The following is a 55274-nucleotide window of genomic DNA, read 5'->3' as shown; positions in this document are numbered from 1 at the left end:
TCGGCCCGTGATGACGTTCGTGCTCTCGCAGTCGGGACACTGGGTCAGCCGGCCGATGCCTGCGAGGTCTAGGCGCACCCACTGTTCGTCGCCTCCGGGGGCCTCGAACCCGCAGTTCAGACACCGTGACTCGGACGCCGTGGATTCACTCGCCATACGCGGACCTACGTGATCGACCCTCATAGATTTTGCTCGCCGTGGGTATATGTCGCCGGCCCACCACCGTCCGGTCATGGGTCCTCGAACGCGACGAGTACGAACGGGCGGACGGACGGCGGGTGAGCGCCCGTGAGCCGGGTCGCCGTCGTCGGCGGCGGCGTCGCCGGTGCGGGCGTCGCGACTGCGCTCGATGGAGAACGGGAGGTCGTCGTCTTCGAACGCGAGGGCGAACCCGGCGGCCGGACCGCGACCCGCAGGCGTGCCGGCCACGTCTACGACGTCGGCGCGAACTACCACAAGGGCGGCTCCGAACTCCTCGACTCGCTCGACGAGGGCGACCTGATCGACGTCGAGGAGCCCGTCTGGACGTTCGAGGGTGACGGCGAGATCAAACCAGGAGACGACCGCGACGACCACAAGTGGACCTTCGAGGACGGGATCACGATCCTCCCGCGACGGCTCCTCGAACGGGCGAGCGCAACCGTCAGAACCGGAACTGAGGTGACGGGCCTCGAGCGCACGGGCGAGGGAGAATGGGACGTCCTCGCCGGCGGCGGTCGGACGGGTCCCTACGATGCCGTCGTCCTCACGCCGCCGGGGCCGGCGTCGGCGTCGATCCTCGAGCACACGAGCGTCGATTCCGGTACGGACTTCGATCCTGCGGCTCTCGCCGCGGATCTCGAATCGTTTGCGTACCGATCGATCGATTCGTTCGCACTCGCCTACTCCTTCCCGCTCGATCGGCCGTACTACGCCGCCGTCAACACCGACCGCGCCCACGCCGTTGGCTGGCTCGCCCGCGAGGGCGAAAAACGGGGTCACGTCCCCGACGGTCGGAGCCTGCTGATCGTCCAGATGGCCCCCGACTGGTCGGTCGAACACCGGGAGACGCCCGACGGGCGGGCGGCGGAACTCGCGGCCGGCCACGCCGCGGCCCTGCTCGACGACGACCGTCTCGCAGACCCCAAGTGGGCCGAACGGGTCTCGTGGCGCCACGCGCTGCCCGACGACGAGGGGATCGACGCGAACGCGGGCGAGGCGGCGGGTCTGTACGTCGCGAGCGACGCGACCCACGGCGAGGGACGGATTCACGCCTCCCTCGAGGGCGGCTTGGAGATCGGCGATCGGCTCTAACCGGACGGGCGCAGGAACTGCGAGGACGCACAGATTGACGGCGACCCGGCTCGAAGGGGCGGCCATGACAGTCGCGCGGACGGTCGAACTCGAGGGCCACATCATCGACTCGGGGATGATGGCCCGGTGTTTCGGGGCGGTGATGGACATGGGCGGGGAGTTCGAGGTCGAGGAGTTCGAGGTCGGCCGGCACAAACACGAAGAGACCTACTGCCGGATGCGGGTGCTGGCCGAGACCGAGGCCGACCTCAGAGCGATCGTCCACGAGTTGAACCAGAACGGGGCGACCGTCGCGGATCCACGGGACGCCACGCTGGAGGCCGCGCCGGACGACCAGGTCGTCCCGATCGACTTCTACTCGACGACGAACCACCCGACGTACGTCCGGGTCGACGGCGAGTGGCACGGGATCGACGACCCGGAGATGGACTGTGCGATCGTCGTCGAGCGCGGTGGCGGGGGTTCTACGGAGGGAGACGTGCGTGCCCGGACGAAGGTGCTGAACGCCATCGAGGAGGGCGACCTCGTCGTCACCGGCGAGACGGGTATCCGGGTCGAACCGCCCGAACGCCCGCGCAACGGCGGCGGCTCCTTCGGGTTCATGCAGGGCGGGGTCAGCAGCGAACGGCCCTCGGAGTCGCTGATAAGCGAGATCGCAGGCGAGATGCGCGAGGTTCGCGAGGAGGACGGCACCGTCCTCGTCGTCTGTGGCCCGGCGATCGTCCACGCGGGCGGCCGCGACGCACTGGCTTCGCTCGTCCGGGAGGGCTACATCGACTCGCTGTCGGCGGGCAACGGGTTTGCGGTCCACGATCTCGAACGGGACCTCTATGGTACCTCGCTGGGGGTGGACACCGAGAGCCTCGAGCATCCCCGCGAGGGCCACAAGCACCACATCTACACGATCAGCGAGATCGGCCGAGCGGGCGGGATCGAGGCCGCCGTCGAGGCCGGCACGATCGGGAGCGGCGTGATGTACGAGTGTATCGAGAACGGCGTCCCCTACGTGCTCGCGGGCTCGATCCGCGACGACGGTCCCCTCCCCGACACGATCACGGATGCGATCGAGGCCCAGAACGCCATCCGCGAGCAGGCCCACGAGGCCGACCTCGTGCTGATGCTCTCGACGCTGCTTCACTCCGTCGCGGTCGGCAACTGTCTGCCCTCGACGACCAAGACCGTCTGCGTCGACATCAATCCGGCCACAGTGACACAGCTCCTCGACCGGGGCAGCGCCCAGGCGATCGGGATGGTCACCGACATCGGCACCTTCCTCCCCTTGCTGGCCGAGGAACTGATCGACGACCGATAGCTATCCGGTCGTCCCGTTCGGGTCGTCGGCGTCCTCGCCGTCGTCTTCCGTTTCGACGTCGTCCGAGTCGTCGCTGTCGTTCGCCTCGGTCGTCGCTCGCTCGTCGGCCGTCCCGTTGCCCGCGCCGGCCCCACGGTCGACTGCCATACCACCCTCGCCCGACTCGTTTTCCATCGGCTCGGGCAGGGCCGCTATGGCCTCCTCGTACCAGTCGGGCCGCTCGACGTCCGTCTCACCGACGGCCGTGACTTCGGTGGTCCGGGCGATTCTGATTCGCTCGCCGTCTTCCATGATCATCTCCTGTTCGGCGACCGTCTGGCGGATCAGCCCGTCCTCGCGGACGAGCGCCCGGACGTCGACCTCCCGGCTCTCCTGTCCGTACTCCGCCTCGTCTCCCGAGACGGTTTCCGAGCCGTTGACGACGTAGTAGGTTCCGTCCTCGGCGTCGACCGCGCCAGCCGTCGTCGGCACCACGGAGCCCTCGAGCGGCGAGAGGAGCGAGCGGTCCGCGGTGTCGATCCGTTCGCTTCCCGTCGTGGCGGCGCCCTGTGGCGGCGCGTACTCGACGCTCCCGTTCTCGTACTCGATCCTGGTGACCCCTCGGTCGCCGAGCCACTGATCGCCGGTCTTGTTCGGCTCGTCGGCCGTCGGTACGTCCGAGACGTTCCCCTCGGACCGGTAGCGCCCCCTCAAGCGGACGGTCTCCGCGTCGGGATCGATGGAGATGGTCGAGTTCGACGTCTGCCGGAAGGTCTCGTCGCCCTCGGCGATGACGTACTCGTACTCGGTCTCGATCGTGTACGACCGATTGCCGATCGCCTCCCGGTGGGCCTCCCCGAGCTCGCTCGCGTTCGTTACCCCCTCGGTCGTGAGGCCGGTGAGAAGCACCTCGGACTCGTCCTCGCCGGAGGGGTTTATCCCCTCGTCGACGCCGTACGGTTCGCGGTCGGGCGGCTCGTCCCCGCCCGCGAATCCGCCACAGCCCGCGAGGACGACGGCGAGGACGACGAGAGCGACCGCGAGGCGTGACACGCCGGGCCGTAGGGACCGACCCGACAAATATCTGCCCACCGTCCGTCCGGGACGGTCCCCGTCCCTCGATGGAGGGCTGTCCGGCGAGGGCCTATCCGCCCCCGCCGTTCGGTGCGTCGTCGGCTCCATCGTCGTCCGTCGGTTGCTCGCCGTTTCTGCTCTCGTTGCCCCCCACTCCATCCCTCTTCCTCGCTCGGACCCTACGTATCGGGTTCCTCGGGCTGGGCCTCGAGGGCGTCGTCGTACCAGGCGGGCCGTTCGACGCTCGTCTCGCCGACCCCGGTGACTTCGACGCTGGAGTCGACGACCGTTCGCCCGTCGGTCCGTTCGACGGCCCGCTCGGACACCACCTGGCGGATGAGTCCGTCGTCGCGGACGAGCGCCCGGACGTCGACGATCCGTACCCTACTCGTCCCGTCGAACTCCTCGGATCGGTTCCCGCGGCCCTCGACCACGTAATACCGCCCGTCCTCGGCCTCGACGGCGCCGACCGTCGTCGTGTTCCCGACCGTCTCGAGGGCGCCGAGAAGGGTGCCCGCGACCCACTCCATGGGTTCGTACGACCACCCCATGTAGGGATACCCTACACGTCCGTTCTCGCTCTCGGTTCGGGCGAGCGTCTCGGTGCCGAACCACCGTTCGACGGTCCGGTTTCGCTGGTCCGGAAAGGCCCCCTCCGACCCGTTGCCCTCCGTGTACTGTCGGTTGCTCTCGAGGGCGACTCCGGCTTCCGGATCGACGTACGTCTCGCCTTCGATCACCTGTCGGACGGTTCCGTTCTCCGTTTCGGTCACGTACACGGTCTCGGTCTCGATGGTGTAGGGCGTGTCGGCTATCGCCTCGTGGTGGCCCTCGAAGAGGGCATCCGGGTTCGTTACCCCCTCGGTCGTGAGGCCGGGGAGGAGCCCCTCCGAACCGTCCTCGATGGAGGGGTTCACCGGCTCGTCGACGCCGTACGGTTCGCGGTCGGGCGGGCCTCCCTCTTCCGAGAGCCCGCTACAGCCTGCGAGGGAAACGAGGAGGACGACGAGAGCGACCGCGAGGCGTGACACGCCGGGCCGTAGGGACCGGTCCGACAAGTAGTTTCTCACGGACCGGATCGGATCCCGGAACGGGCGGATTCGCTCGTCTCACCCGGTAAGCCATCCTTGTGAGGGCGAGGCTTTTTACCGTTATCCGTCGAACCAGAAACACTGAATCGTATCGTTCCCGGACGAGTCCCCACCATGCAACAGGAACACATCGCAGCCGGCAAGGAGATACAGAAACGTACCGGGAAGACGTTCTACCTCGCGACGCGCTTTCTCCCCGAGCGCGTCCGGAACCCGACTCACGTCCTCTATGGCTTCTTCCGGATTGCCGACGAGGTCGTCGACGACGCCGGTGACACTCCGCCCGCAGAACAGGCCGCCCGTCTGGAGGAGCTCCGCGCCCAGGCGGCGGGCCGTTCCGAGCCCGGAGATCCGGTGCTCGCCGCGTTCAACGAGCTCAGGGCGGAGTACGGTATTCCCGAGGCGGAGGTCGATTCGTTCATCGACGCGATGAAGACCGACATCCACACGGCCCGCTACGAGAGCTACGACGAACTCGCGGCGTACATGCGCGGGTCGGCGGCGGCCGTCGGCGTGATGATGACGGCGATCATGGAGCCCGACGACCCCGACACCGCACTGCCCCACGCGGTCGCGCTCGGCGAGGCGTTCCAGCTGACGAACTTCCTGCGGGACGTCCGCGAGGACGTCGTCGACCGCGACCGGATCTACCTGCCCCGGGAGACGCTCGCCGCCCACGGCGTGAGCGAGGAAACGATCGAACGCTTAGAGCCCTCCGAGGGGTTCCGTGGCGCGATGGCCGAGGAGCTCCGGCGGGCCGAAGAGCGCTACCGCGAGGGGGTCGCCGGCATCCGCTATCTCCCCGAGGACTGCCAGTTGCCCGTCCTGCTTGCGGCCGTCCTCTACGCCGAACACCACCGGCTCATCCGGAACCGGGAGTACGACGTCCTGAGCGATCCCCCCGAGCTCTCGACGACCCGCAAACTGGGCTGTCTCCTCCGTACTCGCTGGCACTGGCACTGGAACCGGGACCCCGAGGCCGTGTTCCGGCGGGTGTCGGCGGTTCCGACCGCCGACCGGAGCCGGCCGGGGTCAGGCCACGGCGAGGGCCTCCCGACCCGTTAGGCCGGCAGCGCCGTCCGGAGCATCGCGCGGTCGTAGCGATCGGTCCGGAGCAGGCCGACGACGAACGCGCCCGCGACGCCGGCGGCGACCCAGTTCGCATAGAGGAGGTTGATCGCCCCCCACAGCAGGACGAAGCTCACCAGATCGTCGAGGACGAACTCACAGTCTCTGACCCGTGCGAGCAGCGCCTCCCTATCGAAGGCGAGATCGACGAGGATCACGGCGACGGTCCCCGAGAGCACCCAGCCGAAATAGTTCGAGAGCGGGACGCCGTAGTAGGGTCCGGGGGGAACGTAGGTCCAGAAGCCGACGGCGACCGCGGCGGGGTCGAGCACGGCGTCGACGGCGACGACGGCGACGACCGCGTTCCCGACCCGGACGAGCGGGTTGGTCCCCCGATCCCCCAGCACCAACAGCGTGAGCAGGTAGGCGTTGACCACCAGCGGGATGAAAAACAGCGGGAGCGCCAGGGGCACCTCGCCGAACAGCATCGGCCCGAGTTCGATCCCGTACTCGAAGGCGCCGTAGGGCCAGTCGGTCCGCACACCGATGATTTCGATCGCGTACGTGTAGCCCGTCAGGACTCCGAGTGCGGCGAGCGCCCTCCGATCGATCCGGGGCAGAAGCCCCACCACGAGCGGCGAGCGCATCACGAGGGTGCCAAAGAGGATCAGGAGGGGATTGTACGCGAGGGGCTCGGGAAGGAGCCCCTCGGTGCTGGCGAGGAGCGTCAGAGCGCCGATGGCGGGAAAGACGACGGCGATCGTAAAGCGGTTTTTTCGGATGACGCCCTCGAGCCGGGTCTGGATCGCCTCCCGCCGCCCACTCGAGTCAGCCATAGAGGACTCCCCAGAGCCCGCCCATCGTAAGGGCGGCGCCGACGACGGTGTTGATCGCGGGGAACCACCAGTAGGCCCGGTCGACGGCGACCGCAGAAAGCGCGACCCCGGCGACGAGCAGCGGGTAGACGGCCATCACGGCGCCCAGACGGAGGTCGATCGCGCCGAAGGCGAGAGCGGCGGCGAGCCAGCAGACTCCACAGTAGGCGTAGGTTCGGTCCTCGCCAAGCACCGTGGCGGTCGTCTCGATCCCCGCCCGTCGGTCGGGTTCGATGTCGGGGACCGCCGAGAACGTGTGCATCCCCATCGCCCACAGCCAGCCGCCGACAATCGCCAGTACCGGGGGAAGCGAGCCCGCGACGGCGGCGTAGGCGGCGACTCCCGGAGTGATGTAGAGGCCGTTCGAGACCGAGTCCAGGAAGGGCGTCGTCTTCAGCCGGAGCGGCGGCGCGCTGTAGGCCGCCCCGAGGACCAGAAACAGCCCGATCCAGGGCCAAGCGATTCGGGGAACCAGAGCGAGGAGCGCGATCCCCAGGAGACCACAGGCGACGACGGCGACCGGAACTGCCCGCTGTCCCCGGTAACGGGCTTCTCGCCCCGATTTCTTGGGATTCTCCGCGTCGATCTCGCGGTCGAAGACGTCGTTGACGCCGTAGAGGTAGACGTTCGCCGGGACGAGGAAGTACGCGAAGAGGGCGACCGTCACCGGCGCGAGCAGGTCCGCCGGCGAGTCGGCCGCGTAGACGCCGCCCACGAGGACGGGACCCGCGAGGTAGAGCCAGAAGCGGGGCCGCGAGAGGGTGAGGAGGTAGGCGAGTCGGTCGCGGGGGCCCGCACGGAACGCGCTCACGGCCGATCGTCCCCCTGTGACAGCCTCATTCGCCGTGCTCGTTCCCGTAGTCCTCCACCACCTTCTCGCCCGTGAGTCGGCCGCTGATCAGGCACATCGGGACCCCGATTCCGGGGGTGGTGTCGGCACCGGTGAAGTAGAGCCCGTCGACCTCAGCAGAGCGGTGGGGCGGACGAAAGAGCGACGTCTGGCGGAGTGTGTGGGCCAGCCCGAGTGCACTCCCACGGAAGCTGTTGTAGCGGTCGGCGAAGTCCGAGACGCTGAAGCGCTCCTCCATGACGATCCGGTCCTCGAGGTCGGTGCCGGTGTTTTCCGCGAGGTCTGTGAGCACCCGGTCGCGGTACTGCCGGCGGATCTCGGGGGTGTCCTCCAGGCCGGGTGCGATCGGAACGAGGACGAACAGCGCGCCGTGGCCCTCGGGGGCGACGCTCTCGTCGGTCATCGAGGGGACACAGCAGTAGTAAGCGGGATCTTCCGGCCACTGTGGATCGTCGAAGATCTGTTCGAAGTGGTCGTCCCAGTCGGTCGGGAGCACGAGCGTGTGGTGGGCCAGGTTCTCGATCTCTCCCTCGACGCCGAGATAGAGGAGGAAGGCGGAGGGCGCGTACGTTCGCGAGTTCCAATACTCCTCGTCGTGGCCCCGTTTCTCGGGGGGAAGGAGTTCCTGCTCGGTGTGGGCGTAATCGGCATTGCTGACGACCAGATCAGGGAGCAGCGGTCCCCGCGGGGTTTCTAGTTTGAACCCCCCACTTCGGCCCTTGATCGCCGTGGCCGGCCGGTCGGTGTGGTACTCGACGCCGAGTTCGGCCCCTAAATCGCGGATCGCATCGATAACGCTCCCGATCCCGCCCTCGGGGTACCAGACGCCGAGGCCGAAATCGACGTGGCTCATCAGGTTGTAGAGCGCGGGCGTGTTTTCGGGAGAGCCCCCGAGAAAGACCAGCGAGTACTGGACGATCTGCTGGAGCTTCGGGTGCTCGAAGTAGTCCTCGACATGGTCTTGCATCGATCCCAGAAGCGAGAGTCCGCGGGCCTGGCGGGCGACGTCCGCGTCGATGTAATCCCGCAAACGCTCGCGGTCCTCGTAGACGAAGTGTTCCATCCCGACCTCGTAGTTGACCTTCGAGCACTCGAGGTACTCCTCTAGGACCTCGCCAGCACCGGGCTCGTAGCTCTCGAAGATCCGTTTGGTGCGCTCGAGGTCGGGCGTGACGTCGATCCGGTCGTCGTCTTTGAAGAAGATCCGATAATGGGGGTCGAGACGTTCGAGTTCGTAATAGTCCTCGGGCCGGCGGTCGAAGTCCGCGAAGAAGCGCTCGAAGACGTCGGGCATCAGATACCACGAGGGACCCATGTCGAACCGGAAGCCGTCGCGCTCAAGCCGGGAGGCCTTCCCGCCGACCTGCTCGTTTTTCTCGACGACCGCGACGTCGGCGCCCCGGTCGGCGAGATAACAGGCCGTCGAGAGCCCGCCGACGCCGCCGCCGATCACGGCGACCGACTCCCCCGCAAGCGGTTTCATGGCTCCCCCTCCGTCCCCGCGGGGGATAAACGTGTAGCCTACGGGGACGATCACCCCGTGAACAGGAGGCGCTCCTCGAGGTCCCGGGGGGAGATCACCTCGAGTTCGCCCGCCGACTCGAGTTCGGCGAGGCGGTCGACCGTCGCCTCGAACTCCGCGAGCAGGTCGTCCTCGAGGCGGTGATAGAAGAGACAGGTGAGCCCCCGCATCCCGGCGGTCCGTTCGAGGGCCTCGATCGCCCGGTCGCTCCCGGGGTCGCCGATCCGGCTACAGAGCGCGGGGTTGACGGCGTGACCCTGGACCGGACGTCCCCCCGCGAAACCGAGCCCGTGGACCTCCGCGACGATCTCGACGGTGTGCGCGTCGAACCCGCCGAACGGGTACGCGAAGTACCGCGCTCCCTCGAAGCCGCGCTCTTCGAGCCACCTCCGGGAGCCCTCGATCTCCGCTCTCTGGTCCTCCCGATCCAGCTCCGCCAGGTTCGGGTGAGATAGCGTGTGGCTCCCGACCGTCCAGCCCGCCGCCGAGAGCTCCGCCAACTGGTCTACGGAGAGCCATCCATCTCCGCCGATCCGGTCGGGATTGACGAACGTCGTCGCCGGATAGCCGTGTTCCTTCAGGATTCGAAACCCCTCGGTGTAGTCGGTCGCGTGGCTGTCGTCGAACTGGATCATCACCGTCCCGACGTCGGGTCGGGGCGTGAAGTGGAGGTCGTCACACCGGAACGACCGCTCGTCGGACCGCTCGGTCCAGAGAGTGATCCGGAGCTCGGTCACCCGCCGGAGATCCGGGTCGCCGAAGACGTCGCTCACCCCGAAGTTGTACCGGGCGAACGGGATCCCGCCCTTGATCGCCCGCCGGTAATGGATTCGGCCCCCGCCGGCGGCGATCAGCTGGATCGTCGGGACGACCATCTCCTCGCTTGCCACCGCGATCCCGGGGACCACCTCCCGGAGGTCCCGGGGCTCGTCGAACCCGTAGGCGATGGTTACCCGCTCCTCCGTCGACCCCGCCTCGAGGCGGGCCGCCTGCTCGCCCACATACGCCCGGTTGCTAGCTCCGAGAGATCCCTCGAGGACCTCCCAGCGAGAGAGGTCGGCGAACTCGTCGAACGTGCCCGGTTTCACGGGTTCGCCGGGGCCGGTGAGCTCCTCCGGTTCGTCGGTTCCGTCGTCCCCCCTGTCGGTGGATTCGTTCGGCTCTCGATCCGCTCTCCCGTCGGACTCGTTCGCCTCTCGACGATCCCCATCCCCGGATTCGTTCGTCGCGTTTTCCCCGCCGGCCTCTCCCTCGGAACGGGTCGTCCCCTCCCGCTCGTCGCCGGCTCCTTCCCGGGGGTCGGAGCTATCCCCGTCCTCGATGAGGTCCGACTCCTTCACGCCGTTCGATTCCTCCGCGTCCTCCGATCTCGCCGAGTCGTCGGTAGTTCTTCTGCCATCGCCACCGGTGTCGTTCCCGTCGCTCGTCCCCGACCCGTTCGCGTCGGCCGGGGTCGAGTCGCCGTCGTCCGAACCCGTCCCGGTTTCCTCCGGATCGTCGCTGCCGGTACAGCCCGAGAGAGTCAGTGCGGTCGCCGCCGCGAGATAGGTGCGCCGTCGCATTCGACGCGATGAGAGTTCGGATTTCGATATTGTTATGACGTTGTTGGGGGGCAGTAAGGGAGGGATACGGCCGTTGGCCCCCGCCGTCCGGGCGCCGACGCGAGAGTCGTCACGGGAGGACCGGGGAGATCCCGGTGACGCGGATCACCTGGGCCTCGATCTCCTCGACGAGGGCGCCCCAGCCCCCGACCGTGTAGAGCCGTTCGCCGTCGTCGATGGAAAGCGCGAGATGGCCCGCGAGGTCGGTGTAGGAGAGAGCGCCGGTCGGGTCCTCGAGCCCGTGGCCGGAGACGCCGATGAGTTCGCCCTCGACGGAGACGAGTTCTCCCGTCTCGGTGTCGTGGCCGACCGTCTGTAACGTGATCGTCGCCCCCTCCGCGAGCAAGGCGGCGGCGTCCCGGACGAACCCCTCGATGCTGACGTACGTCGGGGGGTGATCGGGGTTGACGTGGACCGACTCCTGGCCGCCCCACTGGCTCGTCAGGAAGAACCAGTGGAGGATAAACGAGAGGATCTCGTCGCCGATCGTGATCCCGTACGGTTCGTCGCCGTGGACGTTCGGCGAGAAGAACGCGTAGCGGCGGTCGACGACCGCGAGGAAGGGCCCCGGGATCGGGTTCCGGCGGACCTCTAAGACCCCCTCCGGGATCGGGACCTCCTCGAGACCGATATCGTACACCGAGAGAAGTGACAGGACGCCCCGGTCGGCGGCGGCCTCGATCTCGGGGCGCAGTTCCCGGACCTGGTCGGGCGTCGCCGCGAGTTCGACGGAGACCTCCGCGCCGGCGATGGCCTCGCCGGCTCCCCGGAGCACGCTCTCTTGATGTTTGAGGACGCTGATCCGGGACTCCCTGGGGTCGGGCCGTTCCCAGCGCTCCTCGATCTCGCCGGCGGCGTCGGCGAGCATCTCGCTTTGCGAGCGCAGCCGCTCGAGGACGTCGACGGGTTCGCGGGGCCGGGCGAACAGCCGGTCGCGTTCGATCGTCTCGACGAACCCCATCTCCTCTAGGCCGCGGACGACGTCGTAGATCTGCGAGGACGACACCGACGACTCCCGGGCGAGGTCGACGACCGGCGACTGGCCCGTCTCGAGCAGCGTCAGGTAGGCCTCGGCCTGCTGGCCCGTCAGTCCCGCCCCCTCCAGGGCCGCCCGGAGGCGCTCGGTTTCCATGCCGGTAGGGGCCGCCGGACGCACAAAAGCGTTGATCCACTGGCGAGCGTGCGGGGGGCGATCACTCCATGTATCCCAGCCCCTTCAGCCGGTCCTCGACGTCCGAGAAGTCCTCCGTAGCGCCCTCGTGTCCCCGCCGACGGTCGACCGCGACGCGTTCGACCGCGCTCGTCGCCGGCGGCGAGCCCGCCGCGAACGCGTCGAGGACCTCGCCGTCCGCGTTGTCGGGCACCGGGCGGCCGAGCCCGTGGAGCAGCGTCGGCGCGATGTCGGTCACGTCGGCGCCCTCGAGGCGGGCGCCGGCCTCGATCGAGGGGCCCCGACAGAGGGCGATCCCCTGGCTCCGGTGGCTGGCGGCCGTCGGAGCCGGGTCGCCGAATAGTTCTCCGGCGATCGCGGTCCGGGTCTCGTACGTCCGGCGGCCGTTGACGACGAGGTCGGGGGAGTCGGCGTCGGTGGGGAACAGGTCGTCGCCGTCGAACACGGCGAGGACGGGCTCGCCCCCGTCGGTCACGGACTCGAAGAGTTCGGTGAGTTCGGCCTTCAGCTCGGGGATCGCACCGGGATCGACCACCCCCTTCTCGAACCGGCGCGTGTCGTTGACGTAGACGTTGCCCGCGTCGTGGACGAACGCCTTCGTTCGGGCGTAATCGGCGTCGTAGAGCGCGTGATCGCCGGGAATCCGGGCGGCGACGCCGTCGACGACGGTCCGGGGGAGCACCGACACCAACTGCTCCTCGGAGACCCCGACCCGGGAGAGCGCTGAGACGACGCCGTCGCGGGAGATGCCGAGACTCGAGAGCGCACCCCGGGTGCCGTCGTCCTCCCGTCGGGCGAGATACCCCTCGCGCTCCAGGAGGTGGTTGACGTAGACCAGCCGGTCGATCGGGCCGAAGCCGTGGTCGGAGACGACGTAGAGGTCGGCGTTCCGTCGGTCGGTGTACTCGATGACCTCGCCGACGATCTCGTCGAGCGCCCGGTAGTGCTCGCGGATCTTCGCCTCGTCCCAGACGAGGTGCTGGAACCGGTCGGGCGCGGTGTAGACGAAAAAGGCCAGCCGCCAGTCGGGGACGGTCTCAAGCAGGAGATCCATCAGCTCGCGGCGTTTCCCGAGGATCTCCGAGACAGCGCCGGGAAACTCCTCGAGCCGGTCGGCGTAGTCGGGGTAGTCGAGGCCGATCTCGTAGTCGGGGATCCGTTCGGCGACCGTCTCGCGGAGCTCCGGCGGGTGGGTGTAGCTCTCGCTCGTCGAGGGGGTCATCATCCCGGCGACGAGGGCGCCGTCGATCTCCTCGGGCGGGAACGTCATCGGGACGTTGCCGACCGCGGCCGGGGAGAGCTGTTCCCAGAGGGCGGGCTGGCGCCGGTCCCGGCTGGTGTACATCCGGTGGGAGTACGACCCCGAGAGCTTCTGGAAGCCGTAGACGCCGTGTTTGTCCGGCCGGACGCCCGTCGCGATCGAGGGCCAGGCCAGCGGCGTCGTAGGAGGACGCGTGCTCTCTAAGGGCCCGCTCGCGCCCTCCTCTCGGAGCCGGGCGAAGTTCGGCAGCGCGCCCTCGCTCGTGAACCGGTCGATGAGGTCCCAGGGGACGCCGTCGAGTCCGAGGACGAACGCGCGCTCGGCCGTCGCGGATGATCCACTCATGTGTCCTTGTGGTCACCTGGCTCGGGTCCCGTTTCGTTATGTGGCCGCTGCCGGGGCACAACCCTCACGAACAGCGACCGTTCTCGCGAGGGAGACGGCCGTGCCGGCCCTCCCGGAGCGAAAGGAGACCCCGACGAGCGACAGGCTGTCCATAACGAAACCGCCCCCGTCCGACTCCCGACCCATGATCCGAACTGCGTCGACCCGGACCGTTCGCGTCGCAGACGACCAGGGGCGACCCGGCGAGGGGAGGTGACCGATGGGGAGTCTCGTGATCTCGATCGACGCCGAACTCGGCTGGGGCTTTCACGACCTCGCCGACCCTCCCGAGAGTCGCGTCGAGAGCGGCCGCCGGGGCTGGCGGCGACTGCTCGCCCTGCTCGACCGGTTCGATGTGCCGGCCACGTGGGCGGTCGTCTCCCACCTCATGCTGGATCGCTGTGACGGGCGCCACGCGGACCATCCGGCGCCGCCGGGCTGGTTCGAGCGCGAGCGCGGCGCGTGGGCGGACCGCCCCGACCTGCGGTTCGCGCCCGATCTCGTCGCCGGGATTCTGGCCGCCGACCCCGACCACGAACTCGCGGCCCACTCCTTCTCGCACGTCCTGTTTGGTGATCCCGAAACCACTCCGGAGATCGCCCGCGAGGAGTACGAACGGAGCCGGGAGATCGCCGCCCGCTGGGGCCTGGTGGTCGACTCCTTCGTCTACCCGCGAAACGACGTCGGCCATCTGGACGTCCTGGCCGACTGCGGGTTCCGAGCCTACCGCGGGCGGAGCCCGACGCCGGAAGGAATCCGGGGCGTGGCCGACGCGGCGATCCGGGACCGGTCGTCGCTCGTCCACCCCAGGATCGACGAGTTCGGCCTGGTGTCGATCCCCGCCTCGCTCTTTGCGTTCGGTTTCGAAGGCCGACTGCGGTCGATCGCCGAGTCCGTCTGGACGGACCCGATCGTCGCCCGGGCCCGCCGCGGCATCGACCGGGCCGCGACCGACGACGGCGTTTTCCACCTCTGGCTCCACCCCAACAACCTCCGGGCGACCCGCGACGACGACCGGATGGCCGCGATCCTCGAGTACGCCGCCGAGGTCCGCGCGGAGTCGGCCCTCGAGATCGAGACGATGGGCGAGGTCGCCGACCGGGTCGGGCCCTCACGGACCGGCGACAGGAACGAGGCCACGACCCGTACCGAAAGGATAATTTAAAATATAGATCGTGGTAAACACAATCTTAAGAATACTAACGGGCATGCAACGGTCGGTGTCGGTTCGAACCCCGCCAGTCGCGATAATACTCCTTTGACGACCCTATAACAGTTCCCAGGATCGGTTTCCATATCCACCTAACAGCGACAGTGCAGGGGTGAAGGTGGACATATATCTCTGACATTATACCCATATTTATTATCAATCCTGCATCCACAGGGTACACCGGCCCGATTCCACGACGTCGAGAGAAATCTATTACGCCCGTACGTCTGTAACTTCGTCGGCCGGACGGGAGGCAGTCTCCACCCGGCTGGACGGGCTAACCGGGACGATTACGCGCTCCTCGCCGGGATCCGTCCTCACGAGTGACGACGGAACCGGGATCGAACCGGACGCCTCCTCGGGCCGGCGAGGGTCAGAGGTTCGAGGCGCCGGCGCCGCCGTCGATCGTCACCGCCTGGCCGTTGACGTAGGAGGATTCGGGCGCCGAGAGGAAGGCGACGGTCCGGCCGAGATCCATCGGGTCGCCGACGTGGCCGACGGGGATTCCCGACCCGCGCTCCTCGATGCCCTCCTCGTAGGAGTCGTGTTCGCCGCGCTCGACGGCCTGTTCGACGAGTTCCTCGATCCGGGGCGTCTCGTGGACCCCCGGAAGGACGGCGTTGGCTCGCACCTCGGGCGCGAGTTCTTTCGAGAGGGTCTTCTCGAGCCCGATGACGCCCATCCGGACCGAGTTCGAGAGCACGAGGTCGTCGATCGCCTCCTTGACGCTCCGGGAGGTGATGGTGACGATCGTTCCGCCGTCGCCGTCGGTGAGGTGGGGTTCGGCCTCGCGGACGAGGCGGACGACGCTCATCACGAGCAGGTCGAACGCCTCGTACCAGTCCTCGTCGTCGGTCTCGAGGAACGGTCCCGAGGGGGGCCCGCCCGCGCTCGTCACGAGGTGGTCGAGCCCGCCGAACTCGGAGACGGTGCGCTCGACCAGTTCCTCGATGTCGTCGGGTTCGGTGAGGTCACCGGGCTGGCCGACGACCTCGCCCTCCGCGACCTCGCGGACCTCCGCGACGGCCTCCTCGAGGCGGTCCTCGTCTCGCCCGTTCATCACCACGTTCGCGCCGTCGGCCGCCAGCGCCTTCGCCGAAGCCTTCCCCAGTCCGCTGCTCGAGGCCGTTACCAGCGCCGCGTCGCCGTCGATCGATAGCTCCATGCGCGGGGTATCGCCCGGACGGGCCGTAAACGTTGACCCCGAGGCAACCCTGGCGTGATCCGCTCACTCCTCATCGAACGCCGCCCGTCCGCCGTCGTCGAACGCGAGTTCGGTCCGTCGTCCGGTCGTGAGATGCTCGTAGTCCTCGTCGGCCAGGGCCGCCGAAACCCGGAACGAGGAGAGATGGGCCGTATCGGGGATCCAGGCGACCCGGACGGTGTCGGGATCGTAGCGCCCGCTCGAGGAAAGCGCCGCAGTCAGGGCCTGCTCCTCCGTCGGGAGCGCCATCGGCAGCCGGTCGAGCTCGAACGAGCCGCTCGTGAGGCCGTTGGTGTACATCTGTGAGAGGTCGAGTTCCTCGAGAACGTCGGTCGTGGTGAGGTCCGCCAGGCCGATCCCGTGGCCGTTGCCGTGGGTCGCCTCGGTGAGCCCGCGGACGACGACCCGACCGATCTCCGGCTCGTCGGGACCGCTCGCGCCGAGCATCGGCGTCCGGGCGACGACGTTCGTGTCCATCCCGGTCCCCGAGACATCCTTGCCGACCTCGTCGATCACGAGGGCGTCCAACTCCTCGAAGGGCAGCGTCGGCATGTACTCCCTGGCGCGCTCGAGGAGGTCGGCCTCCCGGTCGGGAAGCTCGTCTGCGGGAATCCCGGAGATCTCGGCGGGCCGGTCGTAGAAGTTCTCGACGACCGCGACCCCGCCGACGTGGGGCGTCTCCCGACGGATCACGTCGAACGCCGCGGTGATCGCCTCGTAGTAGTCCTCCTCGATCGCGTACTCGTGGGTCCGGGCCGCGCCGCCCTGCTTTCCGAGCCCGATCGCGGTCATCTTGCAGAGCCCGCTCTCGATCGGCGCCCGGAAGCTGGTGTGCGGTTTGATCCGGTTGACGACGCAGACCGCGTCGGCCGCGAGGGCGGCCTCGGCGACGTGGACCGGCTGGCCGAGTGCGGACTCGCCGACGATTTCGGTTTCCATCCAGGCGTCGATCGGACACCCCAGCTTCGACTCGGTGAGTCCCAGTGCCGCCAGGGTCTCGCGCTGGCCCTCGGCGCTCGCGCCGCCGTGGCTCCCCATCGCGGGGACGACGACGGGGTCGTACCCTCGACTTCCGATCTCCTCGACGACCGCCCGGGCGATCCGGTCGATGGCGTGGATGCCGCGGCTCCCGAGGCCGACGGCGACCGTTCCTCCCTCGGGAACCTCCTCGAGCGCGAGGTCGGCGACCGCCTCGCCGGCGGCGGACGCGGGGTCGTCGATCTCGGGTGCGGGGGGCTCGTAACTCACCTCCGCGAACGCCGGGAACTCGACGGTATCCAGCGCCGCGTCGATCGTCGAGGCGTCGGGGAACTCCATGGGAGGCGGTGTGCGGGCGAGACGGATATATCCTCGGCGCCGCGGCTCGGATCAGCCGCCCCGATCCGATCACTACCCGTGGTATGTGACGCCACCACCGGATTTATGCGCCAGCGGGGGGAGCCCCCGCCATGGAAATCGCCGAGATCGAGACGGGCGCGGTGTCGATCCCCTTAGAGGAACCCGTCGCCTTCGCCACCCGGGTTGTCGAGGAACGCGACCACGCGATCGTCTACGTGCGAACCGAGGAGGGCCTCGAGGGCGTGGGCTACACGCTCGGCTACGGCGGCGCGGGGCTGATCGCCGACGCCGTAAGCGAGATCTTGGAGCCGATGGTGGTGGGGGAGGATCCCCGCGACACGACCCGGCTCTGGCGGGAGATGTTCGACGGGACCGTCCAGATCGGCCGGAAAGGGGTGCTCCTGCGGGCGATCTCGATCGTGGACATCGCGCTGTGGGACATCAAGGGCAAGGCCGCGGGAATGCCCCTCTACAAGCTGCTTGGCGCGAGCGCCGAGCGGATTCCCTCCTACGCCAGCGGCGGGTACTATCGCGAGGGGAAGGACCTGAAGGGGCTGCGCGAGGAAATGGCCAGGTACATCGATCGAGGTCACGACGCCGTGAAGATGAAGATCGGCCGCGAGGACCTCCCGACCGAACGCGAGCGGGTCGCGGCCGTCCGCGAGGCGATCGGGCCCGACCGGGCGCTCCTGATGGACGCAAACGGCAAGTGGACGAACGAAGAGGAGGCCGTCCGGGCCTGTCGCGCGTTCGCGGAGTACGACCCCTACTTCATCGAGGAGCCGGTGATGCCCGACGGCATCGATCTGATGGCCCGGGTCAACGCTTCCCTCGACTACCCCGTCGCGGCGGGCGAACTCGAGTTCAACCGCTACGGGTTCGAGCACCTCATGGAGTCGGGCGCGGTCGGCATCGTCCAGCCCGACGCCACCGTCGTCGGCGGGATCACCGAGTGGCTCCGGGTGGCGGAGGCCGCCGCCGCACGCGACGTTCCGGTCGCGCCCCACTACAACTGGGACCTCCACGTCCACCTGTTGGGCGCGATCGAGAACGGCCTCTTCGCGGAGTTCTTCTACCGGGACTCCGACGTGAAGGCGTTCGACGACGTGCTCGTCCACCCGATGGAGCCCGACGACGAAGGGTACCTCGAGATCCCCGACCGCCCGGGCCACGGGATCGAACTCGACCGCGACGCCCTCACGGAGTACGGGTGGTCCCATGCGTGACTTCTCGAACCATGCGACCGAGCGGGCCACGGAACGTGACGTCGAGATCACCGACGTCGAGACCTGCGTAATCGAGGGAAACTTCGAGTGGAACCTCGTCCGGGTCCACACGGACGCCGACGTCGTCGGCATCGGCGAGTGCTACCGCGGCGGGGGCGTCACCGACGTCATCGAGTACATGAAGCGGTTCCTGATCGGCGAGAATCCCGTAGACGTCGAGCGGCTCTTCCGGCGGATGGTCCAGGAGACCTCCGGCCACGGCGGCACGACGGGAAAGGTGGTGACTGCGGCGACGGGCGTCGAGATCGCCTGCTGGGACGTCCTCGGCAAGGTTACGGGGCTGCCGGTCTACCAGCTTCTCGGCGGCAAGTACCGCGACCGGATCCGGCTCTACTGTGACTGTCACGCCGGCGAGGCCTACGAGGTCGAGGACGGCTACACCGTCGGCCACGACGCCGAGGCCTACACACCCGAAGCGTACGCCGCCGAAGCGGAGCGGGTCGCCGACATGGGCTTCGGAGCCCTGAAGTTCGACCTCGATCAGCCCGCAGACAACGAGCCAGACCCCTACAACGGCCGACTCGACAACGCCGCGATCGAGCGCAAACGAGAGATCGTCGAAGCAGTCCGCGACGCCGTTGGCCCCGAGATCGACCTCGCCTTCGACTGCCACTGGGACTACTCCCTCGACAGCGCGAAACGGCTCTGTCGGGCGCTCGAACCGTACGACCTGATGTGGCTCGAGGACGTGATTCCCCCGGAGAACATGGATGCCCAGCGGGAGATCACCCGGAACAGCCCGGTGCCGATCGCGACCGGCGAGAACCGATTCCGGGTCCACGAGTTCAAGGACCTCCTCTACGAGTTCGGCGTCGACATCGTGACGCCGGACCCGACGACCTGTGGCGGCCTCGCGGAAACGAAAGCCATCGCGAACCGCGCCGAGGAGAACTACGTCGTCTGCTCGCCCCACAACGTCTGCTCGCCCGTCGGGACGATGGCCTGCGTCCACCTCGGGGCCGCGATGGCGAACCTCGGGACCCTCGAGTACCACGCTCTCGAGGTGGACTGGTGGGCCGACCTCCTCTCCCGGGCGGAGCCGATCATCGAGGACGGCCATATCACGGTCCCCGAAGAACCCGGTCTGGGGATCGAACTCGACGAGGACGTCGCCCGCGAGCACCTCCTCGATCCGGGAACGATGTTCGGGTAGCCGAACACTGATAGTCCTCGCCGGAGCAGGGAGGGATATGACCGACCGGACGCGCTCGGGCGGGGAGTACGTCTACGAGGCCCTGTGTGAGGCCGGGATCGACCTCCTCGTGGGACTGCCGGGAACCCAGACCCTTCCTCTGGACCGGGTCGTCGCCCGCCGATCGGAGATGCGTTACGTGATGGCCCGCCACGAGACCGCGATTCCCCACATTGCGTGGGGATACTACGAGAGTTCGGGAACCCCCGCGGCGACGCTTACGGTTCCCGGACCGGGCGAGACGAACGCGATGCACGGGCTGAAAAACGCCTACGAGGACAGCGTCCCGATCGTCCACGTCGGCGCCGACGTCGATCCCGCGGATCGAGGAAAGGGACCGATCCACGAGATCGATCCCGGAACCTACGACACCGTCGTCAAGGAAAACGTCGTCGTCGAGAACGGAAGCGACCTCCCGGCCGCCGTCGCCCGCGGAATCGAGCGCGCGCTCGCCCCGCCGATGGGACCCGTCCGGCTCGGCGTTCCGAGCGGAATACTCGCGAGCGAGCTCTCGGCGCCCGCGGCCAGCGTCGAGCCCGAACGCATCACCCGGGAGAACGCGTCCGCGCTCGAGGCGGCCGCCGACATCCTCGCCGATGCGGACCGGCCGGTCCTCTACGCCGGCGGCGGCTGCCACCGCTCGGAGGGCGGCGCCGACGCTCTCCGCGATCTGGCCGACCGGCTCGGGGCGCCCGTCGCGACGACCTACAAGGGAAAGGGGCTGTTCCCGGAGGACGACCCCCGCGCGCTCGGCGTGACCGGAAGCCACCTCCCGCCCGGCTCCCGGGCGGTCCTCGAGGCGGCCGACGCGGTGCTCGCGCTCGGCACCGACTTCGACGGCGTCACGACCGACGGCTGGGCGCTCCCGATGGGGGATTCCTTGATCCACGTCACCCTCGATCCCGACGCGATCGGCGCCAGCTACGAACCGGAGATCGGGGTCGTCGCCGACGCCGGCGAGGCCGCACGGGAGATTCACGACCGGCTTCCCGAGGAGGCGGCGGGCTGGGACGGAAGCGAGGTCGCCCGCGCGGCCCGCGAGGAGTACGTCCGGCGCCTCGAGCACGAGGGCCTCCTCGAGGACACTCCACCCCTGAACACGCCCGCGGTGCTCCGGACCGTCCGGGAGTCGACACCCAGGGAAAGCATCGTGACGGTCGACGTCGGCGGCTTCCGGCTGTGGGCGATGCAGGCCTTCGAGAGCTACGAGCCCGAGGGGTTCGTCGCGGCGGGCTCGTGGGCCGGGATGGGCGTCGGCCTCCCCGCGGCGATCGGCGCGAAACTCGCGAATCCCGACCGGCCGGTCGTCTGTCTTTCCGGCGACGGGGGGCTCATGATGTGCGTCCACGAACTCCACACCGCAGCGGAGGAAGACCTCGACATCGTGCTGGTCGTCTCGAACAACGAAGACTACGGCGTCATCAGCAAATCCCCGGAGATCATGGCCGAGACGGGCGACCACGAGTTCGTCTGGGATTCGCCGTCGTTCCCGACGATCGCCGAGGGCTTCGGCTGGGACGGGCGGTCGGCCGACACCGCCGACGAACTCGCGAGGGAGGTCGGGGCCGCCATAGACCGCGATGGGCCGACGCTGATCGACGTCGAGATCCCGACCAAGGAGCCCTCGGCTAGCGAGGCGGCGGAGTTCGAGAGCGAACTCGAGTTCTGAGCCTCCCGAACCCGTCCGACTACCGGTAGGGAGCCAGGTAGCCGGCGCCGTTTCTCGCTGTCTCGTAGGAGTCCTGGCGCTCCTCGTGTTCGTAGATCAGCCACTCCATGCCCTCGCGGTCTGCGACCTCGGCGACCGCCTCGAGATCGAGGTCGCCGGTGCCGCCCTCGACCGGCTGGCCCCCGTCCTCGTAGTCCTTGACGTGGACCAGCGAGACCCGGTCGGCGTACTCCTCCAAGAAATCGACGGGGTCGTGGTCCGCGGTGCCGATCCAGCCCAGGTCGGGCTCGAGCAGGACGTCGTCGGTGAGAGAGAGGAGCGCGACGAGCGCGGGTTCGCCGTCGACCTCGACGAACTCGTGGTCGTGGTTGTGGTAGTGCAGCCGGGTGCCGTCGGGGAGGTCGGCCGCGACGGCCGAGAGCCGGTCGGCGGTCTCCTCGATTGCCTCCCGGGACTCGAAGTGCTCCGGGGGAAGGTAGGGGACGACGAACTCAGAGACGCCTAGGTCGGCGTAGCGCTCGACAACACCTTCGAGATCGTTCTCCAGTTCCTCGAGTCCGACGTGGGCGCTGGGCGCCTCTACTCCGGTCTCCGCCAGGGCCTCGGCGACGTCGCGGTCCGAACCGTCGATCCCCGCGAACTCGACCCCGTCGAAGCCGGCGTCGGCGACCTCCTCGACCTTTGTCGCCGTCTCGTCGTCGACCCCGTCGATGCTGTATAGCTGGAGCGCGATCGTACCCATACCGAGAGAGACCGGGGCGGCGACTTAACTGTGGGGGATCGGAGGCCGGCTCGGACGCTCTGCCGAACGTCGTTCTGTGATGGAGAACTTCAACGCCGTTCGCTCCCGCTGCGGTCGTCCGGCCGGCGCTCCCGTGGCGTCGCCGGCGGTCGGCTCCGGCGAGTCCGAGAGGAGGATCCCCCGCGGGCGACGACTACCGGGACATACCGCCGCTGTCCAGAGGTGTTTTACCCTGCGGGGACGAGCCCTACCCATGACATCCGACGCGATCGACGTGCTCGCCATCGGGGACAACGACTTCCCGTTTCACCGGTTCGAGGAGATGGGGCCCCACATCGCCGACGCCGTGGGAAGCGAGCGGATCGACGTGGCGCTGACGACGGAGAAGGGCGCGCTCGAGGCGCCCGACGCCGACGTCGTGCTCGACTATCTCACCGACAGCACGCTCACCGACGGCCAGCAGGAGGGACTGCTCTCGTTCGTCAAGAGCGGCGGGGGGTACTTCGGCCTCCACTGTGCCTCGGACCTGACTTCGACGGTTCCCGTCGACGACGAGGACGTCCTCGACTCCCGGGACGAACCGATCGAGGAACTCCGCGACCTCGTCGGCGGCCACTTCCTCACTCACCCCGAGCAGTCGGCCTACGGCGTCCGGATCGTCGACAGCCACCACCCGATCACCGTCTCGGCTCCCGACCTCCGGGTGTTCGACGAACCGTACGTCGTCGACGTCTCCGAGTCGGTCCGGGTCCTCGCCCGGATGGACCACCCCGATCACGCGGACATGCCCGTTCTCTGGGTCCAGGAGTACGGCGACGGCCGTTCCGCGTACTGCTCGATCGGCCACACCGTCTCGACGCTCTCGAACCCGGACGTCGCCGCCCTCCTCCGGAACTGCGTCCGCTGGAGCGCCGGCGAGTAACTGTCGTAATCGATCATTGCATTCGTACGGCTGTAACCACGCCGAACGGAGGCCGAACTCCGGAGAACAGGTCAGGCCGTCACAACCGAGACGACCCCGTCGAAGTTCAGAATCACCTTCTGGGTCGTGTCCCCGAACAGCGCCTTCCCCGTCGGCGAGCGCTTCCGGCCGGCGATGAAGACGTGATCACAGCCCTCCCGCTGGGCCGCTTCGAGGATCCGATCGGCCTCCCCGCCGCCCTCGACGACCGCACAGATCGACTCGTACTCCAGGGCCAGGTCGCCGATCTCCTCGCGGGCGATGTCCCGACCGAACCGGCGGCCGCTCTCCTTGATGTCCTCGGAGGTGTAGGAGACGCCCTCGATGTCGGCGATCGTCTCCATCGTCTCCAGGTCGTGTTCGTACTCGTCTCTGTCCATCAGCGTCAGGAGCACGAGGCCTGCGCCGACGCCGGCCGCCAGCTCCCCGGCCTCCCGGATCAGCGTTCGAGCGTGATCCGCCGACTCGACTACCACCAGTCCACGGTCCATACACCCGACCTGTCGCCCGGGTAGATAAAATTTGCGTCCGACTAGATCTCGGTGACGTAGTTGTGGGCGTCGTCGAGGGCACTTGCGTCCTCGGGGAGCAAGGCGACCACGAGGCAGTCGGCGTACGTCTCGAAGTACTCGACGAGCGCGGCGATCCGATCCGAATCGATCGCCTCCAGGGAATCGAGCAGCATGAACGGGACCTGCTCGTAGACGTCGTGGACGAGATAGCCCGCCAGCGCGAATACGAGTCCCGTCACCTCGCGTTCGCTCTCCGAGAGGTGTTCGATCCGATCCTCGTAGCTCGTTCCGTCCGCCGTCGAGCGGATGACGTGGAGGTCGAACGCCGTTCGCTCGACCTTCCGGCGGCCTTCCTTGACCGTCCCTTCGCGACGCTCGATCCAGATCCGGTCGATGTTCGCGTAGTCGAGAATCGAGAGGATCGAGGACATGTGTTCGTTGAAGGCCTCGACGGCGTCGTCCTCGATCCGGTCGACCCGCGTCCGGAGGTCCGCGAGTTCGTCCGTGATCTCCTCGCGCCGGTCGTCGAGTTCCTCGCGCTCCTCGATGGTCGCCTCGAGTTCGGCGATCCGGTCGTCGACCTCCGTGCGCTCGCCCTCGAGGTTCTCGATCTCGATCTCGAGGCCGTTGGCGTCGCGGTGGGCCTCCAAGACCTCGCTGTAGTCGGTGTCGTCGAACGACTCGGTGTCGTCCTCGAGCTCTTCGACCCGTTGTTCCTGGTCGCTTCGCTCGTCCTCCAGATCGTCGATCCGGTCGCCGTGGGCCGCGAGGTCGTCCTCGATCGAGTCGAGGCGCTCCTCCAAGCGCTCGCGACGGTTCTGGCGCTGGCGGAGCTCCTTCTGGCGGCTCGTCAGGTCGTCGATCTTCTCCTGGAGGTCGTTGCGGTCGGCGAGTTTCGACTGGTGGAGCTCCTGGAGGCGCTCGAGGGTGGACTCGATGGCGTCGCGTTCGACCTCCGACCCGCAGGTCCAGCAGACGACCTCGCTGTCGCCGGCCAGCAGGCGGTCGGTGACCGCGTCGTCCTCGTCCATGGTGTCCCCGAGGTCGATGCCGCCGTCCTCGAGACGCTCCTCGTTGAACCGGATGACGCTCTGGAGTTCGTTCAGCGTCGTATCGAGGTCGCGCTTGCGCTCGCGAAGCTCCTGGACCCGGCCCTGGAGGCGCTCGGGGGACTCGTCGCCGTCCTCCTCGTCGGTGAGGTCGTCGAGGTCGGTTTCGAGACGGTCGCGTTCGTTTTCGAGTTCGGTGCGGCTCTCGCGTTCGGTCTCGAGGTCGTACTCGATGGATTCGAGCTCTCGCCGGGCGCTCCGGAGGTCGGCGAACGTCGACTCGAGTTCCTCCTTGCGGCTCTGGCTCTCCTCGACGTCGGCGTCTAACTCCTCGAGTTCGGCCTCGACCTCCTCGAGTTCGGCCTCCAAGTTCTCGATCTCGTCGTCGATCGAGACCCGGCGCTCCTCCAAGCCCGGGAGTTCGTTCTTGAGGTCGTCGAGGTGGTCGAGTCGGTCGTCGATCTCGCGTTTCTCGTCCTCGAGTTGGCGGATCTCGGCCTGGATCTCGTCGGTGTCGATCGGACGCATGATCAGCTCCCGGAGGTCGTCGCCGCGGCTGACGGCCCGGCGGGCCTCGTTGGATTCCAGCAGGAACGCAAAGAGGTCGGCGAGTTCGGGCTCCTCGAGGTAGGGCTCGCCGTCGAAGACGACGGTGTCGTTCCGGCGGTAGAGCGACCGACGGTAGTGGCCGTCGTCGAAGGAGAGTTCGACCGATCCCTCGTCGGCGTCGCCTTTCAACGAGGGGCGATCGCTACCGAGGGCGGCCATGATCGCCTGGAGGAAGGAGGTTCGGTTGGTCGCGTTGCGCCCAGTTAGTACGTTGATGCCGGGCTCTAAGGAGACCCGTGTCGAGTCGATGCCGCCGATGTTCTCGGCGGCGACCTCGACTGGCGTCTCGATGGACTCTGCTACGGACATACGTCTATGCTATCGGTCACTGCTTATAAATATTCATGACTTGCGTCTGTCGGTTCGCTCAGAGCTCGCAGTCACAGCCGCCCTGGGAGATCAGCTCGTCGATCGTGTAGTCGGTCCCGCAGTTGTTACAAACCGCCCGGACGTTGACGAACGTCTCGTACTCCCGGTCGGAGAGCAGTTCCGCCCGGGAGAGCTCCTCTAACGTGGAGTCGGTAACGACCTGCGTGCGGCTGGCGAGACGTTGGATCGTCTCCTTTTTCCGCTCGATCCGGTCGCCGTCGTCCCGGGTGAGTTCGGCCTCCCGCACGTTCGTGAGATAGGTGTGGATCGCCTGGTGGGTGACGAAGTCCGAGAGGACGTCCTCGACCTCGACGCCCGCCCGCTCGAGTTCGCGGCGCTTGCGGATCTCGTCCGACCGGGGGACGTCATCGTCCGAGAGCGTGTGATAGGTGCTCTCGACGTCGCTCTCGATGGTCGACTCGCCGGCCGCCGAAAGCGCCGCCCGGAGCACCTCGACGTTGAACTCCGTCGCCAGATCCCGCAGGCTCGTCCGATCGGTCCCGTCGCCGACCCATTCGCGCTCGAGGCGGTCGCCGAGTCCCTCGAGGTCGTAGGCGTCGATGACGCGCTCGACCTTGGTCTGGCGGCGCCCGTTGGTTCCGGCCATGCCCGAGTAGAGAGAACCCACCGTTACAAGTGTTGCGCACGCCGCCCCGGCCGGGGCGAGACGAGAGCCGTCGTCGCTCCCGAAACTCCATTACACTACTACGCCTGTGAGCTACGCCGGGCGTCTGACGCGCGACTGACGCGCCCGAACGGGCCGTTCTCCGCCGGCCGGGTCGACCGGACCGCGACGAATTATACGAACAGTAGTGCGTTCCACTATTCATATGATTACGTATATCTATCCTCGAATCGTTTCGAGCGCGGACTGGTATGAGTCAGGGCTGGAATCTCCGAGTAGCCGCGGAACGGCTCGGTATCGGACAGATGAGGGAAGATCGCGGTTTCAGGGCGAGAATGTTGACCGAATACAATACATGTCCGGATAGCGTTAGTTCGTCCGGGAGACCGTTCGAGAGAGGACGCGATCGACGTCCACCGACGCGTTATCCCGGTCGGGTGCGAGCCGGTTCATAGGGTCCTCGTCGTCGGCGACACGGGCCTCATCAGCCACGGGATCACGCGGGAACTCGCCGCGGCCGGCCACGGCGTCACCTGCTACACGCGCGGGGAGACGTCCGCGACGGTCCCCGAGAGCGTCGAGTTCGTCCACGGCGACCGCGACGACCACAACCGGCTTGAGGGCGACAGCCGGTAGCCGGCCGGCCCGCCGGTTCCGTCAGCCGCGGTCGCCGACGAACTCGACGACGGCGACGCCGTTGACGGGGCCCTCGGCGAGGACTCGATGGTCGCGGTCGAGCTGCTGGCGGTTCTCGACGGGAACGATCGCGTACCGGACCGCCGGGTCGCCCTCGAGCGCTGTGGAGGATGCTTCCTCGAGCGGACGGTCGCCGTAGAACACGAGCGACATTAGCGCACGGCGGTCGGTGTCCGTGTGGACGTAAACGGGCTCGTCCTCGGGGACCTCGACGTCGATCGCCTCCCCGAGTTCGCGCTGTTCGGCGTCGTGGGCCTCGGCGGGTGCCGGAGCGTAGACCCCGACCAGCAGGAGCGCCAGACAGAGACAGACGGCGGCATATACCGCGGTCCCGGCGCCCGAGGAAAGTTCGACCGAGAGGTCGAGGGACTCGACGCGGGGGGCGAGAGCCGCCGGGACCGAGCTTGCGAGGACGGCACCGGGGACGTACATCGGGAGGAGGTACCAGGGGTGGTTGCCGCCGGCGACCGCGAACGTCAGCGGGACCGCGGCCGCCCACCAGCAGAGGAACAGCCCGTCGGCGTGGGGAGCGGGGCCGTCCCGGCGGACCCGCTGACCGAGGAGAGCGACCGCACAGACCAGTCCGGCGCCGAAGACGGGCAGCGCGTAGGGGTAGGGCGGCCCGAACATCTCGAGGGCGAACCGGAAGTAGGGGTAGTTCATGAACCCGAACAGCGGCTCGGCCGGCGGCGGGGCCATCTCGCCGCTCGCCCGCGAGGCCGCCGCCGTCAGGAAGTATTGGTGGACGAACTCCTCGCCGTGGACGAGCCAGGCGTAGAGATGCCACGGGAGGGCGACGACCGCCGTCGCGGCGACGGCGGCGACCGTCCAGGGCGTGCGGTAGGCCCGGAACGAGTGGACCAGGACGGGCGCGACCGCGACGACGAACACGCCCGCGGCGACCCCCTTGGTCATCACCGCGAGCCCGGCACAGATCCCGGCGGGAACGAGCAGGCGCGGCCGCTCGCGGCCCCGCCAGGTCAGCCAGACGAAGCCGCTGCCGGCGAGCGCCAGCAGGGGGTCGGTGACCGCGGCGCGCCCGCCGTGGCTCCCGAGCAGGAGGCCGGGGAACACGAGGAGGACGACGGCCCCGGCAAAGCCCGCCCGGCGGCCGTACGTCCGCGCGCCGATCCGGTAGACGAGCCCCGCACAACCGAGGGCGGCGATCGCCGAGGGGAGCCGGGCGGCGAACTCCGAGACCCCGAGGAGGACCATCGCGCCGGCTTGCAGCCAGTAGGTAAGCGGCGGCTTCACCAGCCGGGGCTCGACCGCGAGCCCGGGCTCGTGGGTGTCGAGCCGGATCCGGGGCTCGAGCCAGCTTCCTCCCTCGGCCATCCGCCGGGCCGGGACCGCGTACCGGGACTCGTCCCAAACCCGGAGTGGAAAGTCGCCGAGCCCCTCGACGTAGAGGGCGATCCAGAGCCCGACGACGGCCGCGAGCAGGAGCCGGTCGACGGTTACGGCCCCGCGGAGACGAGCCAGGCGGGACTCGAGCCGACGACCGGCGGCGACGGACGACCCCGACGGCGATCGAAGTCCCATCGGGAGCTACCGGCGGCCCCCGGAGGGAGCGGCTTCCGGTTTGTCCGTCGCCCGCGAGACCGTCATTCTCCCCCCTCGATCGCGACCGGCGACTCCTCGCGGCTCCGTCGGACGGGCCGGTCGGCCTGCCCCTCGGGCTCGCCGCCCTCGATCCGGGCGATCCGGTAGGGGCGCGTCTCGCGGTGGAGCAACCGGCTCTGCATCTCGGCGAGGACGCCGAACATCACGAGTTGGAAGCCAAAGAGGATCAAGGCGACGACGAGCACGAGCCGGGGGAGGTGGGGGAGCAACGACGCGCCGAGGGCGTACTTCATGACGACCGCGTGGCTCCCGAGGAGCCCGCCCAGCCCGAGCAGGCAGACCCCGGTCCCGCCGAGGAAGTGAAGCGGGCGCATCGAGTACCGGTTCCAGAAGACGTGAAAGCCCAGGTCGACGAACCCCCGGAGGAGCCGCCCCGCGCCGTAGCTGGTCGTCCCCGCAGTCCGCGGCCGGTGGGCGACCGGCTCCTCGGCGATGGCAAAGCCCCGGTTGTAGAGCTTCGCCGGGATGTAGCGGTGGCCCTCGCCCCGAAGCTGGAGCTCCTCGACGGCCTCGCGGCGGTAGGCCTTCAGCGTACAGCCGAAGTCGTGGATCTCGGGGCCGGTAAACCGCGCGAGCGAGGTCTGGATCCGGGAGGGGAGCGTCTTTGAGAGCGGGTCCTGTCGATCCCGGCGCCAGCCGCTGACGCAGTCGTAGCCCTCAAGCAGACGGGAGAGCAGCCGGGGAACGTCCGCGGGGTCGTTCTGGCCGTCGGCGTCCAGGGTGACGACGAACTCCCCGTCCGCCTCGTCGAGGCCGGCACACAACGCGGCGCTCTGCCCGAAGTTCCGGGTCAGGAACACGCCCCGAAAGCGGCCGTGGGAAGCGGCCAGCTCCCGGATCACCTCCCTCGTGCCGTCGGTGCTGCCGTCGTCGACGACGACGATCTCGACCGGCCGGAACTGGGCCATCTCCGCCCCGTCGGCGACGGCGACGATCTCCTCGACCAGCGCCTCCACGTTCCCGCGTTCGTTGTACGCCGGGAGAACGATCGACGTCCGCACCCGCCGGGCGTCCCCGCGCCCGCCGATCGCGACGCCGCCGGCGTGATCCCCGTCCATGCCCAAAAGTCGTTCACGAGTTGATAATAAACGTTGTCCTCCGGGCGCCGGGACCGCGGTTCACAACCTATAACCCGGCCCGACGTGTTGGATCCGCCGGAGCCCACCCGCCACGAATCCGCCGTCACAGCCTGTTGGCACCACCCTGCCGCCATGACCCTGCCAGATCTCCGAACGGCCGGCCGCGTCGCGGTCAGCCTCGTCCTCCTCGGAGCCGTCGTCGCCACCGTCGGCGTCGAGACGGTCCTCGAGGGGCTGGCCGAGCTCCGGCCGACCGCCCTCGGCGCCGCCCTCGGGCTCGCCGTGCTCAACGTGGCCATCAGCGCCTACAAGTGGGGCCTGCTCCTCCGGATCAAGGGGATCGACCTCCCCTTTCGCACGCTGCTCGCCTACTACTACGTCGGCCAGTTCTTCAACGCCTTCCTGCCGACGACCGTCGGCGGCGACGGCGTCCGGGTCTACTCCCTCCACGCGCACCACGACGCCGGCCCCGACGCGGTCTCCTCGGTCGTCATGGAGCGACTCACCGGCTTGCTCACGGTGCTCGCGATCGGGGGCGTCGCGACCGCAGTCGTCGCCGACCGGCTCCCGCCGGTCGTCTCCGGAACCGTCCTGCTGGCGCTCCCCGCGGGCGCGGCCGTCGCCGGCGTCCTCTTTACGAGGACCGGCCGGGGGGTTCTCGAGAGGACACTGTTTCGCGTCTCCCGGTTCGACCTCGGCGACCGTCTCGCCGGGGTGTACGACGCGATCCACGACTACCGTGGCGCCGGCCGGGCGCTCGTTCCGGTCGTCGTGCTCTCGCTTGTCTTCCGGCTCGTCCTCGTCGTCAATAACTACGTCGTCGCGGTCGGCCTCGGGATGGAGGTCTCGTTCGTCTACTTCCTCGCTTTCGTCCCGCTGGTCGAGCTGTTGTTGTTCGTCCCCGTCTCGATACAGGGCTTCGGCGTCCGGGAGACCGCCTACGTCTACCTCTTCGGCGCCGTCGGCGCGCCCGCGGGCGCCGCCCTGACCCTCGGGATCGCCATGCAACTGGTGCTCGGGGTCTTCAACAACCTCCTGGGCGGGCTCGTCTACCTCCGGGGGTCCTACTCCCGGTAGCCCAGATCGGCGAGCATCTCCTCGGTTCCGGAATCGACCTGCTGGCGCTCGACGGCGTCGAACCCGTCGAGCCAGTCGTCGAGCTCCGCGGCGAGATCCCCGCGGCGCTCGGGGTGCTCCCCCGCGAGGTCCCGTCGTTCGCCCGGGTCGTCCGCGAGGTCGTAGAGTTCCTCGTCTCCCGCCCCGCGGTCGCGGACGAGCTTCCAGCCCTCCGTCCGAAGCGCGACCCGGTCCTCGAACGTCGGGTAGGCCATCGCGAACAGCGGCCGGTCCTCCGCCAGAGGAGCGCCGTCGGCGAAGAGGGGTCTCCCCGCCGGGCCGAGCGGGTCGAGGCCCGAAAGCGAGAGCAGCGTGGGGACGATATCGACGGTCCGGGCCTGCCCGCCGACCGTCCCCGCGGGAAGCGAGTCGTGGGCGAACACCAGCGGGACGTGGAGTTCTTCGTCGTACAGCGTCCGGCCGTGGCCGGTGTAGCCGTGGTCGCCAAGTGCCTCTCCGTGGTCGCCGGTGAGCACCACGAGGGTCTCCTCGGCCAGCCCGCGCTCCTCGAGGTCGTCGAGCAGCCGCCCGACGTGGTCGTCGGCGTGGATCATCGCGGCGGTGTACTCGTCGTGGTCGGCCCGGAGCCCCGGCGGGGCGTTCCGGGGCTCGTGGAGGTCGAAGTAGTGGACCCAGCCGAAGAAAGGCTCCTCGACGGCCTCGAGTCCCGAGCGGGCGTCGGCCGTGACCTTCCGGGCCGGCCGGCAGTGGAGATCGATGAGCCCGGTCCCCCGGAGGAACCGTTTGACGGTGTAGGGGCCGACGCCGCGGTCCTTGACGGCGCCGAAGACGGCGTTGAACGCCTTGGTGTCGTAGATCCGGCTCAGGATCGGGTAGAGCGTGCCGTAGGCCGAGCCGTCGAAGTAGCGGTCGAACCCGCGGCCGAGCCCGGAGTGGTCGTCGGCGAGGTGGTCGACGCTGACGACCCCGAACGTGTCGTAGCCGGCCTCGCGGAAGCGTTCGGCCGCGACCGGCCGATCCGCCGGGAGGCCCCAGCCGTTCTCGACGACGCCGTGGTCCATGGGATAGGCACCGGTCAGTATCGAGGTGAGGCTCGGGTCGGTCGTGTTCGCGACCGTGAACGCGTCGTCGAACGTCGTTCCCCGGGCGTCGAGGTCGGCGAAGGTCGGCAACAGTCCGGCGTCGATCCCCTCGCGAAACCGGTCGGCACGGAGGCAGTCGACGGTCACGAGGAGGACGTTCTCGATCCCGTTCATTGGAGCGACGGTCTCGTGGCCCCCACGTAAGCGTGTCGTCTCGCCGACGGGACTACCGGGCGAGCCCCCCGAGGGCGGCCTCGACGACTCGATCAGTCCCGTTCTCGTAGCCACGGGGCGCCTCGGTGCGCTCGATGCCGTCGACGACCTCGGGGACGGTCTCCGCCGAGTGAAACCCCCGGAGCGGATCGACCGCCCGGGCGACCCCGCGCTGTTCGGAGGTCTGGGGGAGGACGATACAGGGTGTGCCCGCGACGGCGGCCTCCATCACCGTCGAGTAGCCGCTACAAACCACGGCGTCGGCCGCCTCGATGTGGCCCTGGAGCGAGGCGACGACCTCCCACTCGTCGCCCCCGACCGCGGTGACCCGCCGTCCGGTCGCCTCGATCGCCCCGGTCAGACGCTCCTCGTCCACGCTGAAGGCACTCGGGACCACTAGAACTCCGACCGACTCCTCGACTGCCTCCCCGCCGCCGGGCGCGATCGGCGGAATCTCGACCGCCTTCGGGATCGTCGGCTCGCCCTCCCAGACCTTCGGGAGCAGGAACCGCTCGGCGGTCAGGGCCGCAAACCGGTTGCGGAGCCACGCCGCGGCCCGCTCGAGACGGTTCGTATAGAAGCCCGCGGGGTCGTGGGTGACGTAGTAGTAGGGGATCGACCGGACCGTCGCCGCGATCGCCGCCGAGAGGTCGTCGGCGACGAGCAACGGCGGCGTGTGAGTCTCGAGCCAGGAGACGTACTCCGTGACGCGATCGACGAGGTTCGGGAAACACTCCTCTATGACGACCAGGAGGTTCCCCCGTTGATAGCTCCGGATGAAGTCGACCGCACGGGGGGCGAACTCGGTGTAGCCGTTTTCCTCGACGAACGCCCGTCCGGGGCCGCCGCCGGCGAGGACGGTCTCGTGGCCGGCGTCGGCGATCCCGTCGGCGACCGCGAGCATCCGGGTCGCGTGGCCCCCGCCCTCGCAGTAGTGGGCGACCGCGATCGCCCCGTTCATGGGTGGCCGGCCCGGCCCTCGATCGGAGAGTGTGGCGCCCGATCTCGACTCCGACGATCCCCCGTCGCCCGCGCGTTCGGCGACCGAACTCCTGAAAACCGCTTGGATCCACCCACAGTCACCGGGGATCGAGTGTCTCCCTTCATAAACTTATCCGATTCCACCGACGAGCCGCCGGATGGATGGCTTTTTGCCCCGACGGCCGAACCTCCGACCAACGTCCGCATGCTCCGAACGAACCCGACGGACGCGGCCGCGACCGCCGCCCGCAGCCTCCGTCACGCCGGTCTCGGCGCGGTCCGGGAGTTCGCCTGGCGGACCGCCTTCTCGCTGCGGCGCCCGCCCCGGCCCGACCCGGTGCTGGCCGCCGACTGGGACCTGCTGGTCGTTCTCGACGCCTGCCGTGCCGACGTCTTCTCGGAAGTCGCGGCCGACCACCCTTCAGAACGGCTCCACCCCGGCGAGACGCGAATCTCGCCGGCGAGCAGTTCCGTCGGCTGGCTCGAGGCGGTGTTCGGGGGCGCCGACCCCGAGGAACTCGAGGACCTGGCCTATGTCTCGGGCAACCCCTACACCGACCGGGTTCTCGAATCCGACCCCTTCGGCGCCATCGAGGAGGTCTGGCGGGAGGGCTGGGACGACGACCTCGGCACCGTCCCGCCCGAACCGATCACCGACCGGGCGATCGACCTCGGTCGAACGGGCGAGTTCGATCGGATGGTCGTCCACTACATGCAGCCACACTTCCCCGCGATCGCGCCCGGGCTCTCCGGGGGCGACGAGGGCGTCTCGCTGTCGGCGTTCGGCGACGAGCCGATGTCGGTCTGGGAGGCCCTGCGGTTCGGCCGGGTGAGCGAGCAGACGGTCAGGGAACGCTACCGGGCGAACCTCGCGTACGTCCTGGGGGAGGTCGAGGACCTTCTCTCGAACGTCGAGAGCGAACGAGCAGTGATCACCGCGGACCACGGCAACGCGATCGGCGAGTACGGCATCTACGGCCATCCCAGCGGCGTCTCCCTTCCCTGCCTCCGGGAGGTTCCCTGGTGCGTGACGACCGGAACCGACCGGGGGACTCGCGAACCCGACGGGCGGACGGCCGACCAGAGCGAGCCGACGGCGACGGTCGACGACCGCCTCGAGCGCCTCGGCTATCGCACCTGACATGACCTCGAACACCCCAACCGGCGTCGAGAACGCCGGCATCGCTGGCGACGGCACCGTTTCGGGCGACTCTCCCGGGGACCGTCCGAACCTCCTCCTGGTCTGTGTCGACTGTCTGCGCCAGGACCTCGTGGTCACCGACCGGACCGAGACCCCCTTCCTCGACGACCTCCGCGAGCGGGGGACGGAGTGTACGTCGATGTACGCGACGGCAACGACGACGACCCCTGCGGTCGCGAGCCTCCTGACCGGTTCCTACGCCGAGCGAAACGGCATCCACTCGCTGCGCCGCGGGCGCCTCGCCGAGGGGGTCGACTTCCTGCCCGAGGTCCTCGGCGAGCGGGGCTGGCATACCGAGGGGATGGTGACCGGGCCGCTGGTCCCCGAGACGGGTCTCGACCGGGGGTTCGACGCCTACCGCTGTCGCGGCGAGGACGAATCCGTGTTCGGAGCCTGGCGCGAGCGGGCCACGGCGCGCCTGGGCGCCCTCCCGGAGCCGTTCGCCGCGGTCGTCCACCTCTGGGAGCTCCACGAGGACGTCATCGTACCGTCGGCCTACGACCGCAAGGGGTACGGGGGGACGCCCTACGAGCGGGCGCTGTCGGCGCTCGACCGCGAGATCGAGGCGCTGGTCGACTCCGTTCCCGACGACACCGTCGTCGCCGTCGTCGGCGACCACGGCGAGAGCATTACCCACCGACACAACCCCCTCCGGCTGGCGGCGAAGTCGGTCCGTGACGCCCTGAAGTACTACGGCGGGATCGACACCCGGAGGGCCGTCCGCCGGATCAACCGCCGCCTTGAGGATCTGGGCCCCGACGTGGCCGACCACTTCCTCGAGAACGGCCACGGCGAGAACGTCTTCGACTTCACGACCAACGTCCCCTTTATCCTTGCCGGGCCGGGCGTCGAGCCGGCGACGGTCGACGCCCAGGTCCGCGCCATCGACGTCCTCCCGACGCTGCTCTCGGCCCTCGGCGTCGAGCCCGCCGGCGACGGCGAGGCGATCCGACCCCGCGAGGGAGTCACCGACAGGCCGGCGTACCTTCGGGCGTGTGGCGCCTCGCTGCGGGGCGAGCGCAACTGGGCGCGGGCGGTCCGGGACGGCGACGCGAAGCTGGTCACCTACCCCGGCCGGGAGTGGCCTCCAGAGCTGTACGACCTCGAAGCGGACCCACGGGAGCTCTCGCCGGTCGACGACCCCGAAACCGAGGCCCGGCTCGCGGAGCTCCTGCCCGAACGGGGCGTCGATCCGACCGACGTCGAGGATCTGGAGATCGACGACCACCTCCGGGCGCTGGGCTACCGGTAGCCCCGGGCGCCGAGGACGCCGGCCGCGGCCGCCCCGACCGCCGACGTCAGCAGGTAGCCGCCGACGCTGTGGATCGCGACGGCGGCGGTCGCCGTCCCCGCGTCGAGCCCCGTCAGGAGCGCGAGCAGTCCGACGGAGGCGACCTCGACGCCGCCGAGCCCGCCGGGGGTCGGGACGACGCTCGCCGTCGCCCCGAGCGGGACGACGAAGAAGGGAACGACGAGCGGGATCGAGCCGCCGACTGCGAGGACCGAGAGCCAGAGCCCGACCGCCTGGACTCCCCAGCCCGCCGCCGAGAAGGCGACGGCGGCGGCCAGCCGCCGGCGGTCGCGCGCGACGACCGCGAGCGAGGAGAGAAAGCCCTGAAGCTGGTCCGCGAGCCCGTCGGGATCGGGCGGAGCGGGGAGAAGCGGGACCGCGCTGGCGACCCGGTCCGTAGCCTCGAGGACGCGGGTCGCGGCTCCGAGGACGGCGCGCTCGATCCCGCGCCGGCGTCGCCAGGCGACGGCGACGACGCCCGGGAGCGAAACGGCGACGGCGACGACGCCCGCGAACAGCACGCGGAGGTCGGGATCGATCGTCGCCGTCGTGGCGTAGTAGGCCGCGCCGACGGCCGCAAGCGTGACGGAGGGCACCACGTTGATCGCGTCGTGGCTCGCGACCGCCGCCAGGTTCACCTCGTAGTCGGTCCCGATCGATCGGGTGAGCAGGTAGGCCGTCGCGGGCTCGCCGCCGGCCTGGCCGACCGGCGAGACGTGATTGAAAAAGGCCGCGGCCGCGTTGACGAGGACCGCAAGCGGGAGGCCGACGTCGGCCTCGAGCGCCCGGAGGACGTTCCAGAGCGCGACCCCCCAGAAGCCGTTCCAGAGGAGGATCGTCGCCCCGACGGCCGCGACGAGCGCGGGGTCGGCACTGAGGAGCGCGGCGACGACGGTCCCCGTGTCGATGAGCCAGAGGAGGACGGCGAGGACGGCACCGGCGACGACGAACCCGACCGCCGACGCCCGGATCGTGGTGGCCACACCGGCGCTTCGAACGCGGAGACCATCAGTTTGCGGACTCCGGTCGAGACGGAACGTTGATAAGACGACCGTGTGAATCCCGCCGTAACCCGAATGAGATCGAGCCACGACCGCGCCGGCGATGCGAGGGTGTGTGCGAGCGTGTCGATCGGGGTTCGACGGGGGGAACGCGGGGCCGAACCGGACTCCGGGAGCGGCGATCGCCACGAACTCGATCCGGACCCGGAACCGGAACCGAAGCCGATCCGAACCCGGGTGGGCAGACGATGAGGATCGGCTTTTTCACCGACAGCTACTTCCCGGAGATCGACGGCGTCACGTACACGATCGACCTCTGGCGCGAGGAGCTCCGGTCCCGGGGCCACGAGGTGTACGTCGTCTACCCCGACGGCGACTACGAGCCCGACGACCGCGAGATCCCAGTCGCGTCGGCGCCCAACCCCTTCTACGGCGGCTACCGGATCCCGCTTTTCAAACGGCCATCCGACCTCCCGGAGCTCGACGTCGTCCACTGTCACGGTCCGGCGACGATCGGCCTCCTCGGGCGCTACTACGCCCGGAAACACGACCTTCCGTCGGTCTACACCCACCACACGCCCCTCGAGGAGTACTTCCACCAGAGCGTCCGGTCGGAGACGGTCGCTGACACCCTCGCGCGGCTCTACCTCCCCCTGGAGAACGGCTTTCTGAGCACGTTCGACGTCGTGACGGCCTCGACGAACCGGATCGACCGCGAGGTCGACCACGTCACCCTCCCGGTCGGGATCGACATGGAGTTCTTCGAGCCCTCGCCCGTCGACTGGTTCGCCGATCGGACCGTGATCGGCTACAGCGGCCGGCTCAGCATGGAGAAGAACGTCGCCGACGTCCTGGCAGTCGCCGAGGAACTGCCCGACTACGAGTTCGTCGTCGTCGGCGAGGGCCCCTACCGGGAGCAACTCGAGGCCGAGGCTCCCGACAACGTCGACTTCTGGGACTTCCTCCCGCGGACGGCGCTGCCGACGTTTTACTCCTCGATCGACGCCTTCGCCACCGCCTCGACGGCCGACACCCTCGGGCTCTCGACGCTCGAGGCCAACGCCTGTGGAACCCCGGTCGTCGCCCCCGACGTCCCCCCCTTCGACCGGACGATCGGCCCCGACAACGGCGAGCGGTTCGTCTCCGGGGACGTCCGGTCGATGGCCACCGCCGTCGAGACCTGTCTCCGGACCGACCGGGACACCCGCGGCGGCGTCGAACGCTACGCCGTCGATCGGACCATGTCCCAACTCGAGGGGATCTACGAGGAGCTCACAGCCCCCGAGGAGTCGGTTCGCCTCGCGTTCGACGGCCCGATCGACGATCGGACCGACGACCAGGTCGATCTCTCCGCCTCTCGGCGGACGTAATCAGGCACTGCGGGCGTCGTCGACCCGCCGGCGCTGGTCGGGGGCGAGCTCGACGTCGGTCGCCCCGAGGTTCTCGGATAGCTGGTCGGTCGTCCGTGCGCCGACGATCGGGACGCAGGTGAACGCCTCCTGATCCATCAGCCACCGCAGCGCGACCTGTGCGGGGGTGGCACCCTCCTCGTCGGCGATCGTCCGGACCTCGTCGAGGACCTGCCATCCCCGCTCGGAGACGTACCAGTCGCCGAACATCTCGTCGAGATCGCCGCGCGAGCCGTCCGGCGCGTCCACATCCTGGGTCCCGTCGCCCGCCCGCTCGTACTTGCCCGTGAGAAATCCGCCCGCGAGCGGCGAGTACGGGCAGACGGCGAGATCCTGATCGGCACAGACGTCGAGGTAGTCGGCGACGTCCTCGCGGTAGGCCGCGTGAAAGAGGGGCTGGGTGACGTCGAACCGTTCGGTCCCCTCGACGTCGGCCTTCCAGAGGGCCTTCGTGAGCTGCCAGGCGGCCATCGTCGAGGCGCCCAGCGAGTGGACCTTCCCCTCGCGGACGAGATCGTTCAGGGTTCGAAGGGTCGTCTCGATCGGGGTCTCCTCGTCGAAGCGGTGGATGTAGTAGAGGTCGAGGTAGTCGGTGCCAAGCCGATCGAGGGTGCCCTCGATCTCCGCGCGAACGTTCTTGCGCGAGAGGTTCTCCTGAAATCGCGAATTCTGGGACCAGTAGACCTTCGAGGCGATCACGTACTCCTCTCGGTCCTTCCCCTCGAGCCAGTCGCCGATCCAGCGCTCGGAATCCCCGCCGCCGTAGCCGTTCGCGGTGTCGATGAAGTTTCCGCCCGCGTCCGCGAAGGCATCCAGTAACTCGTGGGCCGATTCACGGTCGGTCTCGACGACGCCGCCCGACTCCTGGCCGAAGCGCCAGGTGCCCAGACACAGCGGCGAGACCTCGAGGCCGGTCGAACCGAGTCTGACGTACTCCATAGGTCGATTCACCACCCCGAGAGGGTTAAAGCCGGGTTCACCGGCGAAATAGGATTAGTCCTGGTCGGCCACAGTCAGTCCCAGAACGACTGGGTCCGGGCGTACTCGCGTTCCTGGGCGAGGATGTCCCTGTAGAAATCGTCCTCGCTCTCGCGGAGTTTGTTGATGATTCGGGCGGCGTTGTGCGGGCCGACGCCGCGGGCCGCCATCGCGATCACGGCCCGCTTGCCGTGGCTCTGGACGAGACTCGCCGAGCGAAACGCCCGTTCGGTCATCTCTCGCTGCTCGTCGTCCTTTTCGGCGGCGCGCACCGCTTTGACGACCTCGTCGGCCCAGGGGTTGAGCGCGGCGATCCGGGTCGAGCCACACTCCGGGCATGTCGGTTGCTCCTGTATCCGTCGAACCTTCGTCCGAACCTTCCAGTCGTGGCAGTGGGTACACAGCAGGATCATCCGATCGTCGCGGATCCGCTCCCGGACCGTCTCGATCACGCTCGCGTCGGCGTTTTCGGGCGAGAGGAGTTCGGTCCCCGCCGACATCCCACCCGTTCCGACCGCGGTCCGCCCGCCCACCGTCGCGACCTCGAGGTCGCCCGACTGAATTCCCTCGAGAACTCGGCTCGCGTGCTCGACGTCCAAGTCCTCGTGGAAGATCTCGCGGAGCGCCTCGTCGTACATCGGGGTGTCCTCCAGGGCCGCGAGCAGCCGGTCGTTCGAGAGCCGCCCCGAGCCCTCCCAGCGTTTGAGCGCGCCGAAGCTGGCGGAAACTTGCGCCAGCCGGAAGGCCAGCGCGTCCGAGCGTTTGAGCCCGAGTTCGACGATCGTCCGGACGTGGTCGGGGTCGGTCTCCCGCAGCACATCGAGGACGTCCGTCGTCGATACTCCGCCAGGGACCTCGAGTTCGATCCGGTAGGGGTCGGTCTCGAGGCCGATCGAGGAGCCCGTCCGCTGGCCGAGGAGTGCCGAGAGCGTCCGTCCGAGGGCCTCGTTAGCCATGTGGCCGAGGTGGGCGTTGAGCACGATCGTTCGGCCCTCGCGCTCGAGGACGAGCCGGTCGTCGGTCGGCATCGGGTGGTTGGCCTCGACCTGGCGGGAGAGTTCGTCGATCGCCTCCCCCAGCGTGTACTCGTCGGCGGGATACCGTCCGGCGAGGTCGCGGGCGACGCTTCCCCCCTCCGCGCCCGCCCGGAGCTGGGCGTCACAGACGCCCCGGAGCTCGCCGACCTCGCCCGCGACGGGGGCGGGAACAGGGATCTCCTGGCCGATCCAGGAGGGGACCTCGCCCGCGGGGTCCTCGATCGGACTTACTTTTACTTTCCCTTCGTCGTCGTTGATCTCCGAGATCCGCCACATCTCCCCGCGCTGGATGAACACCTCGCCGGGGGCCGCGAAGTTGACGACGAAGCGCTCGTCCAGGGTCCCGATCTGGCTTCCCCCCGCGATGTCGTGGACCTCGTAGGTCTCCTCGTCGGGGATCATCGAGAGGTTTCCATACACATACTGCCAGGTCCCGCCGGTCGTCTCCAGGCGATCCTCGCCCTCGTCGAACCAGACTACCTGATTGCGATGGAGTTCCGAACAGATCTCACGAAATCCCTCCTCGGAGAGCTCCCGGTAGGGGTACGCTCGAGTAACGATCTCGTAGGCCGTCTCGAGCGGCGTCGAGCCACGGCTCTGGACGAGTCCAGGTACTTGATTCGCGACGACGTCCAGACTCCCCTCGTGGATCGCCGCGGGTTCGACCTCGCCCGCGCGAGCCCGGCGGGCGATGGCCAGTGCCTCGAGGGTGTCGTCGGGACGAGTGGTGACGATCGTCCCCTCCGAGACCTCGTCGCTCCTGTGGCCCGCCCGGCCGATCCGCTGGAGCAGCCGGGCGACCTGACGGGGACTCTTGTACTGGATCACGTGGTCGATCCGGCCGACGTCGATCCCCAGTTCCATCGAGGAGGTACAGAGCAGGGCGTCGATCTCGCCTTCCTTGAACCGATCCTCGACGTCGATCCGGGCCTCCTTCGAGAGCGAGCCGTGGTGGACGCCGATCGGGAGATCGAGTTCTCGAAAGCGCGAGCCGAGGGCTTCGGCTGTCTGGCGGGTGTTGACGAAGATCAGAGTAGATTCCTTTTCGGCCACCAGATCGCGGATGTACCGGACGTGACTCGCCGTGTCGGGTTCGGTCATCAACTGTCCCGACAGCGCCTCGTCCTCGTCGGTGATCTCGGGTTCGCGGACGGTCACCGAGACGTCGCTGCCGACGTCGATCTCCCGGACCTCGCAGGGCCGCCCGCCCGTGAGAAAATTTGCTACTTCGCTGGGGTCGCCGACGGTCGCCGAGAGCCCGATCCGCTGGAACCCCCCCGAGAGCTCACGGAGGCGCTCGAGTCCCACGGAAAGCTGTGCGCCCCGTTTGGAGGCCGCGAGCTCGTGGACCTCGTCGACGACGACGTGGGAGACGCTCTCGAGGCCCTCCCGGAGCCGTTCCCCTGTAAGCATCGCCTGGAGCGTCTCGGGGGTCGTCACGAGCACGTCCGGGGGGTCCTCGGCCTGTTTGCCCCGCCGATACTGGGTGGTGTCGCCGTGGCGGACGTCGACCTCCAGATCGAGGTACTCGCCCCACCACTCGAGGCGATCCCGCATGTCCCGGTTGAGCGCCCGCAGCGGGGTGACGTAGAGCGCGCCGAACCCCTCCGGAGGATCCTCCGAGAGGTCGTCAAAGACGGGCAGCATCGCGGTCTCGGTCTTCCCGCTCCCGGTGGGCGCGATCACGAGCGTGTGCTCGCCCGCCGCAAGCGGCGGGATCGCCAGGCGCTGGGGGGCCGTCGGCGTCGAGAAGCCCCGCTCGGAGAGCGCCTCGCGCACCGCTTCCCCGAGGCGAGCGAACGCCGCCTGGTCCCCGCGCATCATCGGCGGAACCAGGGGCGCAGCGGCCAAAAGGTCGTTGTTCGTCGACGTGGCTCGTGATCGCCCGTCACGGTCGAGTCGGCTCAACCGGCATCAGGAGTCGTCGAGGTCCCACGCCTCGTCCTCGATCCGGACGGTCTCTATGCCGTCGCCGTCGCCGACGACTCGAAAATCGAACCCGGCTGGGTCGCGCGCGAACTGGACGTCCGTCCGCATCGCGTCGGCCCGGAACTCCCGGAACTCGGCGGTAGGCGTCTCGCGGTCGTCGGCCGGCTCGAGCCCGAACTCCTCGTAGGCGACCCTGGTCGAGGCCTCGACCAGGTCGTCCTCGCCGTAGAGGTCGACGTCGATTCCCTCCGCGGTCTCGGTCTCCCGAACCTCGAGTCGGTAGGTCTCCATCGGCATGAGTGGGCGATGGCCGTCCCGGTGCAAGGACCCCCCGCTTGCATCTGCTACTACACCGACCGGTAGTCGCCCAGCCGGGTGCCGTCGAGGAGGTAGGCCTCGCCTCCCGCCAGCCCGTTGGGCAGAAAGGGCGAGAGAAACGACTGGTCCGGGAGGTTCGTCCAGGTTCCCCCAGCAAGATCGTTGAACGCCGGGAAGACGACCATCTCGGGGGGCTCTTCGTCCCCGCCGAGCCAGCCGACCGCCTCGTAGCCCGCCCGCTCTTCGAACCCCGCGGGCTCGAGTCGGCCCCGGAGCCAGACGCGCTCGACCCGGCTCCCGCCGACGCTGTCCTCCAGACGGACGCAGGGATGCTCGTGGCCCAGACAGAGAACCTCGCCGGAGAGCGCCGCGGGCGCCGGCCAGGTGTGACCGTGACAGACGCCGACGCCGCCGAGGCGGAATCCCTCGCCCGGTCGGACGTCTACGCCCTCGAGCCAGCCCTCGATCTCGCCGTCGTGATTGCCTTTTACCAGAAGGACGTCGAGGGCCGCTGGCAGGGACTCGAACAGCACCTCGAGCTCGCCGCGTTCGGCACCTCCCGGCCCGCCGATCGAGTGCATCAGGTCCCCGAGGACGACGAGCCGGTCGGGATAGGTTCGGGAGACCAGCGAGAGGAGCCGGTCGCGGCGCTCGCCGGCTCGACTCGGCACCTCGATCCCCCGCTCGGCCCGGAGCCCCGCCTCGATCCCGGCGTGGTAGTCCGCGATCACGAGCGCGCGCTCGCCCCCGAGGTCGGCGACCGCCGCCGGTTCCCCCGGGATCGGCTCGACTCGGCCGTCGTCGACCATCGGCTCAAATGGCCTTCAGCGTCCCGTCCTCGGGCTCGTAACACTGGCCGCTCATCAGCGCCTCGTCGATCGCGGACTCGACCGCCTCCTCGTCGGTACCCGTCTCGCTCGCGACCCGCTCGACCACCGTCTCGCGGTCGGCACCGTCGCCGTCGTCTAACTCCTGCATCGTCTCGACGGCGTACGCCTCGAGATCGACGTCCCCCTCGTCCTCCCCGCCGGCCTCGTCGTCGGTTTCGGTGGCGTCCTCGGGCCCGGCGTCGGCCGACGTCGGCTCGCCGCCAGCATCCGATCTGCTGGTGTCCGTCGCGTCCGAGAACCCCTCGCTCCCGGAGTCGAAGTCCCCTAGGGACTCCTCCTCGGTCGCCGCCCCAGCGCCCGGCTCTGTCCCTTCCTCGCGCTCCTCCGGCTCGGGGGCCTCGATGGCGGCCTCTCCGGGCTCTTCGACGTCGGATCCGGTCGTGAACTCGGCGCCGAACTCGTCTTCGATCTCTTCGCGCTCCTCGTCGTCCATCTCGTACATCCCGGCCTCTCCCTCGACGTTCTCCTCGAGGTCGGCGGCCGCTTCTGTTCCGTTTTCGCCGGCCTCACTGTCGGCTTCGGTACCGGCTCCGCTCTCGGCCTTCGGTTCCGGCTCCTTGTCGGCCGGCTCGGAACTCGAGTCGGCGGCCGCGGATTCCTCGGAGACGGGGTCCGGTTTCTCACCGGCGGCCGGCTCGGGATCGTCCGCCGGTTCGGCCTCCTCGCGGTCCTCGGGCTCCGTGGTTGCGGTTTCCGGCGCGGACTCCGTGTTCTCCATCGCGGTCTCCTCGTCTCCGCCTTCGGGTTCGACGTTTTCGGTATCCGTTTCGGCCGCACTCGTCTCCGTGGGCGCTTCCGCGTCGGTCGCATCCGGCTCCCCGGACTCGTCCGTCTCCGTCGGCTCGCCCGCGGTCGTCGGTTCCGAAGAGGCCAGGTCAGAGTCGGCGACTGCGGCCGGCTCCCCGTCGAACTCCCGGGCGAGATCCGCGTACGCGATATCAGTCTCTCCCTCGCCGCTTGGTGCGATATCGAACGGCGGGACCTCCTCCAAGTCGCCGGCGATCACCCGGACTGCGTCGGTCGCCAGTTCCGAGAGTGCCCCCAGGTAGTCTGGGGTCGTCCCGTAGTGGGCGAGCGCGAGGGCGGTCCCGCTAGCGAGGCCCCTCTCGATGCCCCGATCGGCGAGCAGGGTCGCGAGCTCGTCGTCGCGGGCCTCCTCGGTCGCAGCCGCAGCGATGGTTCCGATCCGGTCGTCGGTCCGCTCGGCGGTCGTCACCACCCACCGGTCGCGGGTGTCGGCGTCGACGACGGCGATCGACTCCGGGCGGACCGAGGTGTAGATCCGGTCGCCGTCGTCCGGCTCGAACGTGCGGGCCTTCCCGGTGACGGCGACGAACTCGGGGGGGTCGGCGCTCTCGAGGAAGGCCAGGGCCTCGGGCTGGTACTGGCCGGCGTAGACGACGAACGCGCCCGTCGGGTCGACGACGCGGGCGCGGACCATCTCCTCGTTCACTCGACTGACTTCAGTCAGGGTGCCGACGACGAACAGCCGGTTGATCCGTGCGCCCGTCGGCGTGATCACGTAGTTGGGCGCCCGGTCGTCGTCGCTTTCGGTATGCGAGAGGGTGGCGTCGTCGTACTCTGCCGCGAAGATCCGGTAGGCGACCTCGCGGCCGACGGGCTCGTCCTCGCCGCTCATGCTTCGATCCCCTCCAGGTAGGCCGTCGCACGCGCCTCGGGGTCGTCGTCGCTTCCCGAAAACTCGCTGACGTCCAGGTTGGCGCCGTACTCGTCGACCGAGAGGTGGCCCCGAACGCGGTACTCGCGGCCAACGATCCGCTCTGCGATCCGGTCGGCGACGACCTCCTGGTCCATCGCCTCCCGGGCCTCCTCGCGGGCGTCCTCGATGTCGCCGCCATAGATTTCGGCGGTGAGGTCGTGGCCCAGGATCGCGGTGACGGTCCCGGTGCCGTCGTCGACGATCGCCTTCGTCCGGAGGTCGTCTACGCCCTCGACGTCGCCGTGGCTCCGGCACTGCCCGCGCTGGACGACCCGGTTACACTCCGGACAGCGCTGGATGAGCCCGGAGCCGTCCCGAACCGCCAGGAGATTGCCGACCAGGGCGACGTCGTAGACGCCGCCGGAGTCGACTGCCTCCCGGACCGACATCGTCGGCGCGTCGCTGCCGACGTCGACCTCCCGATCCATGAGAGTGACCGTCGAGTACTCCGAGACGTTGACCTCGGGCACGCCGCGGAACTCCCGAACGTAGGCGTTCTCGATCCTGACCGAACTCCCCTCCTCGATCGCAGGGTCTGGGTCCCAGTTCGTGAAGGGAAGGCGGCCGCTCTCGTCGCCGAACACTCCGCTGAGTATCTCGGTCTCGCCGTCGCGGCCGTCGATCGTCCGCCGTTCGCACTCGACGACGCTCACCTCGACGGTCACCGCCCGGTCGCCCGTCGCGAGGTCCGCGAGGTCGGCCTCGCCGCCGACCTCGTAGGGCACTTCGAGGGGGTCGTCCTCGAAGGCGACCGAGGTGCTCTCGCCCAGATTGAGTTCGGGTTGGCCGTTCCACTCGCGGACGCCGGCGTTGCCGGCGGTGATCGTGTCGCCGGGAGAGAGCCCGAAGTCCTCCCAGGCGGTGTAGTCGATGACGCCGGTCCCGTCGGCCAGTCTCCCCTCGACGATGACGTGATCGGAGCCCTGATAGCGGATCGAGCGCTCGCCCGCCGTGAGTACCCGGCCGGTGACCGTCACCGCGCTGACGTCGGTCGTGATCGAGCCGACGTCGGTGGCCGTAGGACCGCCACCGCCGGCAGAGCCGTCGCCGTACTTCCGGCGGAGGCTCCCCTTGGCCTCGTCGATCGGCACGCTGTACTCCACGAGATTCCGCAGGTCCTCTAAGACCTCCTCGTTGTCGACACCGAGGTCGGAGGCAAGATCCTCGGCATGGGATTCGAGATCCATCACTTGCCCTTCGAGCGGGGAGTTAAAAAGCGTTCCCGCAGGAGGGCGAAAGTGAAGTCGGCGCCGAGAGGGGCCGAGAGCTGCGCTATCTTCAAGGACCGCCGGCACGAGGGGAAGTCATGGAACGGGTCGGCGCGGCGCTTGGCGGACTCGCAGCCGTCGCCGCCGTCTTCGGCGGGATCGTCGTCATCCGGGTCCTGACCCGGGCGCTGTACGCGGCGGTCTGGTTCGCCGAGACCGTCGCGGTCTTCGCCTTTGCCTGTTTGCTCGGCTATCTCGTGTATCGAATCCTGCTCGGGACGAGCGACGACCCGCGGCGCAGATAGCGGGCGATAGCCGCCCGCGCTACCGGCTCCGGCGGTCTGGAACGGCGAACAGCCCGCCGAGCCAGCCGGCCAGCGCCAGCATGACGGCTCCGGCCGTCCCGGCGATGGCGACGGGTTCTCGCTGTGTGGTCCCGAGAAACACGCTCGCGGCGACCGCAAGCGAGAGGGTTCCCACGACGGCGAGGGCACCCGCCGCACCGAGTCGCAGGCTCGAGACCTCCCGCCCTCGAGCCAGCCGACGGATCCCGGCGGCGGCCGCCGCGGCGACCACCCCCAGCCCGACCAGGTAAAGGGCGAACGAGATCCGGTAGACGGGCGCGGCGCCGAAGCCCACCTCGAGGACGTCGAACCCGACGACCACGAGGTAGGCGGGGAGCTGAAGCGGCGCGGCCTGGCTGGCGGCGCCGAGGCCGTAGAGGGCGGCCAGAATCACGGTCGCGACGAGTGCGTCCCGGGCGAACGGGTGCCGGGAATATGCCATACGAAAGATCATATTTCTATCATTATAAGCGTACCGGCAGCGGGGGGTGTCGGGTCGGGGATGACGCGGTGGCTTCTTTGTGCCCGCCGACGGACGCCCGTCATGCACGTCGTCGTCAACGCCGCGATGAGCGCCGACGGGAAGCTCTCGACGGTCCGGCGCGAGCAGGTGGCGATCAGCGGCCCCGAGGACTTCGCGCGCGTCGATCGCCTCCGGGCGGGAAGCGACGCCGTCGTCGTCGGCGTCGGCACCGTGCTCGCCGACGATCCCCACCTCACGGTGAAGGACGCGGATCTCCTCGAGGAACGGATCGCGGCCGGCAAACCCGCCCAGCCCGCCCGCGTGGTCGCCGACTCGCAGCTCCGGACGCCGACCGACGCCCGGATCGTCGACGACGCCGCGTCGACGTACCTCCTGACCACCGAGGCCGCGGGCGCCGAACGGCGGGCCGCCTATCCCGAGAGCGTCGAGTTCGTCACCGCAGGAGAGGAGCGGGTCGATCTCCTGCGGGCGTTCGCGGCCTTAGCTGAGGCGGGCATCGAGGACGTGATGGTCGAGGGCGGCGGCGAGTTGATCTTCTCGCTCGCGGAATCGGGTCTGGTGGACGAGCTCCGGACCTTCGTCGGCCCCCAGCTGATCGGCGGCCGCGACGCGCCGACGCTCGCGGACGGCGAGGGTTTTCTCACCGAGTTCCCGTCGCTGTCACTCGAGGACGTCGAGCGCCTCGATGGCGGCGTACTCCTCTCGTGGACGGTTGAGCAGTAGCACGACAGGGTTCACAACGGTTATCGGCCCGACGGTCGATCCCGCAATATGAGCTCCGAGGCCGACGGACTCCGCGAGACCGCGCGGAGTTACTTCGCGGAGTACGACCCCGGACCGGCCCACGACTGGCACCACGTCGAGCGCGTCGAGGCCCTCGCGGATCGGCTCGCGGCGGGGCAGGAGGCCGACGGCCGGAAGATCGACGAGCGGGTCCTCCACGCCGCTGTTCTCCTCCACGACATCGGACGGGGCCGGGAGGAGGCGGGAGAGATCGAGGATCACGCAGCATGGGGCGCGAGCGAAGCACGGGACGTTCTCGGCGAGCGCGAGGGATTCGACGCGGAGCGCACCGAGGCCGTCGCCCACGCGATCCGCGCTCACCGCTACTCGAACGACGTCGAACCCGAGACCGTGGAAGCGCGGCTGCTCTCGGACGCCGACAACCTCGATGCCCTCGGCGCGATCGGGATCGCCCGCGTCTTCGCCTACGGCGGCGAGACGGGAACGCCGATCCACGACCCCGACCGCCCCGTCGAGGCCGACGACTCCCCGGCAGGCGAGACGGGGACGAACCACCTTCGGAAGAAGATCCTCGCGCTCCCCGAGCGGATGTACACCGACCGCGGCCGGGATGTAGCCGAGCAGCGCCGGGCGTTCGTCGAGGACTTCCTAGAACGGCTCGAGGCGGAGGCGACCGGCGACCGGTAGGCGGGGGCGATAGGTCTTTCCGCGAACGGACCGTATCGGATGCCATGGAACGAGCGACGTTCGGCGGCGGCTGTTTCTGGTGTACCGAGGCGGCGTTCGAGGAGATCGAGGGCGTCGAGAGCGTCACGTCGGGGTACGCCGGCGGCCACACCGACGACCCCACCTACCGCGAGGTCTGTGCCGGCAACACGGGTCACGCCGAGGTCATCCAGATCGAGTACGATCCCGACGCGATCAGCTACGAGGAGCTACTCGAGGTCTTTTTCACCGTTCACGATCCGACCCAGCTGAACCGCCAGGGCCCCGACGTCGGCAGCCAGTACCGCTCGATAATCCTCGCCCATGACGACCGCCAGCTCGAGCTCGCCAACTCGTACGTCGAAGCCCTCGAAGAAGAGGGCGGCTACGACGATGAAGTCGTCACCGACGTTGAGCACCTCGAGACGTTCTATCGCGCCGAAGAGAAACATCAGGACTACTTCGATAAGAACCCCACCGACGCCTACTGCTCGATGCACGCCCAGCCGAAAGTGGAGAAGGTCAGAGAGAAGTTCGCCGAGAAGGTCCGCCGGGGGGCAGAAGCCGGCGACTGATCGACTCGCCGGAACCGGGAGAGACGACTCGGTTTCGCCGTCCCCGACGAACTACTCGCCTCGTGCCGGGGCGACTTTCGGCATCTCACGGACGTAATCGTCCGCCTCGAGCCGGTCAAGCAGACACCTGGCGACGTCGGCTCGGTCTACCGCCTCGAAGCCGAGTTTCGGGTCGCCGATCCGGTAGTCGCCGTCGGGGTCGCCCTCGCCGAGTCGGGGCACCCGAAGGATCGTCCACTCGAGATCCGTCGCTCGGACCCGGCGGGCGTGTTCGGCGGCGTCCTCGAGGGCGTTGCGGGCGAGGAGCTTCAACAGCACGCCCATCACCCGTCCGCCCAGTGAGATCGATTCTCCCTCCTCGCGGACGCCGGCCCCGACGAGGGTCACCAGGCGGGTGACGCCCTCCTCGGCCATCGCCTCGACGATGTGGTCGCCGGCGACCGCGAGCAGGTCGTCGGGCGAGCCCTCCCCTTGGCCGAGGACGCTCGCGACCGCGTCCGCGCCCCGCACTGCCTCGGCGACGCCCTCGCCGGTGTAGGCGTCCCCTTCGACGACGGTCAACCGATCGTGCTCGAAGCGAAGCTTCCCGGGGGAACGGGCGTGGGCGACGACCTCGTGTCCGCGCTCGATCGCCTGCTCGCAGAACGGGCGTCCCGTACGGCCGGTCGAACCGAAGACGGCGATTCGCATACCCCGCGTTCGGGCGCTGTTCGCTTATACGTTCGATTCCGACTCCTCGAAGCAACGGCCGAGATCCGAGAAGGCTCACCCGATCGCGGTGCTCTCGGAGTCGGGTTCCCCGATGATCCGTTGTACCGACGGGATTGCTCGAACGCCGGCAGTACGACGAGGTCCCCCGCAGGTCGATTCGAAAGCCTCTTTGAACCGACCGCGACAGGACTCCGCGTGAACGACGACCGGGCCCAGTTCTGGGCGCTGTATCTCACCCGCTTCGCCGAGGGCTTCGGCTTCATCGCCCTCGTCACGCTATTGCCGTACTACATCAACGAACTCGACCCCTCGGGGACCACGGTGCTCGGAGTCTCGATCAGCGCGGGGCTGATCATCGGGATGTACACGACCGGGTTCACCATCGCCCAGACGGTCGCCGTGGTCCCGCTGGCGTGGGCCGGCGACCGCTTCGACAAGCGGACCGTCCTGCTCGCCGTCGTCGGCCTCGGCGCGGTCGTCTACGGCCTCTTCCCGCTCGTGGACTCGAGTGCCTCGCTGATCCTGATCCGTGCCCTCCAGGGGGTCGCCGTCACCGGCGCGGGACTGATGACGCTCTCGCTCGTGGGTCAGATCGCCGAGAGGGGCACCCGCGCGAACTACATCGGGAAGGCCAACGCCGCGAGCTTCTCGGCATCGATCTTCGGCAGTCTGGGCGCAGGAGGGATGTACGGCGCCTTCGGCTTCGGGCCGATATTCGGGATCATCGTCGCGATCGTCGTCGTCGCCTGGCTGGCCTGCCTGGGATACCTGGAGGAAGACGAGACCCGGATCGAGGGCTTTCCGTTCACGGGACTCGCCTTGAACCGGAGGATTCTCACGCTCTCGACCTTCCGCTTTCAGTACGCCTTCTCGGTTACGCTTGTTCGCAACTGGGTCCCGATCTTCGCCGGCGTGACCGCCGCCCAGGGTGGGCTCGGCTACACCACTAGCGGGCTCGCGGTCGCACTGACGGTCACCGCGGAGAAGTTCACGAACATGCTGTGCCAGCCGTTCACGGGACGGCTCTCCGACGGCTACGGCCGCGCGCTGTTCGTCTTCGCTGGCGGGGGCGCCTACGGCTTGGTCGCCCTCGCCGTACCCTTTGCACCAGCGGTCGGCGCCGAACTCGGCCTCCCCGCCTCCTACCCACTGTTCGGCGATCTCTCCGCTGCCTTCCTCCCGCTGGTCACGCTCTCCGGGTTACTGGGAGTCGCCGACAGCTTCCGCGAGCCCGCAAGCATGGCGCTGTTCGCTGACGAGGGGACCTCGGAGGGCGGCGTCGCCTCGAGCTTCGGCATCCGCGAACTCGTCTGGCGCCCGGGGAGCGTGATCGCTCCGCTGCTCGGCGGCTGGCTCATGGTCGAGGTCAGCATGGCCTCGGTGTTCTACGTCGGCGGCGCGTTCGCGCTGGCCGGCGTCGGGACGTTCCTCCTCGTCCTGATCCACTTTCACGGCGCGCAGGCGCTGACCCGGTGGTAGCCGTCTCGAACCGGCGTCTCAGTTCGAGCCCGCGTCCGTGAGCCGCTCGACCTCCTCGTCCGACAGCGAGATCTCGGTGGCTTCGAGGTTCGATTCGAGGTGGTCGACGCTCGAGGTCCCCGGGATCGGGAGGATCACGTCCGAGCGCTCGAGGAGCCAGGCGAGCGCGATCTGGCGGGTCGTCGCGTCGTGGTCGTCGGCGACCTTCTCTACGGCATCGACTCCGTCGATGTCGTCGCCGTTGATCGGCGCCCACGGGATGAAGCCGATGCCGTACTCCTCGCAAGCCTCCAGAACGTCGGATTCCTCGCGGTCGCCGACGTTGTACCGGTTCTGGACGGTCGCGACCTCGACGTGGTCGCGGGCGGTCTCCAACTGTTCGACGCTGACGTTCGAGAGCCCCACCTCGCTTACGAGCCCCTCGTCTTTGAGTTCCCCAAAGGTGGTCACCGACTCCTCGAAGTCGGTGTCGGGGTCGGGTCGGTGGAACTGGTAGAGGTCGATCGTGTCGGTCCGGAGCCGGTCAAGCGAGCACAGCACCTGGTTGCGGATGTAGTCGGGGTCGCCGTGGGGGAGCCAGTCGCCCTCACGATTTCGGAGCAATCCGGCCTTGGTGGCGACGAGGACGTCCTCGTCGTCGCCGATGGCCTCGCCGATCAGACGCTCGCTGACGCCGGGGCCGTAGGAGTCGGCCGTGTCGATCAGGTCGACGCCGGCCTCGACGGCGTGCTCGACGACCTCGCGGGCCGCGTCCTCGTCGTCGGGCGCGCCGATGATGTCTTCGCCGGTGAGTCGCATCGCGCCGAATCCCAGGCGGTCGACGGTACGGTCGCCGATATCGAAGGTCCGATCTGTCATCACCTGCCGTAACCCCGGCGCGGGGAAAACGGTTGGCCAGGCGGCAGGGCCGTCCGCGTCCGGCGGGAGCCGTCGAGCCGAACGTTGATGGCCCGCCGGCGCCAGGCTCCGCCCATGACCTGGCGATTCGTCGGCGCGAACTTCGACCAGATGCACATGAACACGAATCTCGAGTGGCTCGCCGACCACCCCGACTGCGAGGTCGTCGCTCTCTGCGACGAGGAACCGGAAACCTCGACGGGATCTTTCGAGCGGGCGGTTTCCGACCTCGACCTCCCCGACGATCGGGTCTACGACGACCTCGATCGCTGTCTCGAGGCGAGCGCGCCCGACGTCGTGGTCGGCTGTCCACGAAACTCCTTACACGCCGAGTTCGTCGAACGGGTCGCCGCTTACGACGTCGGGGTCGCGATCGAGAAGCCCCTCGCGCACAGTCTGGAGGATGCAGACCGAATGCTCGAGGCGATGGCCGACGACCTCTTCGTGGTCAACTGGCCCGTCGCCTGGGACCCGGTGAAACACGAGGTCAAACGGCTCGTCGAGGAGGGGACGATCGGCGAGATCATCGAGGTCCAGTACTACGGCGGGAACGCCGGCGCCCCACCCGAGGGAAGCTGGTTCTACGATCCCGACGCCGGCGGGGGGTCGATGGCGGACTACCTCGGCTACGGCGCGACGTTCTCGACGTGGTTCCGGGGCGGCGAACTGCCGGAAGCGGTCTATGCCGACGCCTACGTCCCCGAGGACCTCGCGGTCGACGTCCAGAGCTCGACGAGCTGCCGGTACGAGGAGGGACTCTCGACGCTCCAGACGACCTGGCGGCTGCTCACGAACCCCTGGGAGATCCAGCCCCAGCCGGCGAAGGGCTACGAGCTCGTCGGCAGCGAGGGCACGATCAGTACGCGCGAGCGCGGGGTTCCGATCCGGGTCACCACCGAGGAGCGCCCGGAGGGGTATGCCGTCGAGCCCGCGCCCCTCGAGGCGCGATACGAGACCCTCGCGACCTATCTCGTCCACTGCCTCGAAACCGATTCGGAGCCACAGGGGCCGGCCGACCCCGCCTTCTGCCGGGAGGCCCAGCGGATCGTCGAGACCGCCCGCCGGAGCGTCGAGCGGGGCGAGCGGCTCGCGCTTGCCGAGTAGGTAGACAGTGTCCGACGACCGAACCGGTGGGCGTAAGCGACCTTGTGTGTGCAAGAGACACCGTTTCCCCCGGCTCGTCCGTAGGCGGACACATGTCCGATTCCCGTGATGATCCGACGGAGACGACGACCGAGAGCCGGGAGCAGGCCGCCGAGGAGAGCGCCTGGATGGTCCAGAACTCGATCCGGATCGGAGTGTTCTCGATTCTCCTGGTGGTGGTCTTCACCCTCGGACTCATGCAGGCGACCGGACTGGTCGACGTGCTCGCGCCGATCGCCGACAGCGAAACCGGCCAGTGGATCGCCTTCGGCGTCCTCGCGGCGGCCGCCGCCGCCCTCGGCGTCTGGGCCTGGGGCTCCTCCAGGGAGAATCGCGGGTCGTAGCGGACCGAGCGTCGATACCGTTTTGCGTTCCCCGTCCGAACCCCCCTCCATGCGGGGCTACCTCGAGTCCGACACCGCCTTCTACGTCGCCGTCGGCGGCTTCATCACGGCGCTGTTCGTCCTCGGACTCGGAACCTTTGCCGTCACCAACCCCGAGAGCCTCCGCGGAACCGAGATCGTCGGCTTCGTCGCCGGCTTCGGGCTGTTCATGGCGGTCTACTTCATCTCGATCCTCGTCCACCGCCTCGAGGACGGGTTCGACGTCGAGTGACCGACGATCCCGAAGGGTTTCGTTGATCGCCCCCCGAGGGGTGATATGACCGATCGCGAGCCGGTCGTCCGCCGAGAGAGCGAGGTCGAGTACGAGGGCGTCGATGCCGCCGCCGGGCTCCGGAAGGGCGTGCTCGTGGACGAAACGGACGGCGCACCGACGTTCGCGCTCCGGCGCTTCACGCTCGAGGCGGGCGCCGAGGTCCCGAAACACACGAACGAGGTCGAACACGAACAGTACGTCCTCGACGGCGAGTACGTCGTCGGGATCGAGGGCGACGAACACGAGGTGAGCGCGGGCGACTCGCTCCTGATCCCCGCCGGGGCCGTCCACTGGTACCGAAACGAGGGCGACGAGCAGGGCGCGTTCCTCTGTGCGGTGCCAAACGGTAACGACGAGATCGAGCTGGTCGAGTGAGTCGGCCGGGATCGACCGGCGGCCGAGACGTCGCGGCTGCCCGTCTCGCGTGTGATCCGTTGGAACGGGACGTGGAGAGTCCGAACCGCTGAAATACCGCCGGATCATAGGAACGGGCGTGTCGAAGCAGGTCCAGCGCGTCGAGACCCTGTTCTGTCACTGGATCGGTGGCGACTACCTCGTCGTCGCCATCCGTGACGGAAAGCGGCTGTTCCGGGCGAAGCTCGGGCTCTCGGAGACCTCCGCGGGTCCGCGCCCGACGAAGTTCCGGCTCAAGGACGGCTCGAGCGAGGAGCCCCGCCAGCCCGACGAGTTCGTCGAGATCGCCCGACGAGCCGACCGGATCCGGATCTCCGAGCAGACCCCGCCCGAGGCGCGGACGGACCTCCAGGAGATGTTTACGGGCTACCAGCTCGAGGCGACGGCCGTCCGGACCTGTCGGTACTGTGCGAGCGAGGGAAAGTATTCGCCGGTGACGACCGAGACGGCGATCAGGGACGACGACGACTGGATCTGTCGGGACTGTGCGAGACGGGAGTTGGAGCGAGAGCTCTCGTATGCGGGCAACGTGACGAGTGCGGCGAAGGATCGACTGGAGGAGCTGATGGACGAGGTCCAGGACCTAGAGCGGATCGTCAACCTCCTCCAGGGCGACCTCGACCCCGATCTCACGAAGTTCGATACCATCAGTGCGACGACCGAGGACGTCGATCCCGTCGGCGTCGAGTCGCTCGATCTCGAGCCCGAACTCCAGAAGCTTCTGGAGGGGCGGTTCGATACCCTGCTTCCGGTCCAGAGCCTCGCGGTCGAGAACGGCCTGTTCGAGGGAGAAGACCAGCTGGTCGTGAGCGCAACCGCGACCGGGAAGACCCTCGTCGGGGAACTCGCGGGGATCGACCGCGTCCTGCGGGGCGACGGAAAGCTGCTCTTTCTCGTGCCCCTGGTCGCGCTGGCCAACCAGACCTACGAGGACTTCGAGGACGAGTACGGCCACCTCGTGGACGTCACCCTCCGGGTCGGCGCCTCCCGGATCAACGACGACGGCAACCGGTTCGACCCCGGCGCAGACGTCATCGTGGGCACCTACGAGGGGATCGACCACGCCCTGCGGACGGGCAAGGACCTGGGCGACGTCGGGACCGTCGTCATCGACGAGGTCCACACCCTAAAGGAGGACGAA

52 protein-coding genes (2 of these 52 running past the window's edge) are annotated in these 55274 nt (G+C 68.8%); 22 read left to right on the top strand and 30 right to left on the bottom strand.

Annotated features, from left to right (window positions below; all coding sequences use genetic code 11):
- Window positions 1–156 carry the 5' portion of a hypothetical protein gene (locus tag LCF40_RS09005; protein WP_198667858.1) on the bottom strand. It extends 3 nt beyond the left edge of the window, so 156 of the gene's 159 nt are visible here — the first part of the coding sequence; it begins with the start codon at window positions 154–156; the stop codon falls past the left edge of the window.
- Window positions 157–288: 132 nt separating this feature from the next.
- Between LCF40_RS09005 and LCF40_RS09000 the strand changes: the two genes are divergently transcribed.
- Both LCF40_RS09000 and LCF40_RS08995 read left to right on the top strand, forming a co-directional pair.
- Complete coding sequence (locus tag LCF40_RS09000; protein ID WP_224828203.1) at window positions 289–1293, top strand: NAD(P)/FAD-dependent oxidoreductase; 1005 nt, start codon at window positions 289–291, stop codon at window positions 1291–1293.
- A gap of 64 nt (window positions 1294–1357) precedes the next feature.
- Window positions 1358–2605 carry an ornithine cyclodeaminase, nickel-pincer nucleotide-dependent gene (locus LCF40_RS08995; RefSeq protein WP_114576517.1) on the top strand — a complete coding sequence of 416 codons (1248 nt, stop codon included), beginning with the start codon at window positions 1358–1360 and terminating at the stop codon, window positions 2603–2605.
- Here the strand turns inward: LCF40_RS08995 and LCF40_RS08990 are convergent, their stop codons facing one another.
- Both LCF40_RS08990 and LCF40_RS08985 read right to left on the bottom strand, forming a co-directional pair.
- Complete coding sequence (locus LCF40_RS08990) at window positions 2606–3637, bottom strand: DUF7537 family lipoprotein (RefSeq protein ID WP_224828202.1); 1032 nt, start codon at window positions 3635–3637, stop codon at window positions 2606–2608.
- 200 nt (window positions 3638–3837) lie between these two features.
- Window positions 3838–4689, bottom strand: a complete 852-nt coding sequence (locus LCF40_RS08985) for a hypothetical protein (RefSeq protein ID WP_224828201.1) — start codon at window positions 4687–4689, stop codon at window positions 3838–3840.
- A 174-nt stretch (window positions 4690–4863) separates the two neighbouring features.
- Here LCF40_RS08985 and LCF40_RS08980 point away from each other — a divergent pair, with 174 nt between their 5' ends.
- Window positions 4864–5814, top strand: coding sequence for a phytoene/squalene synthase family protein (locus LCF40_RS08980; protein WP_224828200.1), 951 nt, complete (start codon window positions 4864–4866; stop codon window positions 5812–5814).
- On the opposite strand, the gene cruF is transcribed toward LCF40_RS08980, so the two are convergent.
- The 6 genes from cruF to LCF40_RS08950 all read right to left on the bottom strand — a co-directional run bounded on the left by cruF (window position 5811) and on the right by LCF40_RS08950 (window position 13442).
- Window positions 5811–6653 carry a bisanhydrobacterioruberin hydratase gene (gene cruF / locus LCF40_RS08975; RefSeq protein ID WP_224828199.1) on the bottom strand — a complete coding sequence of 281 codons (843 nt, stop codon included), beginning with the start codon at window positions 6651–6653 and terminating at the stop codon, window positions 5811–5813. The two genes, LCF40_RS08980 and cruF, sit on opposite strands and share 4 nt — an antisense overlap.
- Window positions 6646–7503, bottom strand: a complete 858-nt coding sequence (locus tag LCF40_RS08970) for a prenyltransferase (protein WP_114576522.1) — start codon at window positions 7501–7503, stop codon at window positions 6646–6648. The genes cruF and LCF40_RS08970 overlap by 8 nt, the downstream gene beginning before the upstream one ends.
- 25 nt (window positions 7504–7528) lie before the next feature.
- Window positions 7529–9025: a phytoene desaturase family protein gene (locus LCF40_RS08965; protein WP_224828198.1), complete on the bottom strand. Its 1497-nt coding sequence runs from the start codon at window positions 9023–9025 to the stop codon at window positions 7529–7531.
- 50 nt (window positions 9026–9075) lie between these two features.
- Window positions 9076–10626: a polysaccharide deacetylase family protein gene (locus tag LCF40_RS08960; protein WP_224828197.1), complete on the bottom strand. Its 1551-nt coding sequence runs from the start codon at window positions 10624–10626 to the stop codon at window positions 9076–9078.
- A gap of 109 nt (window positions 10627–10735) precedes the next feature.
- Window positions 10736–11797 (bottom strand): TrmB family transcriptional regulator, encoded by a 1062-nt coding sequence (locus LCF40_RS08955; protein WP_224828196.1) that lies wholly within the window; start codon window positions 11795–11797, stop codon window positions 10736–10738.
- 61 nt (window positions 11798–11858) lie between these two features.
- A complete protein-coding gene (locus LCF40_RS08950; RefSeq protein ID WP_114576526.1) occupies window positions 11859–13442 on the bottom strand; it encodes an alkaline phosphatase family protein in 1584 nt (527 codons plus the stop codon).
- A gap of 259 nt (window positions 13443–13701) precedes the next feature.
- Here LCF40_RS08950 and LCF40_RS08945 point away from each other — a divergent pair, with 259 nt between their 5' ends.
- The gene (locus LCF40_RS08945) at window positions 13702–14646 is read left to right on the top strand and encodes a polysaccharide deacetylase family protein (RefSeq protein WP_224828195.1); all 945 of its coding nucleotides are present in this window, start codon (window positions 13702–13704) and stop codon (window positions 14644–14646) included.
- A 418-nt stretch (window positions 14647–15064) separates the two neighbouring features.
- Here the strand turns inward: LCF40_RS08945 and LCF40_RS08940 are convergent, their stop codons facing one another.
- Both LCF40_RS08940 and LCF40_RS08935 read right to left on the bottom strand, forming a co-directional pair.
- Window positions 15065–15856, bottom strand: a complete 792-nt coding sequence (locus LCF40_RS08940) for an SDR family oxidoreductase (protein WP_114576528.1) — start codon at window positions 15854–15856, stop codon at window positions 15065–15067.
- Window positions 15857–15919: 63 nt separating this feature from the next.
- Window positions 15920–17212, bottom strand: coding sequence for a nickel pincer cofactor-dependent isomerase, group 22 (locus LCF40_RS08935; protein WP_224828194.1), 1293 nt, complete (start codon window positions 17210–17212; stop codon window positions 15920–15922).
- Between the two features lie 131 nt (window positions 17213–17343).
- Here LCF40_RS08935 and LCF40_RS08930 point away from each other — a divergent pair, with 131 nt between their 5' ends.
- Genes LCF40_RS08930 through LCF40_RS08920 form a run of 3 tightly spaced genes read left to right on the top strand, consistent with a single transcriptional unit; the run spans window position 17344 to window position 21380 of the window.
- Window positions 17344–18459: a mandelate racemase/muconate lactonizing enzyme family protein gene (locus LCF40_RS08930; RefSeq protein ID WP_224828193.1), complete on the top strand. Its 1116-nt coding sequence runs from the start codon at window positions 17344–17346 to the stop codon at window positions 18457–18459.
- Window positions 18452–19672, top strand: a complete 1221-nt coding sequence (locus tag LCF40_RS08925) for a mandelate racemase/muconate lactonizing enzyme family protein (protein ID WP_114576531.1) — start codon at window positions 18452–18454, stop codon at window positions 19670–19672. The genes LCF40_RS08930 and LCF40_RS08925 overlap by 8 nt, the downstream gene beginning before the upstream one ends.
- Before the next feature lie 37 nt (window positions 19673–19709).
- Window positions 19710–21380, top strand: coding sequence for a thiamine pyrophosphate-binding protein (locus LCF40_RS08920; protein ID WP_224828192.1), 1671 nt, complete (start codon window positions 19710–19712; stop codon window positions 21378–21380).
- Window positions 21381–21399: 19 nt separating this feature from the next.
- Here the strand turns inward: LCF40_RS08920 and LCF40_RS08915 are convergent, their stop codons facing one another.
- The gene (locus LCF40_RS08915; protein ID WP_224828191.1) at window positions 21400–22122 is read right to left on the bottom strand and encodes a sugar phosphate isomerase/epimerase family protein; all 723 of its coding nucleotides are present in this window, start codon (window positions 22120–22122) and stop codon (window positions 21400–21402) included.
- A 253-nt stretch (window positions 22123–22375) separates the two neighbouring features.
- On the opposite strand from LCF40_RS08915, the gene LCF40_RS08910 reads away from it, so the two are divergent.
- A complete protein-coding gene (locus LCF40_RS08910) occupies window positions 22376–23044 on the top strand; it encodes a ThuA domain-containing protein (RefSeq protein ID WP_224828190.1) in 669 nt (222 codons plus the stop codon).
- Window positions 23045–23115: 71 nt separating this feature from the next.
- On the opposite strand, the gene LCF40_RS08905 is transcribed toward LCF40_RS08910, so the two are convergent.
- The 6 genes from LCF40_RS08905 to LCF40_RS08880 form a co-directional block, all read right to left on the bottom strand.
- Window positions 23116–23574, bottom strand: a complete 459-nt coding sequence (locus tag LCF40_RS08905) for a universal stress protein (RefSeq protein ID WP_224828189.1) — start codon at window positions 23572–23574, stop codon at window positions 23116–23118.
- 41 nt (window positions 23575–23615) lie between these two features.
- On the bottom strand, window positions 23616–25562 hold the full coding sequence (locus tag LCF40_RS08900) for an archaea-specific SMC-related protein (protein ID WP_224828188.1): 1947 nt from the start codon (window positions 25560–25562) through the stop codon (window positions 23616–23618).
- Between the two features lie 58 nt (window positions 25563–25620).
- Window positions 25621–26229: a rod-determining factor RdfA gene (gene rdfA, locus LCF40_RS08895; RefSeq protein ID WP_198667859.1), complete on the bottom strand. Its 609-nt coding sequence runs from the start codon at window positions 26227–26229 to the stop codon at window positions 25621–25623.
- 387 nt (window positions 26230–26616) lie between these two features.
- On the bottom strand, window positions 26617–26838 hold the full coding sequence (locus tag LCF40_RS23690; protein WP_224828187.1) for a hypothetical protein: 222 nt from the start codon (window positions 26836–26838) through the stop codon (window positions 26617–26619).
- A 66-nt stretch (window positions 26839–26904) separates the two neighbouring features.
- Window positions 26905–28485 (bottom strand): ArnT family glycosyltransferase, encoded by a 1581-nt coding sequence (locus tag LCF40_RS08885; RefSeq protein WP_224828186.1) that lies wholly within the window; start codon window positions 28483–28485, stop codon window positions 26905–26907.
- Between the two features lie 62 nt (window positions 28486–28547).
- Window positions 28548–29624: a glycosyltransferase family 2 protein gene (locus LCF40_RS08880; protein WP_224828185.1), complete on the bottom strand. Its 1077-nt coding sequence runs from the start codon at window positions 29622–29624 to the stop codon at window positions 28548–28550.
- Between the two features lie 153 nt (window positions 29625–29777).
- Between LCF40_RS08880 and LCF40_RS08875 the strand changes: the two genes are divergently transcribed.
- Window positions 29778–30722, top strand: a complete 945-nt coding sequence (locus LCF40_RS08875; RefSeq protein WP_224828184.1) for a lysylphosphatidylglycerol synthase transmembrane domain-containing protein — start codon at window positions 29778–29780, stop codon at window positions 30720–30722.
- Here LCF40_RS08875 and LCF40_RS08870 read toward each other — a convergent pair.
- Together LCF40_RS08870 and LCF40_RS08865 are read right to left on the bottom strand one after the other, a co-directional pair.
- On the bottom strand, window positions 30710–31978 hold the full coding sequence (locus tag LCF40_RS08870) for a sulfatase family protein (protein WP_224828183.1): 1269 nt from the start codon (window positions 31976–31978) through the stop codon (window positions 30710–30712). The two genes, LCF40_RS08875 and LCF40_RS08870, sit on opposite strands and share 13 nt — an antisense overlap.
- Before the next feature lie 52 nt (window positions 31979–32030).
- Entirely contained in the window at window positions 32031–32978 is a 948-nt protein-coding gene (locus tag LCF40_RS08865) for a glycosyltransferase (RefSeq protein WP_224828182.1), read from the bottom strand.
- 225 nt (window positions 32979–33203) lie between these two features.
- On the opposite strand from LCF40_RS08865, the gene LCF40_RS08860 reads away from it, so the two are divergent.
- Window positions 33204–34139 (top strand): hypothetical protein, encoded by a 936-nt coding sequence (locus LCF40_RS08860; RefSeq protein ID WP_114576542.1) that lies wholly within the window; start codon window positions 33204–33206, stop codon window positions 34137–34139.
- Between the two features lies 1 nt (window position 34140).
- Window positions 34141–35451, top strand: a complete 1311-nt coding sequence (locus LCF40_RS08855) for a sulfatase-like hydrolase/transferase (protein WP_224828181.1) — start codon at window positions 34141–34143, stop codon at window positions 35449–35451.
- Here LCF40_RS08855 and LCF40_RS08850 read toward each other — a convergent pair.
- Window positions 35442–36473 carry a lysylphosphatidylglycerol synthase transmembrane domain-containing protein gene (locus tag LCF40_RS08850; RefSeq protein WP_114576544.1) on the bottom strand — a complete coding sequence of 344 codons (1032 nt, stop codon included), beginning with the start codon at window positions 36471–36473 and terminating at the stop codon, window positions 35442–35444. The genes LCF40_RS08855 and LCF40_RS08850 overlap by 10 nt on opposite strands.
- A gap of 266 nt (window positions 36474–36739) precedes the next feature.
- Between LCF40_RS08850 and LCF40_RS08845 the strand changes: the two genes are divergently transcribed.
- Window positions 36740–37861 (top strand): glycosyltransferase, encoded by a 1122-nt coding sequence (locus tag LCF40_RS08845; RefSeq protein WP_224828180.1) that lies wholly within the window; start codon window positions 36740–36742, stop codon window positions 37859–37861.
- Here the strand turns inward: LCF40_RS08845 and LCF40_RS08840 are convergent, their stop codons facing one another.
- The 6 genes from LCF40_RS08840 to LCF40_RS08815 form a co-directional block, all read right to left on the bottom strand.
- Entirely contained in the window at window positions 37862–38839 is a 978-nt protein-coding gene (locus tag LCF40_RS08840; protein WP_224828179.1) for an aldo/keto reductase, read from the bottom strand.
- 74 nt (window positions 38840–38913) lie between these two features.
- Entirely contained in the window at window positions 38914–41739 is a 2826-nt protein-coding gene (locus LCF40_RS08835) for a DEAD/DEAH box helicase (protein WP_224828178.1), read from the bottom strand.
- Window positions 41740–41829: 90 nt separating this feature from the next.
- Window positions 41830–42141, bottom strand: a complete 312-nt coding sequence (locus LCF40_RS08830) for a hypothetical protein (protein ID WP_224828177.1) — start codon at window positions 42139–42141, stop codon at window positions 41830–41832.
- Window positions 42142–42191: 50 nt separating this feature from the next.
- Entirely contained in the window at window positions 42192–42971 is a 780-nt protein-coding gene (locus LCF40_RS08825) for a metallophosphoesterase (RefSeq protein ID WP_224828176.1), read from the bottom strand.
- A gap of 4 nt (window positions 42972–42975) precedes the next feature.
- Complete coding sequence (locus LCF40_RS08820; protein WP_224828175.1) at window positions 42976–44691, bottom strand: hypothetical protein; 1716 nt, start codon at window positions 44689–44691, stop codon at window positions 42976–42978.
- Window positions 44688–45959, bottom strand: a complete 1272-nt coding sequence (locus LCF40_RS08815) for a Single-stranded DNA binding protein (RefSeq protein WP_224828174.1) — start codon at window positions 45957–45959, stop codon at window positions 44688–44690. Before LCF40_RS08815 ends, LCF40_RS08820 begins: the two co-directional genes overlap by 4 nt.
- A 119-nt stretch (window positions 45960–46078) precedes the next feature.
- Here LCF40_RS08815 and LCF40_RS08810 point away from each other — a divergent pair, with 119 nt between their 5' ends.
- Complete coding sequence (locus LCF40_RS08810; protein WP_114576552.1) at window positions 46079–46285, top strand: hypothetical protein; 207 nt, start codon at window positions 46079–46081, stop codon at window positions 46283–46285.
- Between the two features lie 19 nt (window positions 46286–46304).
- Here LCF40_RS08810 and LCF40_RS08805 read toward each other — a convergent pair whose 3' ends face one another.
- A complete protein-coding gene (locus LCF40_RS08805; protein WP_224828173.1) occupies window positions 46305–46766 on the bottom strand; it encodes a hypothetical protein in 462 nt (153 codons plus the stop codon).
- A gap of 102 nt (window positions 46767–46868) precedes the next feature.
- On the opposite strand from LCF40_RS08805, the gene LCF40_RS08800 reads away from it, so the two are divergent.
- From LCF40_RS08800 to msrA, 3 genes are read left to right on the top strand one after another with little or no spacing between them, the layout of a single operon-like run.
- Window positions 46869–47531: a 2,5-diamino-6-(ribosylamino)-4(3H)-pyrimidinone 5'-phosphate reductase gene (locus LCF40_RS08800; protein WP_114576554.1), complete on the top strand. Its 663-nt coding sequence runs from the start codon at window positions 46869–46871 to the stop codon at window positions 47529–47531.
- Between the two features lie 48 nt (window positions 47532–47579).
- Window positions 47580–48239 carry an HD domain-containing protein gene (locus tag LCF40_RS08795; protein WP_224828172.1) on the top strand — a complete coding sequence of 220 codons (660 nt, stop codon included), beginning with the start codon at window positions 47580–47582 and terminating at the stop codon, window positions 48237–48239.
- Window positions 48240–48283: 44 nt separating this feature from the next.
- The gene (gene msrA, locus LCF40_RS08790; protein ID WP_114576556.1) at window positions 48284–48832 is read left to right on the top strand and encodes a peptide-methionine (S)-S-oxide reductase MsrA; all 549 of its coding nucleotides are present in this window, start codon (window positions 48284–48286) and stop codon (window positions 48830–48832) included.
- Window positions 48833–48883: 51 nt separating this feature from the next.
- Here msrA and LCF40_RS08785 read toward each other — a convergent pair whose 3' ends face one another.
- Complete coding sequence (locus LCF40_RS08785; protein ID WP_114576557.1) at window positions 48884–49522, bottom strand: NAD(P)-dependent oxidoreductase; 639 nt, start codon at window positions 49520–49522, stop codon at window positions 48884–48886.
- 216 nt (window positions 49523–49738) lie between these two features.
- Here LCF40_RS08785 and LCF40_RS08780 point away from each other — a divergent pair, with 216 nt between their 5' ends.
- A complete protein-coding gene (locus LCF40_RS08780; RefSeq protein WP_224828171.1) occupies window positions 49739–51022 on the top strand; it encodes an MFS transporter in 1284 nt (427 codons plus the stop codon).
- A gap of 18 nt (window positions 51023–51040) precedes the next feature.
- Here the strand turns inward: LCF40_RS08780 and LCF40_RS08775 are convergent, their stop codons facing one another.
- Complete coding sequence (locus LCF40_RS08775) at window positions 51041–51880, bottom strand: aldo/keto reductase (RefSeq protein WP_114576559.1); 840 nt, start codon at window positions 51878–51880, stop codon at window positions 51041–51043.
- Window positions 51881–51994: 114 nt separating this feature from the next.
- Here LCF40_RS08775 and LCF40_RS08770 point away from each other — a divergent pair, with 114 nt between their 5' ends.
- The 5 genes from LCF40_RS08770 to LCF40_RS08750 form a co-directional block, all read left to right on the top strand.
- Entirely contained in the window at window positions 51995–53023 is a 1029-nt protein-coding gene (locus LCF40_RS08770; RefSeq protein ID WP_224828170.1) for a Gfo/Idh/MocA family protein, read from the top strand.
- 92 nt (window positions 53024–53115) lie between these two features.
- The gene (locus LCF40_RS08765; protein WP_114576561.1) at window positions 53116–53406 is read left to right on the top strand and encodes a hypothetical protein; all 291 of its coding nucleotides are present in this window, start codon (window positions 53116–53118) and stop codon (window positions 53404–53406) included.
- Window positions 53407–53455: 49 nt separating this feature from the next.
- Window positions 53456–53677, top strand: coding sequence for a hypothetical protein (locus LCF40_RS08760; protein WP_114576562.1), 222 nt, complete (start codon window positions 53456–53458; stop codon window positions 53675–53677).
- A gap of 45 nt (window positions 53678–53722) precedes the next feature.
- Window positions 53723–54094 carry a cupin domain-containing protein gene (locus LCF40_RS08755; RefSeq protein WP_224828169.1) on the top strand — a complete coding sequence of 124 codons (372 nt, stop codon included), beginning with the start codon at window positions 53723–53725 and terminating at the stop codon, window positions 54092–54094.
- 118 nt (window positions 54095–54212) lie between these two features.
- On the top strand, window positions 54213–55274 hold the 5' portion of the coding sequence (locus LCF40_RS08750; RefSeq protein ID WP_224828168.1) for a DEAD/DEAH box helicase. It continues 993 nt past the right edge of the window; 1062 of the gene's 2055 nt are visible here — the first part of the coding sequence; the start codon lies at window positions 54213–54215; its stop codon lies beyond the right edge, outside the window.

This window comes from Saliphagus infecundisoli (assembly GCF_020177375.1).
Lineage (GTDB): Archaea > Halobacteriota > Halobacteria > Halobacteriales > Natrialbaceae > Saliphagus > Saliphagus infecundisoli.
Note: the sequence above shows the minus strand (reverse complement) of the source record. Positions and strands in the feature narration are given on the sequence as shown.

What these genes read in the sequence shown, in the direction of transcription:
- LCF40_RS08995 (WP_114576517.1), top strand. Translation starts at nt 1,358, where the DNA reads ATGACAGTCGCGCGGACGGTCGAACTCGAGGGCCACATCATCGACTCG.
- LCF40_RS08980 (WP_224828200.1), top strand. Translation starts at nt 4,864, where the DNA reads ATGCAACAGGAACACATCGCAGCCGGCAAGGAGATACAGAAACGTACC.
- cruF (WP_224828199.1), bottom strand. Translation starts at nt 6,653, where the DNA reads ATGGCTGACTCGAGTGGGCGGCGGGAGGCGATCCAGACCCGGCTCGAG.
- LCF40_RS08965 (WP_224828198.1), bottom strand. Translation starts at nt 9,025, where the DNA reads ATGAAACCGCTTGCGGGGGAGTCGGTCGCCGTGATCGGCGGCGGCGTC.
- LCF40_RS08960 (WP_224828197.1), bottom strand. Translation starts at nt 10,626, where the DNA reads ATGCGACGGCGCACCTATCTCGCGGCGGCGACCGCACTGACTCTCTCG.
- LCF40_RS08955 (WP_224828196.1), bottom strand. Translation starts at nt 11,797, where the DNA reads ATGGAAACCGAGCGCCTCCGGGCGGCCCTGGAGGGGGCGGGACTGACG.
- LCF40_RS08950 (WP_114576526.1), bottom strand. Translation starts at nt 13,442, where the DNA reads ATGAGTGGATCATCCGCGACGGCCGAGCGCGCGTTCGTCCTCGGACTC.
- LCF40_RS08945 (WP_224828195.1), top strand. Translation starts at nt 13,702, where the DNA reads ATGGGGAGTCTCGTGATCTCGATCGACGCCGAACTCGGCTGGGGCTTT.
- LCF40_RS08940 (WP_114576528.1), bottom strand. Translation starts at nt 15,856, where the DNA reads ATGGAGCTATCGATCGACGGCGACGCGGCGCTGGTAACGGCCTCGAGC.
- LCF40_RS08935 (WP_224828194.1), bottom strand. Translation starts at nt 17,212, where the DNA reads ATGGAGTTCCCCGACGCCTCGACGATCGACGCGGCGCTGGATACCGTC.
- LCF40_RS08930 (WP_224828193.1), top strand. Translation starts at nt 17,344, where the DNA reads ATGGAAATCGCCGAGATCGAGACGGGCGCGGTGTCGATCCCCTTAGAG.
- LCF40_RS08925 (WP_114576531.1), top strand. Translation starts at nt 18,452, where the DNA reads ATGCGTGACTTCTCGAACCATGCGACCGAGCGGGCCACGGAACGTGAC.
- LCF40_RS08920 (WP_224828192.1), top strand. Translation starts at nt 19,710, where the DNA reads ATGACCGACCGGACGCGCTCGGGCGGGGAGTACGTCTACGAGGCCCTG.
- LCF40_RS08915 (WP_224828191.1), bottom strand. Translation starts at nt 22,122, where the DNA reads ATGGGTACGATCGCGCTCCAGCTATACAGCATCGACGGGGTCGACGAC.
- LCF40_RS08910 (WP_224828190.1), top strand. Translation starts at nt 22,376, where the DNA reads ATGACATCCGACGCGATCGACGTGCTCGCCATCGGGGACAACGACTTC.
- LCF40_RS08905 (WP_224828189.1), bottom strand. Translation starts at nt 23,574, where the DNA reads ATGGACCGTGGACTGGTGGTAGTCGAGTCGGCGGATCACGCTCGAACG.
- LCF40_RS08900 (WP_224828188.1), bottom strand. Translation starts at nt 25,562, where the DNA reads ATGTCCGTAGCAGAGTCCATCGAGACGCCAGTCGAGGTCGCCGCCGAG.
- rdfA (WP_198667859.1), bottom strand. Translation starts at nt 26,229, where the DNA reads ATGGCCGGAACCAACGGGCGCCGCCAGACCAAGGTCGAGCGCGTCATC.
- LCF40_RS08885 (WP_224828186.1), bottom strand. Translation starts at nt 28,485, where the DNA reads ATGGGACTTCGATCGCCGTCGGGGTCGTCCGTCGCCGCCGGTCGTCGG.
- LCF40_RS08880 (WP_224828185.1), bottom strand. Translation starts at nt 29,624, where the DNA reads ATGGACGGGGATCACGCCGGCGGCGTCGCGATCGGCGGGCGCGGGGAC.
- LCF40_RS08875 (WP_224828184.1), top strand. Translation starts at nt 29,778, where the DNA reads ATGACCCTGCCAGATCTCCGAACGGCCGGCCGCGTCGCGGTCAGCCTC.
- LCF40_RS08870 (WP_224828183.1), bottom strand. Translation starts at nt 31,978, where the DNA reads ATGAACGGGATCGAGAACGTCCTCCTCGTGACCGTCGACTGCCTCCGT.
- LCF40_RS08865 (WP_224828182.1), bottom strand. Translation starts at nt 32,978, where the DNA reads ATGAACGGGGCGATCGCGGTCGCCCACTACTGCGAGGGCGGGGGCCAC.
- LCF40_RS08860 (WP_114576542.1), top strand. Translation starts at nt 33,204, where the DNA reads ATGCTCCGAACGAACCCGACGGACGCGGCCGCGACCGCCGCCCGCAGC.
- LCF40_RS08855 (WP_224828181.1), top strand. Translation starts at nt 34,141, where the DNA reads ATGACCTCGAACACCCCAACCGGCGTCGAGAACGCCGGCATCGCTGGC.
- LCF40_RS08845 (WP_224828180.1), top strand. Translation starts at nt 36,740, where the DNA reads ATGAGGATCGGCTTTTTCACCGACAGCTACTTCCCGGAGATCGACGGC.
- LCF40_RS08840 (WP_224828179.1), bottom strand. Translation starts at nt 38,839, where the DNA reads ATGGAGTACGTCAGACTCGGTTCGACCGGCCTCGAGGTCTCGCCGCTG.
- LCF40_RS08835 (WP_224828178.1), bottom strand. Translation starts at nt 41,739, where the DNA reads ATGATGCGCGGGGACCAGGCGGCGTTCGCTCGCCTCGGGGAAGCGGTG.
- LCF40_RS08830 (WP_224828177.1), bottom strand. Translation starts at nt 42,141, where the DNA reads ATGCCGATGGAGACCTACCGACTCGAGGTTCGGGAGACCGAGACCGCG.
- LCF40_RS08825 (WP_224828176.1), bottom strand. Translation starts at nt 42,971, where the DNA reads ATGGTCGACGACGGCCGAGTCGAGCCGATCCCGGGGGAACCGGCGGCG.
- LCF40_RS08820 (WP_224828175.1), bottom strand. Translation starts at nt 44,691, where the DNA reads ATGAGCGGCGAGGACGAGCCCGTCGGCCGCGAGGTCGCCTACCGGATC.
- LCF40_RS08815 (WP_224828174.1), bottom strand. Translation starts at nt 45,959, where the DNA reads ATGGATCTCGAATCCCATGCCGAGGATCTTGCCTCCGACCTCGGTGTC.
- LCF40_RS08810 (WP_114576552.1), top strand. Translation starts at nt 46,079, where the DNA reads ATGGAACGGGTCGGCGCGGCGCTTGGCGGACTCGCAGCCGTCGCCGCC.
- LCF40_RS08805 (WP_224828173.1), bottom strand. Translation starts at nt 46,766, where the DNA reads ATGGCATATTCCCGGCACCCGTTCGCCCGGGACGCACTCGTCGCGACC.
- LCF40_RS08800 (WP_114576554.1), top strand. Translation starts at nt 46,869, where the DNA reads ATGCACGTCGTCGTCAACGCCGCGATGAGCGCCGACGGGAAGCTCTCG.
- LCF40_RS08795 (WP_224828172.1), top strand. Translation starts at nt 47,580, where the DNA reads ATGAGCTCCGAGGCCGACGGACTCCGCGAGACCGCGCGGAGTTACTTC.
- msrA (WP_114576556.1), top strand. Translation starts at nt 48,284, where the DNA reads ATGGAACGAGCGACGTTCGGCGGCGGCTGTTTCTGGTGTACCGAGGCG.
- LCF40_RS08785 (WP_114576557.1), bottom strand. Translation starts at nt 49,522, where the DNA reads ATGCGAATCGCCGTCTTCGGTTCGACCGGCCGTACGGGACGCCCGTTC.
- LCF40_RS08775 (WP_114576559.1), bottom strand. Translation starts at nt 51,880, where the DNA reads ATGACAGATCGGACCTTCGATATCGGCGACCGTACCGTCGACCGCCTG.
- LCF40_RS08770 (WP_224828170.1), top strand. Translation starts at nt 51,995, where the DNA reads ATGACCTGGCGATTCGTCGGCGCGAACTTCGACCAGATGCACATGAAC.
- LCF40_RS08765 (WP_114576561.1), top strand. Translation starts at nt 53,116, where the DNA reads ATGTCCGATTCCCGTGATGATCCGACGGAGACGACGACCGAGAGCCGG.
- LCF40_RS08760 (WP_114576562.1), top strand. Translation starts at nt 53,456, where the DNA reads ATGCGGGGCTACCTCGAGTCCGACACCGCCTTCTACGTCGCCGTCGGC.
- LCF40_RS08755 (WP_224828169.1), top strand. Translation starts at nt 53,723, where the DNA reads ATGACCGATCGCGAGCCGGTCGTCCGCCGAGAGAGCGAGGTCGAGTAC.